The following is a 54,885-nucleotide window of genomic DNA, read 5'->3' on the forward strand; positions in this document are numbered from 1 at the left end:
GAAACGCTAAAACAAATCACGGTCTCCGGGCTCCGCCCGGCCGCTCCGCGCCTCCCCACCAGCTTTCGTGGTTCGCCACGCAAGATCGCGAGCCCATGCCCCAAGATCCTCCCCCTGAAGGGGGAGGTGGCCCGGAGGGCCGGAGGGGGAAGTTCCTGGTGAGGTCGACGCACCCCGAACGTCAGCGATCCCTTCCCCCTCAGTCGGCGGAGTTTACCCTCGGGCCGGCCTTTGGCCGGACCCGGGGGCGACAGCTCCCCCTTCAGGGGGAGCATCTTGGACGAAGGGCCGGAGGGGGCGGTTTCAACCAGCGATGCGTCAGCCGCCTCCACGTTCGAAACAAGGCGAAAAAGTGACGACTCCGCGCCGGAGGGCCGCCCTGGGAGCGCTCCCGATCGCTCTGCCCATAACCGCTCAGCTTGGTTACGAAGTGCGCGTTAGAGGTCACAGTTTGTCCAAAATGCGACTGTTAGGCGTCGCTTAGATTGCAGATGGATGACTGAGGCGGTTGAGTAGCATTGCGGGAGGTTCGTCGCGCGCCAAGGGGGACTTGGTGGGGGGACGTGCCGTTGTGCCCGCAATCAAGGGCGAAAATCCTCAATGTTCATGCATCGTAGACATCTTCTGGCCTCGACGATCATCGCGGGGCTGGCCGCCGGCGCGGCTTTGCCCGCCATGGCCCAGGCGACTGGCGAAGCCTCTTCTCCTTCGGAAGTCGAAGCCGTCGTGGTCACCGGTTCGCGCATCAAGCGCAACGAATTCAACAGCTCCGACCCCGTCCAGGTGGTCACCGCCGAGCAGGGCCTGCTGAAGGGCGTGGGCAACACGGCCCAGTTGCTGCAGTCTTCGACGATCGCCTCGGGCTCGCCGCAGATCAACTCGGCCATCTCGAGCGCCTTCGTCACCGACGGCGGTCCGGGTTCGGAAACCATCTCGCTGCGCGGCCTGGGGGCCAACCGCACGCTGGTGCTGCTGAACGGCCGTCGCGCCGGTCCGGCCGGCGTGCGCGGCGGCGTGTCGGCCTTCGACCTCAACGTGCTGCCGATGGCGGCCATCGATCGCGTCGAGATCCTGAAGGACGGCGCCTCGTCGATCTACGGCTCGGACGCCGTGGCGGGCGTGGTCAACATCATCACCAAGCGCGGCGCCGACGGCTTCTCGATCGACGCCTTCGCCACCCAGCCGCAGAAGAAGGGCGGCGAAGAGTTCCGCGGCAGCCTCAGCTGGGGCAAGACCTTCGAGCGCGGCACCTTCAACATCACCTACGACTACGCCAAGAAGGCCGAGCAGACCAACGGTCAGCGCAGCTATACCAACTGCGGCCAGCAGTACATCTTCGACGCCGCCGGCAAGCGCAAGGACACCATCGATCCGCGCACGGGCAAGACCCAGTGCCGCGACCTGCTGTACGATCAAGTCTGGCTCTACACGATCCCTGACTTCGCGGGCACCGACGGCAAGATCCAGTACGACTACAACGGCAACCTTGGCCAATACATCCCGCAGTATCCGGGCGGCTCGAACGCCGGCGGCGCCTATCCGGGCCTGCCCCCGGGCTTCTTCATCGTCGGCGACAGCCTGGATCCGGCCAACCCGGACATGGGCGTGCTCGACTATAACAGCCCCTACAACCTGGCCAGCTCGCTGACCCCGCGCACCGAGCGCAACACGGTCTACGCCCAGGCCACCTTCGACGTCACCGACAACATCGAGGCCTATGCCGAGGTGCTGCTGAACCGTCGCGCCACCAAGACCAACGGCTATCGCCAGTTCTGGACCTATCTCTACACTGAGGACTACGGCGATCCCTTCAGCGCCGGCTTCACCGGCGACTTCGTGCTCAGCCCGACCGTGGCGACCCCGCGCAACCGCTCGGGCCAGAAGGTCGACTACCAGCGCTATGTCGGCGGCCTGCGCGGCGACTTCACCGGTGTCGACTTCCTCAAGGGCTGGGACTGGGACATCTTCGCCCAGTACAGCCACAACAAGGGCCTCTATTCGCAGGACGTGATCCTGGCCGACGCCCTCAACAGCGCCGACGGCCGTAGCGACTTCGGCACCGGCGGTCTTGGCCAGGCCAACTCGATCCCGCGTCCGACCGCTTCGTGCGTGGGCTACAAGACCCCGATCTCGAACCGCAGCTGCGTCGACGTGAACTGGATGTCGCCCGACTTCCTGGCCGGCAAGTACACGCCCGAGGAAGAAGCCTTCCTGTTCGACACCGAGACCGGCAAGACGATCTACAAGCAGTTCGCCATCGAAGGATCGGTGTCGGGCAACCTGTTCACCTTGCCGGCCGGTCCGGTGGGCGTGGCGCTGGGCGCTTCGTATCGCCGCGACGAGATCAACGACACCCCCGGCGAGGTCACCCGCGCCGGCAACGTCTGGGGCGCCTCGGTCTCCGGCATCACCGCCGGCAAGGACAACACCAAGGACGTCTACGGCGAGCTGAGCATCCCGATCCTCAAGGACGTGATGCTGGCCCAGTCGCTGGATCTGTCGCTGTCGGGCCGCTACACCGACGTCAACTCCTACGGCAGCGACAGCACCTACAAGGTCGGCGTCAACTGGCGGATCATCCCGTCGGTGCGCCTGCGCGCCACGCATGGCACCTCGTTCCGCGCTCCGGCGCTGTTCGAGCTGTACAAGAACGCCGAGACCTCGTTCCTCAGCCAGCGCAGCGTCGATCCCTGCATTCGCTGGCAGGCGGCGCTGACGGCGGGCACCCTGCCGCAGTACGTGGCCGACAACTGCGCGGCCGACGGCATTCCGGGCGCCTATACGGGGGCTGGTTCGTCGGCCACCATCACCTCGGGCGGCGGCGCCGGGTCCCTGGAGGCCGAAACCTCCAAGGCCACGACCTACGGCCTGATCTGGACGCCGAAGTTCGCCCAGCTGCAGGTGGCGGTCGACTACTTCGACATCGAGGTGAAGAACGAGATCGACCAGCTGGGCGCGGCCAACATCGTCGCCGGCTGCTACCGGTCGCTGAACTTCCCGACCGATCCGCTGTGCTCGCTGTTCGAACGCGGCCCCTCCAACCTGATCACCACGATCACCAACGACTACCTGAACATCTCCACCCAGAAGAACCGCGGCATCGACCTGACGGTGAACTACAACTACGACCTGCCGGCCGACATCCGCATGACCATCGACCTGCAGTCGACCTGGCAGCTGGAAGACAAGAAGGCCCTGTTCGCCGACTTCGTGGAGGACAACAACGGCCGCGTCGGCGACCCCGACTGGACCGGCCAGCTGAACGTCCGCTTCAGCAAGGGCGACTGGACCGGCTTCTGGGGCGTCGACATGGTCGGCAAGGCCTCGGACGCCGAGTTCTTCGACGACCGCAATGCCGCGGGCACCACGTTCTACAAGATCCACACCGAGTTCACGGCCTACCACAGCCTCTCGCTGCAGAAGCGCTTCGAGGACTGGTCGATCGTGGGCGGCGTGGCCAACCTGTTCAACGAGCTGCCGCCGCAGGTGACCATGGCCCAGGGCGACTACAGCATGGTCGGTCGCTCGGTGCTGTCGTCGCAATACGACTACATCGGCCGCCGCGTGTTCCTGAGCATGCAGGCCAAGTTCTAGGCCAAGTTCCGGGCCAGGCGGGCCGCGGTCGCCGACAGGCGTTTCGCGGCCTTCCGGGTTTCGTCTATCGTCGGGCGGCGGAGCGATCCGTCGCCCGTTCCTTTGTAAGCTGCGGCCCATTCGGCCGCCCGGGGTCCTTCGTGAACGCCATCATCCGCGGCAAGCCCGACAATCTCGACGCCATCGGCGAGCGCTTCGACCGGGCTCGGCTGGCCCGGCCCGTGTTCCTCAACAGCGTGCCCAAGGCCGGGACCCACCTGATCCGCAACATCATGCGGATGTTCGTCGCCCGTGATCAGCACTGGCCCGGCGAGTACATCCAGCACGCCCTGCTGGGCCGTAGCCGCGAGGCCTTCAATCCCCAGCGGCCGATGATCAGCTGGGGCCACATGCTGTTCTCCGACGAGTCCGCCGTGGCCCTGCGTGACGTGCGGCACATCGTGCTCGTGCGCGACCCCTACGACTGGGTCCTGGCCCGCACCCGCTTCTACCTCTCCGACGAGTTCCAGGGCCGCCTGAACCACATCAAGGACGGCGGGGCGGCGATCGAGGACGTCATCATGATGATGATCCTGGGAGCCCACGGGGCCGTGCCTGACCTGCGCGACGTCTTCAGCATGAACGCCGTGGCCTGGCTGGGCTCCAGCGCCGTGATCGTCCGCTACGAAGACATCGTCGAGAATCTCAAGGACCTGGGCTCGCGGCGGGCCGAGGCCTTCTTCGGCGCGCTGCTGGCCGATTGCGGCCTGGATCTGCCCGCCGACTGGCGCGAACGCGTGGAGGCCGGCGCCGACCGCCGCGAAAGCCGCACCGCCAGCGAGAACCTGAAGGTGACGGCCGAGGTGCCCAAGGTGCTGTCCGACGTCCACAAGCGGGTCGTCGACTTCCACGTGCCCGGGCTGCGAGCGCTGCTGGGCTATACCTGATCCGGAAATGGAAACGGCCGCTCCCTTTAGGGAAGCGGCCGTTTTGGTGGAGCTAAGCGGAGTCGAACCGCTGACCTCTTGAATGCCATTCAAGCGCTCTACCAGCTGAGCTATAGCCCCGAGGCGTTCCGTGAAGGAGGCCTTGGTCTCCCGGATGGTCGCCCGGGAAGGCGCGGAAACTATGTCGAGGCCTTTCCGGGATCAAGCCCCCTCCGTACGGTGAGGCGCAAGTTTTCCGGCAAGACTTCGGATGGGTTCCAAAAATGGAAACGGCCGCTCCCTTTAGGGAAGCGGCCGTCTTGGTGGAGCTAAGCGGAGTCGAACCGCTGACCTCTTGAATGCCATTCAAGCGCTCTACCAGCTGAGCTATAGCCCCAAGGCTCGCCTGGAAATCACGAAGACTTCCGTTTGAAATCCTTAGTCTCTCCGGCGGTTCCGAGTGGCTGTCCCCCGAAGAGGCGCGGAACCTATGCCGAGGTTTTTCCGGGATCAACCCCCTCGGCGAACTTTTTTTCGGAGCCCGGCGAAAGCCCTGTGGAGAACAGGAAAGGCCGGATCCGAAAGTCCGGGGCCGGATCGCTCCAGCCCCGGAATTCGTCGCTTACCGGTCGTCGTCCTCGTCGCCCGGCAGGCCCTCGATCTCGTCGCCGAGATCGTCTTCGTCTTCGTCTTCGAGGAACGGAACGTCGTCGCTGTCCTCGTCGCCCAGGTCTTCGTCCTCGGCGAAGTCGACGCCCAGGTCGTCACCGCCCGGCGCCGGCTCGGCGGTCGGATCGCCGTCCTCGTCGTCGCCTTCGTTGACGTCGGCCTCGGCGGCCTCGTCGATTTCCGGGGTCTCGTCGACCTCGTCCTCGTAGCCGTCCTGCTCCTTGGGAGCGGGGGCTTCCTTTTCGTCCTCGGCGTCATAGTCCGGCGTGATGGCGCGGGCGCGCACGCGGCGCGACTTCAGCGCCTCTTCCGGATCGAACTGCTCGCCGCACTTGGGGCAGACAGCCGGACGACGGTTGAGGTCGTAGAACTTCGATTGGCAGTTGGGGCAGATTTGTTTTGCGCCCAAGTCGGGATTAGCCAAGGCGGCGACCCTTTGATCCTGATGGGAAAAGCGGCGGCTGACTTGCCATGACGGGAGGCCGCTGTCAAAAGCAAACCCCTTCGCGAAACACCTATGTTGCAAGGAGCCGGTTTCGGCATGACCACGGCTGGATTGAAGAGCGCTCCGGGCGGGGCCCTTCGCGGTACGGTTCGGGCGCCTGGCGACAAGTCCATTTCGCACCGTTCGATGATCCTTGGCGCGCTTGCGAGCGGCACCACGACCATCGAAGGGCTGCTGGAAGGCGACGACGTCCTGGCGACCGCCCGGGCCATGCAGGCCTTCGGCGCGCGCGTCGAACAGGAAGGCGTCGGCCGCTGGCGCGTCGAGGGCAAGGGCGGCTTTTCCGAGCCCTCGGACGTCATCGACTGCGGCAACGCCGGCACCGGCGTGCGCCTGATCATGGGCGCGGCCGCGGGCTTTGCTATGTGCGCCACCTTCACCGGCGATAGCAGCCTGCGCGGCCGGCCGATGGGTCGCGTGCTCGATCCGCTGGCCCGCATGGGCGCCACCTGGTACGGCCGCGACAAGGGCCGCCTGCCGCTGACCCTGAAGGGCGGATCCCTGCGCGGGCTCGTCTACACCCTGCCGATGGCCTCGGCTCAGGTGAAGTCGGCCGTGCTGCTGGCCGGCCTGCACGCCGAGGGCGGCGTCGAGGTGATCGAGCCGGAAGCCACCCGCGACCATACCGAGCGCATGCTGCGCGCCTTCGGCGCCGAGGTGCTGGTCGAGGACAGGGGCGGCGTGCGCCACGTGCGCCTGCCGGAAGGCCAGAAGCTGAAGGGCACGCATGTGCAGGTGCCGGGCGATCCGTCGTCGGCCGCCTTCCCGCTGGTCGCGGCCCTGATCGTTCCCGGCTCGGAAGTGACGGTCGAGGGCGTGATGCTCAACGTGCTGCGCACGGGTCTCTTCACGACGCTGCAGGAAATGGGCGCCGACCTGACGATCTCGAACGTCCGCGTCGAGAGCGGCGAGGACGTCGGCGACATCACCGCCCGCCACTCGCAGCTCAAGGGCGTCGTCGTGCCGCCCGAGCGGGCGCCGGCGATGATCGACGAATATCCGATCCTGGCCGTCGCGGCCGCCTTCGCCGACGGTCCGACCATCATGCGCGGCATCGGCGAGATGCGGGTCAAGGAAAGCGATCGCATCGCCCTGACGGCGGCGGGCCTCCAGGCCTGCGGCGTCACCGTCGAGGAAGAACCCGAGGGCATGACCGTGGTCGGCACGAAGGGCGGCAACCACCCCGTGCGCGGTGGCGGCAAGGTGATCACCCACGGCGATCACCGCATCGCCATGAGCCACCTGATCCTGGGCCTGGCCGCCCAGGAGCCGGTCGAGATCGACGAGCCCGGCATGATCGCCACCAGCTTCCCCGGCTTCGTGTCGCTGATGACGGGCCTGGGCGGCTCGATCGTTGAGGCCTGATCCATGGGCTTCGTGATCGCCGTCGACGGCCCGGCCGCCTCGGGCAAGGGCACCATCGCCTCGCGGCTGGCGGCCCATTACGGCCTGCCGATGCTGGACACCGGCCTGCTGTATCGCGCGGTCGGCGTCCGTCTGCTGGACGCCGGCGGCGATCTGGACGACGCGGCGGCGGCCGAGGCCTCGGCCCGCGACCTGGACCTGGCCGAACTGGAGCGGCCGGAAGTGCGCACCCGCGCCGCCGGCGAGGCCGCCAGCCGGGTGGCCGTGCATCCGGGCGTACGCAAGGCGCTGTTCGACCTTCAGCGCGCGTTCGCCGCCCAGGACCCGGGCGCGGTGCTCGACGGGCGCGACATCGGCACGGTCATCGCCCCCGAGGCGCCGGCCAAGCTCTATGTCACCGCCAGCGCCGAGGTCCGCGCCGACCGCCGCTGGAAGCAGCTGACGGGGCAGGGCGAGAGCGTCACCTTCGACGAGATCCTGGCCGACATCAAAAAGCGCGACGAGCGCGACGGCGGCCGCAAGGACGCGCCCATGACCCAGGCTGTGGACGCTATCTTGCTTGATACGTCGGAAATGACTATATCCCAGGCCTTCGATGCGGCTCTCCGCATCGTCGAGACGGCGCGCGCCCGGTGAGGAAACTCCAAGGGCCAATCTAACGCCCGCCTCGCCGCCGCTTTGGACGCGCCGGATCGCATCAGAACATCACTTCACCCGGAATCCCGAGAACCGTCACCCGACGGCGCTCATCGCAGGGCTTCCCACAACCCAGAGATCTTAGATCAGCATGGCTGACGATATGAGCTTCAACCCCACGCGCGACGATTTCGAAGCGCTCCTCAACGACTCCATGGGCGGCCGCGACTTCGCGGAAGGCTCCGTGGTCAAGGGCAAGGTCGTTGGGATCGAGAAGGACTTCGCGATCATCGACGTCGGTCTGAAGACCGAAGGCCGCGTCCAGCTGAAGGAATTCGGCGTCGACGAAGCCGGTAAGCCGACCATCAAGACCGGCGACACCGTCGAAGTCTTCCTCGAGCGCCTCGAAAACGCCATGGGCGAAGCGGTCATCAGCCGCGAGAAGGCCAAGCGCGAAGAAGCCTGGACCCGCCTGGAAGGCGTCTACGCCAAGAACGAACCCGTCATGGGCGCGATCGTCGGTCGCGTTAAGGGCGGCTTCACCGTCGACCTCGGCGGCGCCTCGGCCTTCCTGCCGGGCTCGCAAGTCGACATCCGTCCGGTCCGCGACGTCGGCCCCCTGATGGGCAAGGAACAGCCCTTCGCCATCCTGAAGATGGACCGTCCGCGCGGCAACATCGTCGTCTCGCGTCGCGCCATCCTGGAAGAAGCCCGCGCCGAGCAGCGCACCGAACTGGTGTCGCAGCTGCAAGAGGGTGAAATCCGCGAAGGCGTCGTCAAGAACATCACCGACTACGGTGCGTTCGTTGACCTGGGCGGCATCGACGGCCTGCTGCACGTCACCGACATGAGCTGGAAGCGCGTCAACCACCCGAGCCAAGTGCTCGCCGTGGGCGACACCGTGAAGGTCCAGATCGTCAAGATCAACCCGGACACCCAGCGCATCTCGCTCGGCATGAAGCAGCTGCAGTCGGATCCGTGGGACGGCGTCGAAGCCAAGTACCCGGTCGGCGCCAAGTTCACCGGCCGCATCACCAACATCACCGACTACGGCGCCTTCGTGGAGCTGGAAGCCGGCGTTGAAGGCCTGGTGCACGTGTCGGAAATGTCGTGGACCAAGAAGAACGTCCACCCCGGCAAGATCGTGTCGACCTCGCAGGAAGTCGACGTCGTGGTCCTGGACGTCGATCCGTCCAAGCGCCGCGTGTCGCTCGGCCTGAAGCAAGCCCTGGCCAACCCGTGGGAAGCCTTCGTCGAGGCTCACCCGATCGGCTCGACCGTCGAAGGCGAAGTCAAGAACGCGACCGAATTCGGTCTGTTCGTCGGCCTCGACAACGACATCGACGGCATGGTGCACCTGTCGGACATCGACTGGAGCGTCGCCGGCGAAGAAGCCATGGCTCGCTACAAGAAGGGCGACCTGGTCAAGGCGAAGGTTCTCGACGTCGACATCGAGAAGGAACGCATCTCGCTGGGCATCAAGCAGCTGGCCGGCGACCCGATGTCGGGCGACACCTTCCGCAAGAACCAGACCGTTACCGTCACCGTGACGGAAGTCACCTCGGGCGGCATCGAAGTCCGCTTCGGTGAAGACGACGCCCCGATGACCGCCTTCATCCGCAAGTCGGACCTGTCGCGCGATCGTCAGGAACAGCGCCCCGAGCGCTTCGCCGTGGGTGACCGCGTCGACGCTCAGATCACCAACGTGGACAAGGCCGCTCGCCGCGTCTCGCTGTCGATCAAGTCGCTGGAAATGGCCGAAGAGAAGGAAGCCATCGAGCAGTTCGGCTCGTCGGACTCCGGCGCTTCGCTGGGCGACATCCTGGGTGCGGCTCTGCGCGAGCGCGCCGCTCCGAAGGAATAAGCCCGCACCTCACGGTGTGAGCTGAAGACAGACGGCGGTTGGAGCAATCCGACCGCCGTTTTTCTTTTGCGCGAAGTCTTGGCCGTGCTGCCTGGAATTGTATGGTCCCGCTTGTCTGAGTAGTTGGCAGGGATCGTCCATGTTCAAATCTTCCGCGCTGGCCCTTCCGGCCGCCGCCGTCGCCGCGATGTGGACCGGCCATGCCCTCGCCGCCGACCAGCCGGTCTATGCCGCGCCCGCCAGGTGGGTGGACGTCGCGGCGATTCCGGACCTCCAGGCCGGCCCCGAAGCCCCCGCCACCCAGGTGCTGCTCGACGACAGCCAGGGCCGCATGGAGCGCTCCGGCGGGACCTACTACAACCGTCGGGTCGTCCGTATCGTCAAGACCGAGGGCCTGTCGGGCTCGGGCTCGCGTTCGGTGTCGTGGAACCCCACCGCCGAGACGGTGACCCTGCACACCCTGGCCATCCGTCGCGGCGATCAGGTCATCGACCTGCTGCAAGGCGGCAAGGACGTTCTGGTCATCCGCCGCGAGACCAACCTGGAACGGGCCATGCTCGACGGCCGCCTGACGGCCAGCATCCAGATCAAGGACCTGCAGGTCGGCGACGTGGTCGACTGGGCCTACACCATCCACCGCACCGAGCCGCTGCTCGACAACCGCGGCCAGAGCTTCGAGCGCATGGGCTGGGGCGGCAAGATCGGCCGCTATCGCGTGCGCCTGGAGTGGCCCAAGGACAATCCGGTGGTCTGGAAGACCACCACGGGCTTCCCGCAGCCGAGCGTCGCCGAGGTCGGCGGCTTCACCCGCCTGAGCGTCGACGTCACCGGGGCCGAGACCCCCAAGGCGCCGGCCGGGGCGCCGCTGCGCTTCCTGCGGGTGGGCGAGCTGCAGGCCTCCTCCTATGCCGACTGGGCCGAGATCTCGCGCCGCATGGCCCCGCTCTATGCCGAGGCCTCGAAGCTGGCGCCGGATTCGCCGGTTCGGGCCGAGGCCGCACGCATCGCCGCCCAGACCAATGATCACAAGGCCCGGGCCTTCGCCGCCCTGCAACTGGTCGAGGACAAGACCCGCTACCTGGCGCTCAGCATGGGCGACGGCGGCTATCGTCCGGCGCCGGCCGACGAGACCTGGGCGCGCCGCTTCGGTGACTGCAAGGGCAAGACGGTGCTGCTGCTGGCCCTGCTGCGCGAGCTGGGCGTCGAGGCCGAGCCGGCCATCGTCTCGACCACCAGCGGCGACGGCATGGACGAACGCGTGGCCGCGGCCGGCCAGTTCAACCACATCATCGTGCGCGCCCGCATCGATGGTAAGAGCTACTGGCTGGACGGCACCCGCTCGGGCGACAAGGGCGGTCTCGACCAGCTGCGCCCGCCGGGCTTCCGCTGGGCCCTGCCGGTGCGCGCCAAGGGCGCGGGCCTGGAGCCGATCGAGCAGCCGCCCCTGCGCGAGGCGCAGACCGAGACGAGCCTGCACATCGACGCCTCGGCCGGCCTCGACAAGCCCGCGCCGGTGCGTGTCGAGATGCTGATGCGCGGCGATGCGGCGCGGGGGCTGTCGCGGTCGCTGGAGACCGCACCCAAGGCCGACGTCGAGCGCGCCCTCAAGCAGAGCCTCTCGCGCTCAATGAGCTGGATCACCCTGGAGAACGTCGACTGGGTGAAGGCCGAGGACGGCGAGCTCAACATCAAGATGACCGGTACGGCGACGCCGGAATGGCGGCTGAACGACGACCTGGGCGTGCGCGAGCTGAAGCTGGGCGACGACGAGGGCCGGGCGAGCACCTTCCCGCGCCGAGAGCCCGGGCCCAACGACACCGCGCCCTTCGCCCTGCGCTATCCGTCCTACGGGCGTAGCTCGATCGAGGTCGTGCTGCCCGGCAAGGGTGAGGGCTTCAGCGTCAAGGGCGCCAACGGCGAGGAGACCGCCACCGGGTATCGGGTCGCCAAGTCGGCGACGGTGACGAGCGGCGTCGCCCGGTTCGAGACGGTGACGCGCAGCGAGGCCCGCGAATTGCCGTTCGCGCAGGTCGAGGCCGCCAACGCCGCCATCCGCAAGGCCGCCTACGATGTTCGCATCGTCCGGGCGCCGAAGGGTCTTTGAGGGACGGCCCGAAACCTTTTTCTTGAAGATTGCGGCCTGCTTGGGCAAAGGTCGCGGCGCGCCGCTCCCTCGGCGCAGGGGATATCGATGATCAAGTCTGAACTCATCGCCAGGCTCGCGAACGAAAACCCGCACCTGACGCAGAAGGACGTGGAACGCGTGGTGGGCGTCATCCTGGAGCGGATGATCAACGCCCTGGAAGCCGGCGGCCGCGTCGAGCTGCGAGGCTTCGGCGCCTTGTCGGTGCGCTCGCGCCCGGCCCGCGCCGGTCGCAATCCGCGCACCGGGGAAACCGTCGACGTCCGCGCCAAGCACGTTCCGTTCTTCAAGAGCGGCAAGGAACTGCGCGCGCGCCTGAACGCCGAGTAGTCGGCCGGCCGACTCTCTTGCCCCCGGGGGCGAACCGGCCCAGCCTTTCGGCGTTCCGGTTAGCCCCAGGAACAGGCGAGAGGGACCCCGCATGAGCATCGTCAAGGAATTCCGCGAGTTCATCGCTCGCGGCAACGTCATCGACCTGGCCGTCGGCGTCATCATCGGCGCGGCCTTCAACGGCATCGTCAAAAGCCTGGTCGATCAGGTGATCATGCCGCCTATCGGCCTGCTGACCGGCGGCCTCGACTTCTCCAAGCTGGAATGGGTGCTGCGCGCCGAGGATCCGGCCACCGAGGCGATCGAGAAGGTCGCCATCCAGTACGGCGCCTTCATCAACACCCTGATCCAGTTCTTCATCGTCGCGGCGGTGGTGTTCCTGCTGGTCAAGCTGGTCAACCAGATCCGCCGCGCCGACGCGGCCGAGCCTGCGCCCGCCGCGCCGCCCGCTCCGACCCCGGAAGAAAAGCTGCTGACCGAGATCCGCGACCTGCTGGCCCAGCCGGCGGTGGCCGCCGTCGTCCCGGCCGCTGAAAAGCCCGCCCCGGCCCCGAAGGCCGCCGCGACCAAGGCCCCGGCCAAGAAGCCGGCCGCTCCGCGCAAGCCGAAGGGATGATCTGCAGATCCTCCCCCTGAAGGGGGAGGTGGCCCGAAGGGCCGGAGGGGGAAGTCCCTGCTGACGTTAAGGCGTCGGCTGGCTCACAGGCCACATCCCCCTCAGTCGCTTCGCGACAGCTCCCCCTTCGGGGGGAGCATCCGATCTCAGAAATCCACCGCCACGCCCTTGCGCTCCCAGTCGCCGAAGCGGGTGGGCTCGGGGCCGTCGCGGCCGCCCTTTTCCGCAGGCATCACCCGGGCCGCGTCGGCCTCGCGGCGAGCGGCGGCCTCTTCCAGGGCGCGGCGGGCGGCAGGGCTCAGATCCTTGCCGGGCGCGGCGCCCAGGCGGGCCAGTTCAGGGTCCTGAACCTCGGAAAACGGGGGAGAAAGATCGTCGGACATGGTGTTTCATAGCACGCAAGCGTCGTTGGGGCATCCAAGGGGCTTGCGCTTTGGCGCATTGCGGGGCACGGCGGGGCGGTGACTCAGGAACTTAACGACGGCCTTCCCGCCCGGGAAGCGGCCCTCGCCCTACTCGACGCGGCCCTTTCGCGCCGCGGCGGCCTCGACGAGGCCGCGACGACCAACGCTTTCCGCGCCCTGGAGCCGCGTGAGCGCGCCTTCGCGCGCGCCCTCGCCATGGCCGCCCTGCGCCGCCTGGGGCCCGTCGACCGGGCCCTGGCCGCCAAGCTCAGCAAGGAGCCGCCGCCGCGCGTGCGCAACCTGCTGCGCCTGGGCGCCACCCAGGCCTTCTTCCTCGACGTGCCGGCCTTCGCGGCCGTGGCCACAAGCGTCGAACTGGCCGGCGCCAACAAGGCCAGCCGTCCGTTCAAGGGCCTGGTCAACGCCGTGTTGCGCGGCCTGCTGCGCGACGGCGCGCCGGCCGACGATCCCTCGGCCCTGGTGCCGCCGTGGCTGTTCGCCCGCTGGACCGGCGCCTGGGGGCAGGACGACGCTCGCGCCCTGGCCGCCGTGGTCGCCGAGGAGCCGGCCACCGACCTTTCCCTGAAGCCCGGAACCGACGTGGCGGCGCTGGCCGAGGCCCTGGAGGCCGAGGTCCTGCCGGGCGACACCCTGCGCACCCGCCGTCGCGGCGACGTCGCCGGCTGGCCCGAGTTCGAGGCCGGATCGTGGTGGGTGCAGGACGCCGCCGCCGCCATCCCCGCGCGCCTGCTGGACGTGAAGCCCGGCGAGACCGCCGTCGACCTCTGCGCCGCCCCCGGCGGCAAGACCCTGCAACTGGCCGCCGCCGGCGCCGAGGTCGTCGCCGTCGACCGCTCGGCCGCTCGCCTCAAGCGCGTCAGTGAGAACCTCGCCCGCATGGGCCTGAAGGCCGAGGTCGTGGCCGCCGATGGCTCGACCTGGGCCGACGAACGCACCTTCGACGCCGTGCTGCTGGACGCCCCGTGCTCGGCCACGGGCACCTTCCGCCGCCACCCCGACGTGCTGTGGGCCGCGCGCCCGGGCGACGTGGCCAGCCTGGCGGCTGTGCAGTCGGCCCTGCTGGACAGCGCCGCCAAGCGCACCGCGCCCGGCGGCCGTCTGGTCTATTGCGTCTGCTCGCTGGAGCCGGAGGAGGGCGAGGCTCAGGTCGAGGCTTTCCTGACCCGTCATCCGGAGTTCTCGCTGGCCCCGATCACGGCCGGCGAGGGCGGTGCGCCGCCGGCCAGCCTGACCGCCCGGGGGACTCTGCGCCTGCTGCCCCATCATCGCGAAGGCGGCCAGGACGGCTTCTTCGCGGCTCGCTTCGTCAAGGCCGCGTAAGGCTGGAACTCAACCGCTCGCTTGTAGCGCGAGCCTTTGCCCGGTAAGCCAAGGACACCATGACTGCGCCGATCATCGCTCCGTCGATCCTCGCCTCCGACTTCGCCAAGCTGGGCGCCGAAGTGGCCGCCATCGAGGCGGCCGGCGCCGACTGGGTGCATGTCGACGTCATGGACGGCCACTTCGTGCCGAACATCACGCTCGGCCCCGACATCGTCAAAGCCATCCGGCCGCACGCCAAGATCCCGTTCGACGTGCACCTGATGATCAGCCCGGCCGATCCGTATCTGGAGGCCTTCCGCGAGGCCGGCGCCGACATCATCAGCATCCACCCGGAAGCCGGCCCGCACCTGCACCGCTCGCTCAAGCGCATCCGCCAGCTGGGCGCCAAGGCCGGGGTGGTGTTCAACCCCTCGACCAGCCTCGACCATGTCGAGTGGATCCTCGAGGACGTCGACCTCGTGCTGGTCATGTCGGTCAACCCCGGCTTCGGCGGCCAGAGCTTCATCCCGGGCCAGCTGCGCAAGGTGGAAGCCCTGCGCAAGATGATCGACGCCCAAGGGCTGGACATCATCCTGGAAGTCGACGGCGGCGTGACCCCGGTCACCGCGCCCCAGTGCGTCGCGGCCGGCGCCACGGCCCTGGTGGCCGGCTCGGCGGTGTTCAAGGGCGGCCCGGACGCCTACGCCGCCAATATCAGCGCACTCAAAGGGGGCTGACGCCACGGCATGACCGGCGCGCCCGCCACGCCCTCCGCATCCAGGCCCGCCGGGCGTCCCCTGCGGCGCGGAGCCGTGCTGGCGCGATCGGTCTCGGCCTCGGTGCGCAAGGCTTTCGAGCGTGAGTGGTTCGGCTCGCCGCCGCACCGCGCGCTGATCACCGCGCCCCGGCCGGTCGGCCTGTCGGCCCGGCCGCACGATCCTCGTCCCATCGACCTGCATCGCGGCCGTCAGCTGCTGGACGGCGTGCTGACCCTGCACGACGAGAGCCTGAAGGTCGGGGCCGAGGGCGATCCCTTCGACACTCCCAGCCCGTCGCGGGCCTTCGCCGTGGCTCTGCACCGCTTCGACTGGCTGCCGGGCCTGCTGGCCCAGGGGCCGGAAGGCGCCCGCCGGGCCCTGCGGCTGATCCAGGACTGGCGTCGGGTGTTCGGAACCTGGAACGCCTTCTCCTGGTCGGGCGAGTGCCTCGAGCGTCGCACCTTCCACCTGGCCTGCGCCGCCAAGACCCTGTCGCCCGGCGCCTCCGACGCCGAGACCGCCGCCCTGGCGCTGGACGTGGCCCGCGGGGCCCGCCAGCTGATGAAAGCCTCCGACGCCCCCGACCGCGCGCTGGAGCGGGCCGTGGTGGTGGCCGTCGCCGGCACGGCCCTGGTCGGCAAGGCCGCCGATCGGCTGATGGCCGAGGGCCTGCGCCGGGTCGCTCGCGAGATCGAGGTCGTCGTTCTGCCCGACGGCGGCCATGCCTCGCGCTCGCCGGAAGCCGGGCTGGAGCTGTTGTTCGACCTGCTGACCCTGGACGACGCCCTGGGCCAGCGCGGCCGTCCGACGCCCGAGGCGATCAGCCGGGCCATCGACCGCCTGTCGTCGGGCGCGCGCTTCTTCACCCTGGCCGACGGCAAGCTGGCGGCCTTTCACGGCGGCGAGACGGTCGAGCCCGCCCGCATCGCCGCCGCCCTGGCCCATGACGATCATGGTCCGCGTCCGCCGATGGACCTGCCGCACGCCGGCTTCCAGAAGATGCAGGGCGGCGCGATCCAGGTGCTGGCCGACGCCGGCCCGCCGCCTGTGGGACCGCTCAGCCGCTCGGCCTGCGCCCAGCCGGCGGCGCTCGAGATCGTCTGCGGCAAGGACCGGCTGATAACCTCCAGCGGCTGGAGCCCGGAGGCGGCTAACGCCCAGGCGTTCCGCCTGTCGGACGCGGCCTCTACGGTGTCTGTGGGCGAGGGCTCGGCCGGGCGGCCGCTGTCGGGCTTCCGCGCCGCTGCTCTGGGACCCTGGCTGGTCGACGGCGCCACCAGCGTCGAATCCCGCCGGCATGACGGCGAGCAGGGGGTCTGGCTCGATGTCGTCCACGACGGCTGGCGACGCCTGGGCCTCAAGCACGCCCGCCGGCTGTTCCTCGACCTCGCCGCCGACGAACTACGCGGCGAGGACAGCCTGATCCCTATGGCCGAGGCAAAGGCGGACGGGCCGCGCCGCTATCACCCGTTCAAGATCAGCTTCCACCTGCATCCCGACGCCCGCGCCTCGCTGGCGCGCGACGGCAAGAGCGTGCTGATCAAGGGGCCGTCCAACGTCGGCTGGTGGCTGCGCAACGACGCGCCCGACGTCGCCGTGCTGGCCGCCCCGCACTTCGACCACGGCCACGCCCGCCAGGCGGGGGTGATCGTTCTGAAGAGCCAGGTCCGCGCCGAGAAGGGCGCCAAGATCCGCTGGAAGCTCGCCCGGGCGACGGATCACTGACCCAGATCCTCCCCCCGAAGGGGGAGGTGGCCCGCAGGGCCGGAGGGGGAAGTTTCTGCTAAGGTCGAGGGGGCTGCTGGTTCAGCATTCACATGCCCCTCCGTCGGCTTCGCCGACACCTCCCCCTTCAGGGGGGAGGATCAGTCCAGCGACCTGTCCTTCGTCTCCGGCAGCAGGAACGCCGTCACCAGTACGCTGATCAGGGTGAAGAGCACGGGGTACCAGAGCCCGGCGTAGATATCCCCCACAGCCGCCACGATGGCGAAGGCGCTGAACGGCACGAAGCCGCCGATCCAGCCGGTGCCGATGTGGTAGGGCAGGGACAGGGCGGTATAGCGCACCCGCGTGGGGAAGAGCTCGACCAGGGCCGCCGCCAGTGGGCCGTAGAGGGCCGTGGCGCCGACCACGAACACCAGCAGCACACCGAACACGCCCAGGATGCTCATCCGCTTCGGATCGGCGGCGGCGGGATAGCCGGCCTTGGCCAGGGCCGCCTTGATGGCGGCCTCGCCGGCGGACTTCACCGCCTTGGCCTCGGCGGCGAGCAGGCCCGTGGCGCTCCTGGAGACGATGCGCGTCTCGCCCACCTGGACGATCGCCGGCGATCCGGCCGGGCCGGCGTGGTTGGCGTAGGAGACGCCGGCATTGGCCAGGGCGCTCTTGGCGATGTCGCAGGACGAGACGAAGGCCGCCTTGCCGATCGGGTCGAACTGCAGGGCGCAGTCGGCCGGATCGGCGGTGACGCTGACCGGCGCCCGGGCCGAGGCCTCGGCCAGGGCCGGGTTGGCGGCCTTCTCCAAGAGGTGGAAGCCGGGGAAGTAGAACAGGAGGACCAGGGTCATGCCGCCCAGCATCACCGGCTTGCGGCCGATCCTGTCCGACAGGGCGCCGAACACGACGTAGAGCACCGCGCTGACCGCCGCGGCCGCCATCATCAGGGCGTTGATCGTGCCGGGGGCGACCTTCAGGAACTTCTCCATGAAGGTCTGGATGTAGAAGAAGGTGGTGTACCAGACCGCGCCTTGTGCAGACATGACGGCGAAGAAGGCCAGCAAAACGAGCTTGAGGTTCTTCCACTGACCGAAGGCCTCGGCATAGGGGGCCTTGGAGGCCGCGCCCTCTTCCTTCATCTTGGCGAAGGTCGGGCTTTCGCTGAGCTTCAGGCGCATCCAGACCGAGACCCCCAGCAGGCCGATCGAGACGGCGAACGGAATGCGCCAGCCCCAGGCGTCGAAGGCCTCGGGGCCCACCAGGGCGCCCAGCAGCCAGCGGGTGGCCAGGATGACCAGCAGAGCCGCGAACAGGCCCAGCGACGCCGAGCTCTGCACCCACGAGGTGGCCCGGCCGCGCTGGCCCGGCGGCGAGTGCTCGGCCACATAGATCGCCGCTCCGCCGTACTCGCCGCCCAGGGCGAAGCCCTGCACGCAGCGCAGGATGATCAGCAGGATCGGGGCGATGATCCCCGCCTGCTGAAAGGTGGGCAGAAGGGCGATGGCGAAGGTGGCGCCGCCCATCAGCAGCACCGTGGCCAGGAACGCGCCCTTGCGGCCGGCCTGGTCGCCGATCTTGCCGAAGACGAGGGCGCCCAGCGGCCGGAAGGCGAAGCCCACCCCGAACAGGGCCAGGGCCGCCACATAGCCGGCGGTGTCGGACAGGCCGGTGAAGAAGGTCTTGGAAATGACCTGCGCCAGGCTGCCGAAGATGAAGAAGTCGTACCATTCGAAGGCCGTGCCGGCCGACGAGGCCGCCACCACCGTGCGCATCGAGGCGCCCTTCTTCTGGTCGGCGCCGGCAGTCGTGTCCGTCATGCGGATCCCCCTAATTGCCAGGAGGATTAGCCCGTAACGCCGGTCTCTGGGAAGGGCGCCGATCGATGGCGGCCATCAGGCGGCGGCGGTCTCGGCGGCGCCGGCGGCCTCGGCCACGCGGACGATCTCGGCCAGCAGGGCGGTGGGCGAGATCGGCTTGGCCGCCACCCCGTTCATGCCGGCCGCCAGATAGGTGGCCCGCTGGTGGGCCAGGACGTTGGCGGTGAGCGCCACGATCGGGGTGGCGCCGATCGGCCCGGGCAGGGCGCGGATGCGGCGGGCGGCCTCCAGCCCGTCAACGCCAGGCATCTGCACGTCCATCAGGATCAGGTCGAAGCCGCGCATCGCCGCTTCCACGCCCGACAGGCCGTCCTCGGCGGTCTCGACGTCGGCGCCCAGCATTTCCAGGATCCGGCGGGCGACCATGCGGTTGGTGGGGTTGTCCTCGACCACCAGCACCTTCAGGCCTTCCAGCATCTTGTCGCCGGCGGCCTCGTCGCGCGGCGCGGTCTGCACCGGCGGGGCGTTGATCGACAGGCTGAAGGTCGAGCCCTCGCCCTCGACCGAGCTGAACTCGACCTCGCCGCCCATCATCTGGGCCAGCCGCCGGGTGATGGCCAGGCCCAGGCCCGAGCCGCCGAACCGACGGGTGGTGCTGGCGTCGGCCTGCTGGAACCGCTGGAACAGGCGCGCCTGGGCTTCGGCGGCGATGCCGACGCCGGTGTCGGACACCTCGAACACCAGCCTGTCGACGTCCCCGCGGCGCAGCCGCAGCGACACCGACCCCGACAGGGTGAACTTCACGGCGTTGCCCACGAGGTTGAACAGCGCCTGGCGCAAGCGGGTGGGGTCGGCCAGCACGACGCCCATGTCGGGCGCGTCGACCACCAGGGCCAGGCCCTTGTGCTCGGCCTGGGCGCGCAGCAGGCGCGCGACACTGTGCACGAGGTCGGCCGGATCGATCGGCTCGGGCGTGACGTCCAGGCGTCCGGCCTCGATGCGCGAGAAGTCGATGATGTCGTCCAGCAGGGTCGACAGCATGCGGCCGCAGGCCAGGGCTTCGCCCAGCAGGTGGTCGGCTTCCGCCGACAGGCCCTGGCGCTTGAGCAGGTGGATGACCCCCAGCACGCCGTTCATCGGGGTGCGGATCTCGTGGCTCATATTGGCCAGGAACTGGGCCTTGGCCTCGTTGGCGGCCTGGGCGGCGCGCTCGGCCTCGACCAGGGCCAGCTCGGCGCGCTTCTGCTCGTCGATGTCGAGCACCAGGCCATAGGCCTTGCGCACCCGGCCCGAGGCGTCGCGGCGCACCTCGTGGAACAGGCGGATCCAGCGTTCCTCGCCGTTCGGACGGACCACGCGGGCGTCGAAGGCCCGCTCGCCCCAGCGGCCGACGGCGCCGGCGGCGTAGACGGCGGCCACGTCGTCGGAGCGGATCATCGGCCAGATAGCCTGGCGCACGTCGTCGAAGGTGATCCGCTGGCCCAGGATGCGGTGGAACTCGGGCGAGCCCCAGAAGCTCTTTTCGGCGTGGTCGATCTCGTAGACCCCAGCCTGGGCCGCGCCCAGGGCGGTCTTCAGCCGCCGGGCGTTGGCGCGGGCCTCGCGGCGGGCCTCGGCTAGGGCGGTGACGTCGTCCATGTAGGTGATGACGCCGGCGATCGCGCCGGTGGCGTCGCGCCAGGGGCGGGCCTCCCAGCGCAGGCGGTGCTCGCGGCCGTGGCCGTCGGTCAGGCTGTCCTCGCGGCGCACGACGGTCTGGCCGGTCAGGGCCCGCTCGACGGCGGCCACGAAGCGCTTTCGCGCGCCGTAGGTCAGCTCGTGCAGCGACTTGCCGATCACCTCGGCCTCGGTGGCCTGGAAGATGTCGAGGAAGCGTGGGCTGACCACGGTGAGGCGCAGTTCGCGGTCGTAGAGGGCGACGGCGAACGGGGCGCCCTCGACCAGCTTGCGGGCCTTCTCCTCGCCCCAGCGGGCCAGGTCGCGGTCGCGGGCGACGTCGGTGATGTTCTGCGAGATGCCGCGCAGGGCGAAGACGCCGCCGGGCCGCGGCTCGGTCTGGAAGGTGGCGCGGAAGGCGAACTTCTGGCCGGTGGCGCCGCGCATGTGATGCTCGATCGTGCCGCCCTGGCCGGTGCGCACGGCGCGGGAGAAGGTGGCGCGCACCCGGCCGCGCTCGGGCTCGTCGAGCCGGGCGTAGAAGGCTTCGGGTGTCGACACCTCTTCGGGGCGCAGGCCGGTCAGGCTGAGGATGTCGCTCGACCATTCGATGCGCTGGGCGACGGGGTCGAAGCTCCACACGCCCACCCCGGCGGCCGAGGCCAGCATCTCGCGGGTGCGGCGCGAGACAGCCTGCTCGGCCTTGCGGGCCACCTCGGCCGAGACGTCGCGCAGGGTGCCGACCAGTTCGCCGGCGGGGCCCAGGCGCGCGTGGGCCTCCAGCCAGATGCGGCGGTCGTCCTTGCAGATCATGCGGACGCGGAACACCGCCCCGCCCATGCCGCGGATGAGCTTGCCGGACTCGATGAAGTCCGCGTGGTCGGCGGGGTCGACGAATTTCAGGGGCGAGCGGCCGATCAACTCGGCAGCGGTCCAGCCGGTCAGGCGGGTCCAGGCCGGATTGACGGTGACAAAACGGTCCTCGACCACGACCGCGAACAGGTCGTGTGCGTTCTCGAAGAACCATTGCGCGCTTTCGGCCTGGCTCAGAGGCGACGGCGGCGTGTCTGGCGAGGACGGCGAGGACATCCCAGCTCCCGGCGGAAGGTGAGGCGGATTGTCGCGAGCAAGGGTAAACTTAAGGTTGGCGTCAGCGCGCTGTGCGCGAGATTTCTCGCCCGGGTCGCGTCACGCGGGGCGAAAATCGCGCGGGCCGCAGCCCGCAAGCAAAAACCCCGCCCGGATCGCTCCGGGCGGGGTCTTCATGTGATCATTCGCCGAAGCGAAGGGATCAGTAGCGGACGTTCAGGGTCAGCATGGTCTGGCGGGCCGGCGCCGGGTCGGCGTGGTGCACGCCGTTGGTGCGCAGGATGTAGCGCTCGTCCGTCAGGTTCTGGACGTTCAGCTGCAGGTCGACCTTGTCGTTGACCTGCCACGAGGCGAAGGCGTCGTAGCGGGTGTAGGACGGGATGTAGATGCCGTTGGCGCCGCCGCCGGCGCCGCCTTGGTTGCCGCCGAAGGTCTTGGACACGTAGTAGGCGCCGCCGCCGATCGTCAGCGGACGCAGCACGCGGTAGGTCGTGAACAGGCTGAAGGTGTTCTTCGGCGTGTTGGCCAGCGGATCGCCGGTGTTGAGGTGCGGCGTCACCGTCGGCGTGCCGTTGACGGTGGTGATGGTGACCGCGCCGCGAACCAGCTCGCTGTCCATGTAGGTGTAGCCGCCGAACACCTGCCACTTCGGCGTGATCCTGCCCGACACGCCCAGCTCGACGCCCTGCACGCGGGTCTCGCCGACCTGGGCGAAGTCGGTGGCCGCCGGGCCGACCAGGATCTGGGCGTTCTTGCGCTCGGTGCGGAACAGCGCGCCCGACAGGGCCAGCTGGTCGCCGAACAGGTTCCACTTGGCGCCCAGCTCGTAGCTGGTGGTGTCTTCGGGATCGAGGACCTTGGTCGCCAGGTTGCCCGAACCGATGCCGCCCGAGCCGTTCTGGTCGCCGGCCGCGATGGTCGGCGGGGTTGAGGAGGTGGCGTAGGAGCCGTAGATGCTGCTCGACGCGGTCGGCTTGTAGTTCAGGCCGATCTGGTAGTTGACGAAGTCCCAGCTGGTCTTGGGCACGTTGGTGTAGGTGACCGAGGTGATGACGCCGTTGGTGTTGGTCGAGGCGGCGTTGTAGCCCTTGGTCGAGTAGTCGTCGTAGCGGACGCCGACGTTCAGCAGCAGCTTCTGGGTCAGCTTGATCGTGTCGAACGCGTAGATCGCGGCGGTCTTGGTCTTCGACTGCGAAGCCGGGCCGCGGTTGATCGTGCCGCTCCAGGCGTCGCTCGGATTGGGCGCGTAGAGACGGGTGCAGTCGCCGGTGCCGGCGCCGGTGAAGCCGACCGGGCAGGACGAGCCGCTGGCGGTGTAGAAGGTGTAGGTGGCGTTGTCGTTCTGCTCGCGGCCCAGCTCGAAGCCGGCGTTGAAGCTGTTTTCGATCGAGCCGAGGTTGAACTTGCCGCTGACGTCGCTGACGAAGGCGATGGTCGTGGTCTCGTTCCAGCGCGACTTGGTGCCGCGCTTCATCCACCATTCGCCGGCCACGAACTGCGCCGCGCCGCCGTCGCCGGGGTTGGTGACGAAGTAGTCGTTGAGGGTCTTGCCATAGCGGAAGGCCTGGCGGACCGAGAAGTTGTCGTTGATCTCGTGACGGACGGCGACCGTGGCGATGTCGGCCTTGGTCTTCATCCAGTCGCGGTCGAGGCCGTAATAGGCGTCGCGCGAGACGTCGAGGATGCCGCTGGTCGGACGGGTGCGGCTGTCGGTGCCGGCCACGCCCCAGGTGCGCTTGCTGGCCAGCGGGATGCCGTAGTCCGGGTCCTGGTCGGTGTCGAGGTGGTAGTAGCTGAAGGTCAGCTGCGTCGGGGTGCCGATGCCGAAGGCCAGCGACGGGGCGACGCCCCAGCGCTTGAAGTCGACGCTGTCGCGCCCGGGCGTGTCGCCCTCGGTGACCATCAGGTTCAGGCGGAAGGCGGCGTTCTCGCCGAACGCGTAGTTACCGTCGGCGGTGCCGCGGTAGTAGTTGTCGGTGCCGATAGCCGCCGAGCCGCGCAGGAAGGTGCTGGCCTTGGGCGACTTGCTCGACAGGTTGATGCTGCCGCCGCCCGAGCCGCGGCCGCTGTAGACCGAGTCCGGACCCTTGATGACCTCGACTTGCTCGAGGTTGAAGACTTCGCGGGTCTGGCCGCCGGTGTCGCGGATGCCGTCGACGAAGATGTTGTTGCCCGACGACTGGCCGCGGATGAACGGACGGTCGGCCAGCGGCTGGCCGCCTTCGCCGGCGCCGAAGGTGATGCCCGGCGAGGTGCGCAGGATGTCCTGCAGCGAGGTGGCGGCGGTCTGCTCGATGATCTGGCTGGAGATCACCGTGATCGAGCGCGGGGTGTCGACCAGCGGGGCGGTGTACTTGCCCGACTGCATGTCGGTGGCCTTGCGGGCGTCGACGGCGACGCCGGAGACTTCCTGCACGTCGGCCGAGGCCGGCGCGGTGGCGACCGGCGCATCGGCGTCGGCGGCGAAGGCGGCGGGCGCCAGGGCGAGGCCCGCGACACCGGCGACGGCGGCGGCGCCCAGGGCGCGGCGGGCTTGGCTGCGAACGCCGGCGGCGGCGGGCGAGGAAGGCTTTTGCATTATGTCGAGAGACCCCAGCTCGGGTCGCGGGGGAGGATCCGCGGCCCCTGTCCTGAAATTGCGAGGCGTTCTTATGTACGCAATTGCCGGGGTGCAATAATAATCAGTCGCAGGATGAGCACGGTCGCCGCTGCGCGCGACAACCGTGGCCATAATGCAACGTATCGGCCGTGTATCAGGCGCCGCGGGCGACGAACCAGCCGTTGCGGAAGCCCTGGTCGGCCTTGCCATAGAGGAACGGCTCGCCTTCGGGGGTCGTGAAGCGGCCACCGGCGGCGATGATCAGGGCGTGGCCGGCGGCGGTGTCCCATTCCATGGTCGGCCCATGGCGCGGATAGATGTCGGCCGCGCCCTCGGCGATGCGGGCCAGCTTGATCGACGAGTCCATCGGCGCGCGCAGGGAGAAGCCGTACTGGTCGGCCAGGGCCGTGGCCTTGTCTTCCTTCATGGTGTGGCTGACCAGGGCCAGGGCCTGGCCCTCGGGCCAGGCGCGCGCCCGCACCGGGGTCTCGGCGGCGCCCGGGCCCTCGCGCTTGACCACGCCGCCGTCGGCCGTGAACCACACCTCGCCGGTGGCGGGGGCGCACACCGCGCCGGCCACCGGCGCGCCGTTGTCGATCAGGCCGATGTTGACGGTGAAGTTGGGATCGCCGCGCACGAAGGCCTTGGTGCCGTCCACCGGGTCGACCAGGAAGAAGCGCGGGCCGATGGAGTCGGGCGTGCCGTACTCGCAGGCATGTTCCTCGGAAATGGCGGGAATGTCGGGATAGCGTTCGGCCAGCAGGGCCAGGATCACCTTCTCGCCGGCCTTGTCGGCCTCGGTCACCGGGCTCTCGTCGGCCTTGCGCACGACGTCGAGCTCGGTCCGCCAGAACGGCAGGATCACCTCGGCGGCGGCCTCGACGATACGGGCCAGGTCGCGTCCGATGTCGGCCGGAAGGGGGGCGGAGCTCATGCTTGTCCTCGGGGGTCGTCGCCGACGAAGACCAGTCTCACGACGCGGGCGTCGATGGTCTGCTTGCCGGCCTCTTCGAAATTCACGGTGACGCGATGGCCGGTCACGGACTGCACCTGGCCAAGGCCCCAGTCGGGCTGGCCCGGATGGCGCACCAGCACGCCGGGTTCGAGAAACGGATCCATCACGGCTCCCTGATAGAGCTTGGCGCGCCAAAGTGTGAGTGGTTTTCCACGGCTTTCGCCGCGATCCGTGCGCGGTCAGGTTGAAACGAGTTCTGCGGCGACGTTTGCCAAAGGCCCAAATCACGCCAAAGATCGCGCCATGACCGACATCGCCGCCCCCGCCTCGCCCGCGCCCGTCGCCTCGCTGGACGTCAACGGTCCGGATTTCGCCGCCCTGGTGGCCGCGCGCCTGTGTCACGACTTCATCAGCCCGGCCAGCGCCATCGTCTCGGGGCTGGACCTGCTGGAGGATCCCAGCGCCCAGGACATGCGCGACGACGCCATGAGCCTGATCAGCAGTTCGGCGCGCAAGCTGGCCGACCTGCTGCAGTTCACCCGAGTGGCCTTCGGCGCCTCGGCCTCGGCCGAGAGCTTCGATTCCCGCGAGCTGGAGAAGCTGGCCCAGCAGGGCGTCTTCGCCCACGTGCGTCCCAACCTGAACTGGGACATCGCGCCGCAGTCGCTGAACAAGGCCGCCTCGCGCGCCCTGCTCAACATCGCCCAGATCGCCGCCAGCGCCCTGCCGGCCGGCGGGGCGGCGACCCTGCGCGCCGTGGTCGCCGACGGCCGTACGGCGATCACCGCCGACGCCGTCGGGCCCCGCGCCCGCCTGCGTCCCGAGGTCCTGGCGGGCCTCAAGGGCGAGCCGCTCGGCGAAGGCCTGGGCGGTCCGTGGGTGCAGGCCGCCTATCTGTACGCCGTGGTGCGCGCCGCCGGCGGCCAGATCGGCGTCGAGATCGCCGAGGAGCGCGTCAGCATCGCCGCCTGGACCCCCGCCCTCGACTGACCCGCAGGTTTTTCGGCGCCGTCACCGCTCCTTAACCCGGATCGGCCCATGTTGGTCGTCTAGGATTTGGAGCGCGCCGTGAAGACCTGCCTCGTCGTCGACGACAGCCGGGTGATCCGCAAGGTGGCCCGCCGTGCGTTGGAGGACATCGGCTTCGAGATCGCCGAGGCCGCCGACGGCATGGAGGCGCTGGCCTGGTGTCGCGCGGCCATGCCCGACGCCGTCCTGCTCGACTGGAACATGCCGGTGATGAACGGCCTGGAATTCCTGCAGCGCCTGCGCCAGGAGCCGGGCGGCGACGCGCCGGTGGTGGTGTTCTGCACCGTCGAGAACCGGGTCGACAACATTCGCCTGGCCCTCGACACCGGCGCCGACGAGTACATCATGAAGCCCTTCGACGGCGAGATCATCGCCGCCAAGTTCGCCGAGGCGGGCCTGCTATGACCCCCGAGGACATGGACCTGCTGGCGGCCCTGGGCCGCGCTCGCGCCGGCCTGAAGGTCGAGACCGACAAGCACTACGTCGTCGAGAGCCGGCTGGCGCCGCTGGCCCGGCGTGAAGGCTATCCGTCGATCGAGACCCTGTTGGCGGCCCTGCGCGCCAAGCGCGAGGAGCGGCTGATCTGGGCGGTGGTCGAGGCCCTGACCGTCAACGAGACCGCCTTCTTCCGCGACCGCGACACCTTCGCCTTCCTGCGCGACGTGGCGATGCCGGAGCTGTCGCGCCGTCGCAAGGACGGCTCGGTGCGGATCTGGAGCGCGGCCTGTTCGACCGGCCAGGAGATCTACTCGCTGGCCATCGCCGCCGAGGAGGCGCGCGGCCTGGAGCCGGGCGTGCGCTTCGAATTCTTCGCCTCCGACCTGTCGGAACGCTGCCTGGAGAAGGCCCAGAGCGGGCTCTACACCCAGTTCGAGGTTCAGCGCGGCCTGCCGATCCGGCTGCTGATCAAGCATTTCGAGAACCAGGACGAGACCTGGGCGATCTCGCCGCGCATCCGCCAGACGGTGCGCTGGCGGCGGATCAACCTGACGTCGGACCTGACCGGCATGGGTGTGTTCGACCTGGTCATGCTGCGCAATGTGCTGCCGGGCCTGGACCCATCGGTGCGGGCCAAGGTGGTCGAGAGCATGGCCGCCCGCCTGACCGAGGACGGCCTGCTGGTGCTGGGCGAGACCGAAAGCCTGGCCGGCGTGACCGAGGCCCTGCGCCCGCTGCCGGGGCGTCCGGGCCTCTTCGCCCGCGATCCGGCCTTCCGCGCCGCCGCGGCCTAGATCCGCGCGCGGCCTGCCCGCCGCGGGGAAACCGCGGCCGGGATTTCAGCAAGCCAGCCGAACAGCTGTCGCCGCATCGAGGCCGGTGGTTCGGGCGCGTCGGCCATGGCCTTGGATAGCTTGGCGAACAGCAGGGCCGAGGGGCCCGGCGCGGCCAGCGCGGCCCGGACGCCCAGGGCGTCGATCACCTGCCGCGAGATCCGCCGGTAGGGCGCGGCGGGAGCGTCGGCGTGCGCCGCCGGCGTGCGGCAGTCGGAGAAGTCGGGCGCCAGGCCGCAGCCGGCGCGCAGGGCCTGGGTGATGCGGGCCGCATAGTCGCCGTCCTGTCCCAGCCGATCGACGTCGATGACCAGGTCCGCCTGCGGCAGGGCCTTCAGGTGCGACAGCAGATAGACGGCCAGGAAGGCGGCGAACGACACCCGCGCCGGCGCATGCTTCAGCCTGCGCCGGACGGCGGCGATGCGCCGGGCCAGATCACCGCCCTTCGGGGCGGGCAGGCCCAGGCGCCGGGCCAGCGGCTCGGCGCCGGCCGTTTCCGACAGCAGGACGTACTGGCACAGCTCGAAATAGGTCGGGCGCGCCCGTTTCCGCAGCGAGTGGAACGACAGCCACTGCTGCAGCGGATCGCGGATCAGCACCACGTGGAAGCCGCCGAACCGCCGGCGCAGCCAGTCGATGCGGCCCAGAGTTCGGCAGCAGGCCAGGACCGGCGTCTGGCCGGCGGCCTGGGCGTGAGCCACCAGGCCCGCGACATAGGCGGTCTGGGCGGCGTCCTGGGCGTCGGCGGGCAGGAAATAGTCGTCGAGGGCGAAGCGTCGCTGATAGCCCTCGACGCCGCCGCCGGGCGCCAGCAGCTCCTCGAATTCGGCGAGATAGGAGGCGTCCTCGCCCGGATGCCGCAGGCCGCTGGCGCTCGGGGTCTCGCGCGCGATGCGTTCGGGCGTGAGGGCCGCCAGTTGCTCGTGCCAGGGCTCATAATAGGCCCGCACGCCGGCCAGGGCGCGGAAGCGGCTCCAGACATAGGTGCTGGAGCAGCGCCAGCCGCTGTGCACGAAGACCGGCGGGAGGACGGGTGAGGCGAGCGTCATGGCCGCCAGGATCGACGGCCACCTTGTCCGGCTTATCTCCCGGCCGACAGCAAAATCCGCCCGTTCCTTTCAGTCCCGCAATGCTTGATGCGCTCGCGAGACGCGCCGGCGCCGCATCGGCGCCGTGGCCGCAACAGGCTGGTCACCGACGGCAAAAGACCCGCCCCCGGAAGGGGCGGGTCCTGCGTTCCTGGCCTGGCGGCCTGGATCAGTTCTTGGCGTCGCGGGCGGTGTCGCTGACGGCTTCGCCAGCCGACGAGACGTCCTTGCCGGCGCCTTCGACGGTGTTGCAGGCGGCGACGCTGAGGCTGGCGGCGAGGGCGGCCAGGATGACGAACTTGCGCATGAGAGTTCTCCGGTGCTGGCCCTGACGGGCGCTTGAGATTGCCCAGAGCAAACGTGGCCGACAGGCCTAGGTTCCGACCGGGTGCTGGGGCGGCGGCAGGGCCTGGGGCGTTGGAAACACAAGGCGCACAAGGAGGCCGCCCATCGGGCTGACGTCGAACTTGACCTGGCCGCGCAGTTGGCGGGCGAAGGCGGTCATCAGGGTGCGGCCCACGCCCTCGCCTGGACCGGCCGGGGCGCCGGGGCCATCGTCGCCGATGGCCAGCTCGGCCTCTTCCCCCCGCACGAAGAAGTCGACGGTGAGCACGCCGCCGCGCTCGGAAAGGGCGTGCTTCTGGGCGTTGGTGATGGCTTCGACGGCGAACAGGGCCAGCGGCGCCAGGCGATCGGGATCGATGACCAGCGGGTCGGCGTGGACCTCGGTGCGCACCGAGCCCTGGCCGTTGATGTCGCCGGCCAGCAGCAGGGCGGTCAGTTCCTCGAGGAATGGCCGCAGGTCGACGCGCTTGAGGTCGGGACCCTGGTAGAGGGCGCGGTAGATCTGGGCCAGGGCGGTGATCCGCTGGCGGGTGTCGTTCATCGCCGTGCGCGCGGCCGGGTCGGTCAGGGCGCGTTGCTGCATGTTCAGCAGCGAGGTGATGATCTGCAGGTTGTTCTTCACCCGGTGATGGATCTCGCGCATCAGCGAGTCCTTCTCGGCCAGGCTGTCGCGCAGCGAGGCGTCGCGGGTGACGATGCCGGCGGCCATCTGGTCGAGGGTCTCGGCCAGTTCGCGGATCTCGGGCGGGGCGCGTTCGGCCTGCAGGGGGCGGACCGTGAAGCGGCCCTTGGCGTAGATCGACGCCACGCGCCGCAGATAGACGATCCAGCGGATCACCTCGCGCTCGGTCGCCCAGAACACGGCCGCCAGGGCCAGGGCGAAGGCCAGCAGCGGCAGCAGCAGGCGCGAGATCGGCGTCAGGGTCGCCCAGGACATGATGCCCGGGGCGGGCGCCGACAGCATGACGAAGACGTCGTCCTCGACCAGGGGCGCGGCCGAGAACAGGCGGCGGCGGCCCTGTGCGTCCCTGCCCGACCACAGGATGGTTTTCTGGCCGGCCTCGGTTTCCTCGCGCAGGTGCGTGTTGGCTGCGCCGAAGGCCTTGGGATCGGTGGCCGAGAACACAGCGCCCCGCGCATCGGCCAGGCCGATCTCGGCTCCGTCGGGCAGGAAGCGGTTGGCGGTCTGGGGCTTGAGGCTCGACAGGGTCAGGACGGCGGCCATGGCCCCGTCGAACACCCCAGCGCCGTCCTCGGCGCGGACGGCGGTCAGCACCGAGGGCTCGCCGGCATAGACCGCGCCTGGGGCCGGCGCCACGGCCAGGTGGGCGCCGGCCGCCAGGTCGAGGAACCACGGGCGCTTGGCCCGCTCGGGGTCGCGCGGGGTCGTGCCGGCCGCGCAGGCGACGCGACCATAGGCGTCGAAGCGGATCAGGTTGGCGTAGCCGGGCAGGCGCGACTTCACCGCGTCGAGCCGCCGGGCGCACTCCAGGCCGACCGAGCCGGGGCCCAGGGTCTGGAGCAGCACGCCGGCCGCCTCGATGCGGGCGCGGGCCGTTGCGGCGCTGTGGCCGGCGGCCAACTCCAGGCTCTGCCGACGCGCGTCGCCCTCCGTCCTGAAGGCCAGGTAGGATTGCGTCACGCCGAGCAGCAGCACAGGCAGCAGGGCGACCGTCAGGGCCAGACCGAGACGGACCCGGATTGTGCCGACGACCTCCGCCGCTCGGCCGTACACGCGCTTCACCGCTGGGTGCTCAGACGCTCCGCATCGGCGAGGATGGCGTGCATCGCGTCGCCGGCGGCGCCGCCGTCGCGATCATAGCCGCCCGACTCGAGGATGGCCTGGAGAGCGCGACGCGCCCGGCTGACCCGGCTCTTCACCGTGCCCACCGCGCAGCCGCAGATATCGGCCGCCTCCTCGTAGGCGAAACCGCCGGCCCCGACCAGGATCAGCGCTTCGCGCTGTTCGGGCGGCAGCATCGCCAGGCTCATGCGCAGCTCGTCGAGGGCGACCGGGGCTTCCGGATCGTCCACCGCCACGAGGGTCCGCTCGGCGGCCTCCTGGTCGAGCTGGCTCTGGCGCCACGAGCGACGCTTCTCGGAATAGAACTGGTTGCGCAGGATCATGAAGGTCCAGGCCTTCATGTTGGTGCCCAGCTGGAAGCTGGCGCGCGCGTCCCAGGCCTTCATCATGGCGTCCTGGGCTAGGTCGTCCGCGGCCGTCGGGTCACCGGTGAGGGTGCGTGCGAAGGCCCGCAGGTGCGGGATGAGGGTGACGAGTTCCTTCTTGAAGATCCCGTCACGGGCCGGATCGATGGGCGATCGGCCGACTTGCGCTTCGCTCATGCTCAACGCTCTCCCGAAGGCTTCTCAGCCTTGCGCAGGATATCGAGGAATTCGTCCGGGACCGGCTCGTTGACCACCTCGTCGAACATCTGGCGAAGCTTGACGCCGATGGCCTGCTGACGAAGCCGCGCCTCGTCGAGCGAGGCGGCTCCCTTGCGTTGATCTTCCATGGGTACGTGTTCGATCATGTCCTCGACGCCGGTTGTGCGCAGCGTCCGCCCCCTGCGGCCGAATGTGTAAATGCTGGAGGTCAACGCCACATTCCGCATCGGGTTCCATAAGCTTGAGCATAGACTGGCAAAATTCGGATCGGTGCGGAACCGCCCTCGCGCAGGGCACGTTATGCACTGGACTGAACGGCATAGCTTTGCCGTGACAGAAGGCCTTTTTTGTTTCGAAGACACTCTACGGGAGGGGTCATGAGTCTTCTTGCCCGACTGGCGCCGCACCTGCCCTACGTTCGCCGTTACGCCCGCGCCCTGACCGGCGACCAGACGACCGGCGACCACTATGTGCGGGTGGCGCTGGAGGCGTTGGCCGCCGGCGAGCGCTCGCTCGATGCGGCGCTGTCGCCGCGCGTGGCGCTCTATCGCGTTTTCCACGCCATCTGGCTGACTTCCGGCGCGCAGCTGGAAGCCCGCCGCGACGACGTTTCCGACGACGCCTCGCAGCGGCTGCTGCGGATCGCCCCGCGTTCGCGCCAGGCGTTCCTGCTGACCGCCCTGGAGGGTTTCACGCCTACCGAGGCGGCCCAGATCCTCGATTGCGACTTCGGCGAAGTCGAGCGGCTGATCGCCGACGCCCAGGCCGAGATCGACGCCGAACTGGCGACCGAGGTGCTGATCATCGAGGACGAGCCGGTCATCGCCGCCGACATCGAGGCGCTGGTCCGTGAGCTCGGCCACGACGTCATCGACATCGCCGCCACCCGCGGCGAGGCGGTCGACGCCGTCGCCCGCAAGACGCCGGGCCTTGTCCTGGCAGACATCCAGCTGGCCGACGGTTCGTCGGGCATCGACGCTGTCAAGGACATCCTGGCCCGTCTCGACGTGCCGGTGATCTTCATCACCGCCTTCCCCGAACGCCTGCTGACCGGCGAGCGCCCGGAACCGACCTTCCTGATCACCAAGCCCTTCCAGCCGGAAACGGTGAAGGCGGCGATCGGCCAGGCGCTGTTCTTCCACCCGCGCAGGACCCGCCAGGCCGCCTGACGGCCGGCCCGAGGACCCCGAACGACGAAGGCCCCGGCGAGCGATCGCCGGGGCCTTCTCTTTGGTGCGTTTCCTCTTGAGCTTCTGGCGAGCTCTTCCCAGTCCCGCGCCAGCGCTAATGGGCCGGCGCGGTCTGTTCCTGCGGAGACTGCTTGGGCGAGGTGAGGGTCGTGGTGCCTTGCTGGGCTTCGGCGGGCGTATCGGCGCCCTTGTTGCCCTCGACCGCGGCCAGTTCGCCGGAGCGCATGCCCCAGCTGCCGAACAGGGCGATGGCCGCCAGCACGATGGAAATCACCAGCACCCAGAAGATGTGGCGGCCCCAGCGGCCCTGGCGGGCGCGGGTCGCCTTCAGGGTCGGCGAATGTTCGGTATTGATGTCGGTCGCCATGGGCGCCTCCTATTTCGCGTCGTTCCACGCGGCCGGAGCCGTGCGGCCGGCGTCGAGCTGGGCGGAGGCGAAATGCTGGACGGTGCCGACCGCCAGCGCCATGCCCAGCACCGTCGCCGCGGCGAGCAGACGTGAACTCCGGACTTGCCTGCGGCGACGCTGGGTTTCGAAGACCAGTCCGCCATGCGCGGCTTGATAGGCGCGGATCATCACGTCGCTCCCCATTCGCCCCGCCGTACGGCGGGATCACGAGAACAACGTTTCGCGCACGGCGCCGTTCCGCCGGCGTCGCGCAAGGCGCGGGCGGAACGCTCGCCGATCAGGCGAAAAATTTTTCGAAACTTCGGGAACGCCGATCGGGGGAGGTCGTTCTATATCTGCGGAGGCGGCGACGCCCCCCCGACTTGAGGCTGGCGAAAGCCGGCCTGCCGTCTCCGCAACCCCCTTTTCTGTCGAGCCCTCAGGCGGATCGGATCACCGACCCGCCTTTTCTGTGCGTCCGGCTCAGGACTTGGGCGCGGTGGCGCCTTCCAGGTCGATGCGCACGTCGGCGCGACGGCGCAGGGGGCGGGCTTCGCCGTCACGGGTGATCGCGCCGGCGTCGCCGGCCGCCGTCACCTCGAACGACACCTGGCGGAAGCCGACCTTGGCCAGAGCCCCGGTCACCGCCGCCGCGCGCTTTTCCGATAGGGCGAGATTGGCGTCAGGAGCGCCGACGGCGTCGGCCAAGCCCACGACGTGGACGTTTCTGGCCGTGCAGCCCTTGGCCACGTCGGCCGCGCCACGCAGCACCTGCCGCGCTTCGCGAGTCACGGCCGCCGAGTCGCGATCGAAATAGATCGAGACGGTGAAGTCCTCGCAGGCGGCCGGAAGGGCCTCGATCTGCGATCGTGATTTCGGCCAGGGGCTGCTTGCGCAACCGGCCGCCGCAACACCGATCGCCGCCATAGCGATCCAAACGCCCGCCTTGCTCATTCGTCGCCCTCTCGTTGCACCCACTGTTTCGCCGCTCCGGACATGCCAAAGGCGGCCGACGCGCGCCGACCGCCTTCGAAAATCCTGGTTGGACGAGGCCGCCTCAGCGGGGGCTGCCGTCTTCCCAGAAATAACGACCGCTGCGCGAGTCGTAGTAGTAATACCGTCCAGCGCGCTCGTCATAGTACTGGCGACGATTCACGTTGGTGGCGCCGCAGCCGCCGTCCTCGCGACAGCCCTTGATGGCGCCGGCCGTGCCGCCGATGGCCGCGCCGATGGCGGCCCCGGTCCCCGCGTCGCCCCCGCCGACATTGTTGCCGATCACGGCGCCGGCGAGGGCGCCGAGGGCCGCGCCGCCGGCGGCGTTGCGTTCGGTGTTGCCGGTGGCGGTGCAGGCGGTGGCCAGCAAGCCGGCGGCCGCCACGGCGATCACTGTGGTCTTCATCTTGGCTCTCCGTTCGAGCGTGTCCCGGTCACTCAAACGGAGCATGAGCGGCGGAAGTTCCGGCCCAGGCGTGCGGGAACCCGGGCCAAGCGCCGCCGTTTGCTCCGCATGGAGGCCGCTTTCGGCCGCGCCGACGGGAGTTTGCATGCGCGTCGAACTGGTCGCCAACGTCGCTTCGGGATCGGTGGGACGAGACGGTCCCGAGCGGGCCGAGGCGATCCTGGCCGAGCACGGCGTCGAGGCGAGCGTCCACGCGCCGGCCGGCGGCGAGCTCGAACCCTGCCTCAGCGAAGCCCTGGCGCGAAAGCCCGACGTGCTGTTCGTGCTGGCTGGCGACGGGACCGCGCGGGCCGCCGCCGAACTGGCCGGTCCGGACGGACCGCTGGTCGCGCCTCTGCCCGGCGGCACCATGAACATGTTGCCGCGCGCCCTCTATGGCGAGCGGGCCTGGTCCGAGGCGTTGAAGGCCTGCCTGACCCATGGCGAGGAGCGGATGATCTCGGGCGGCGAGGTGGCCGGCCGGTTGTTCTTCGTCGCGGCCATACTAGGGAGCCCCGCCCTGTGGGCCGAGGCGCGCGAGGCCGCCCGCCAGGGCCGCGCGGACCTGGCCGTGATGCGCGCCCAGCGGGCCCTGCGCCGCGCCTTTTCCAGCCGCCTGCGCTATGTGCTGGATGGCCGGCCCAAGGAGAAGGCCGAGGCCCTGACCCTGATGTGCCCCCTGGTCTCCACGGCGCTGGACGCCGAGGAACGGGCGCTGGAAGCCGCCGCGCTCGATCCCACCAACGCCATCGACATCTTCCGCCTGGGCGTGAAGACCGTCACCGGCGCCTGGCGCGACGATCCGTCGGTCAGCGTCCAGCGCTGCCGCGTCGGGCGGGCCTGGGCCGGCGGGCGCATCCCGGCCATCCTCGACGGCGAGCCCGTGCGGCTGGACGATCACGTCACGATCCGCTTTCGCCCAAAGGCGTTCCGCGCCCTGGCTCTGAAGGACGGCGCCCCGTGACCGGAGCCGTCTTCAAGATGGTGCAGGTCTCCGACATCCACTTCGGCGGCGAGCATCCGGAGGCGGTCGAGGCGGCCGTCGAATGCATCCATGCGGCCAGGCCTGACCTGGTGATCGGGGCCGGAGACCTGACCAAGGACGGCGCCCAGGTCGAATTCGACGCCGCCCGGGCCTGGTTCGCGCGTCTGCCGACGCCGCAGTTGCTGGCGCCCGGCAACCACGACAGCCCGTTCAAGGGGCCGGTGGAGGTCTTCGAGCGGCTGTTCATGCCCTGGCGGCGCTATGAGGCGCGGTTCGGCGCGCCGGACGGCCTGGCCTACCGCGACGAGCGCGCGGCGGTATTCACCCTCAATTCGGCGCGCGGCGCCCAGATCCGCTGGAACTGGTCGAAGGGGGCGGTGTCGCGCTCGCAGACCAAGGCGGTGGCCAAACGGCTGGCCGCCGAGCCGCCCGGGCGGCTGAAGGTGGTGGTTTGCCATCATCCGCTGATCGAGATGATGGGCGGGCCGATGACCGCAAAGGTCCGGGGCGGGCAGGCCGCCGCACTGGCCTTCGCCAACGCCGGCGCCGACCTGGTGCTGACCGGCCACATCCATGCGCCGTTCGTGCACGCCTATCCCTATGCCGGCGGCTGCACCCAGGCGGTGGGCTCGGGCACCCTGTCGGTGCGCGAGCGCGGCGTGCCGCCCAGCTTCAACCTCATCGAGGCCGATGAGGCCGAGATGCGCATCACCGCCATGGCCTTCGAGCGCACCGGCTTCGTCGTCTGGCGCACCTGGGCGGTGAACCGGCGGCCAAACTGCAAGATCGTCTCCTAGGAGCGATCTACTCTCGGCATCCACGCCATTTTTCATCCGAACATCCCCGCGAAGGCGGGGAACCAAGCCGAACCCGAAGAGGATCCACGGCCGCGCCACCTCCTGAAAGCCAGCTTGGATCCCCGCCTTCGCGGGGAAGACGGTTTCGTGGGGAAGTGCTCGGGTGAGTGTCGATCTGTCCAGGGACAGACCCCTGAACGCAAGAAGGGCGGGATCTCGCGATCCCGCCCTTCTCGAGGTCGGCCCTCGGTCGGTTGCTTAGACCGGGTACTTCCAGGCTTCGCCCTGGCCTTGAGCCGCGGCGTACTGGGCGTCGGCGAAGGCCCAGTTGGGCAGGGCGTCGAACCAGGCTTCCAGGAAGCCCTTACGGTTGTTCTGGTGGTCGAGGTAGTAGGCGTGCTCCCACACGTCGCAGACCAGCAGCGGGGTCACGCCCGGCTTGGTCATGGCGCCGTCGGCGTCGTGGGTCGAGATGATCGACAGCTTGTCGCCTTCGGCGACCAGCCAGGCCCAGCCCGAACCGAAGTGGCCGACGCCCTCGGCGACGAACTTTTCCTTCAGGCCGGCCAGACCGCCGAAGGTCGCGTCGATGGCCTTGGCCAGGGCTTCGCCCGGACCGGCGCTGGCGGGAGCCATGCATTCCCAGAAGAAGGCGTGGTTCCAGGCCTGGGCGGCGTTGTTGAACACCTTGCCCGGGCCGGCGTCGGCGATGACGGCTTCCAGCGAGCGGCTGTCGTCTTCCGGCAGCAGGCCGTTCAGCGCGTTGACGTACGCGGCGTGGTGCTTGTCGTGGTGGAAGTGGAGGGTGTTGGCCGAGATGGTCGGCTGAAGCGCCTCGTAGGCGTAGGGCAGGTCGGGCAGCTTGAACATGGTCACTCCATGGCGAAACGCCCCCGGAAGATGGGCCGGGGGCGGTTGAAAGCTAGGCGTTGGCGCTGAAAAAATCTCAGCGCTTGGGCGGCGTCCTCGAAGCCATGAAGGCCTGGGCGACGGCCGCCGTGAAGGTCGGGTTCTTGAGCGCGAAGACGCCGGCCGCCAGGGCCGCGCCGATCGACAGGATCGGACGGTCCTTGACGATGTCGACAATGCGCTCGGCGAAGCCGTTGACCTCGGGCGGCGGCGCATGGCGCACGCGGCTGGCCTCGGCCCGGTTGGCGGCGATCAGCCCGGCCACCGCCACCACGAAGGCGGCCACGGCGGCGACCACCGCGGCCGCGCCGGCCGAGGTGAGCAGCGGGGCCAGCACCGCGTACAGCGCGAAGGCGGCGGCGAACACGCTCACGGCAGCGGCCGCGGCGATCGCCGCGGCCGCTGCCAGCGTCATCAGGGTCTTTTCGAAGATCACTTGTTGTGGCTGCGGCTGCCGGCGAGCAGGAGGCCCAGGAGGACGCCGACGCCGAGGCCGGCCAGGGTGGCGGTGATCGGACGTTCGCGGACGCGCTCGGAGACGTACTTCTGGGCGTCTTCCAGCTGCTGGCCGGCGGTGTCGGTGTAGGTGCGGCTCTGGGCGCGCAGGGTGTCGAAGCTGTCGACCAGGTTCTTTTCCAGGCGCTTGGCGGCGTCGGCGAAGCTGGCCTTGGCGGCGCTGGCGGCCTCGGCGAAGGAGCGCTCGGCGTGCTCGGCGGCCGCACCGGCGGCGGCCGTCGCCTTGTCGGCTTCGTTCTGAGCGGTGTTCAAGGCGTTCGCGGGCATGTGTCGTCTCCGGTTCGCGGCGGGCTTTACGGGAAGTGCAGCTGAAGCTGCGCCCCGTCAACGCGGAGCCCGCACGGCCAGTTCCCACCTTAGCGCGACCGGAAAAGCTTCACCACAGGAGATCGCGCTGGAGCATCCGATCCCCGCTCGCGCCACGCGAGAAGCCGGTCTATGTTCGAATCATGGCGGACGCGGATGCAGAACGAGCATCGGACCAGGAGGCCCGCAGGCTGCGGGCGGCGACGGCTCTGGCCGGAGCGTGGAAGGACGCCGACGATCCGCGCCTTTCGCGCCTGACGCGGCTGGCCGCGCGGCTGTTCGAGGCCCCGCGCGCGGCCCTGATGCTGATCGAGCCGGAGCGCATTCGGCTGGCCGGCCGCGTCGGTCACGCTGCCGATTCCATTTCCCGCGACACGCCGCTGGCAGAGTTGGTGGTCAAATGCAGCCGATCGGCCCTGCATGTCGACGTTTCGGGCCGGGCCTTCTTCGCCTGCGCGCCGCTGCGAGATCCGCGCGGCCTGGTGGTCGGCGTGCTGGCGGTCGAGGACGACCTGCCGCGCGACGCCATTGCGCCTGGACTGCTGGACACGCTGGCCGAGCTGGCCGATCTGGCCGTCGAGGAACTGATCCGCGGGGCCGACCAGGCGCGGGCCGCCGCCGAGCGCCTTCTGGACGCCGAGCGCCTGGCCCTGGCCTTGAGCGCGGCCCGGCTCGGCGAGTTCGAGTGGAACGTCAAGACCGACCGCGTGCGCATCAGCGAGCGGATGGCCCGCATCAGCGGCATTCCCGCCGGCGAGATGCCGGGCGAGGAGGGCAAGGCCGTCTGGCCCTATGTCCACCCCGAGGACCGCGAGATCACCCGCGAGGACCTGCGCGCCCAGTTGCGCGAGACCGGCCGCTACGAGGTCGAGTATCGCCGGGCCCAGGGCGTGGACGGTCACGAGCAGTGGAGCCGCGGCTGCGGCGTCATGGTGCTGGACGACGAGGGCCAGCCCGACCTGCTGATCGGCGTGGTGCAGGACATCACCGACCAGCGCGAGGCCGACGAGCGGCGCGATAACCTGGTCGCCGAGCTCGACCACCGCATCAAGAACATTCTGGCGGTGGTGCAGTCGGTCGCCGCCCAGTCCGCGCGCAAGAGCTCGTCGCTGGACGCCTTCCTCAAGACCTTCGCCGCGCGGCTGAAGTCGATGAGCTCGGCCCACGACCTGATCAGCGCGGCGCGCTGGCGCGGAGCGACCCTGGGCCGTATCGCCGCCGCCGAGCTGGGCGGCCTGGCGCCCAACCAGACCCGCTGGGACGGGCCCGAGCTGTTCTTGACTCCGCGTGCGGCCGCAGCCCTGTCGCTGGCCCTGCACGAACTGGCGGTCAATGCGGTGAAGTACGGCTCGCTGTCGACCGAGGCGGGCCGGGTCGAGATCGTCTGGCGCCGCTCGCCGGATGGCGGGTTCAGCCTGGAGTGGTTGGAGACCGGCGGTCCGCTGACCAGCGAGCCGACCACGCGCGGCTTCGGCGCCACCCTTGTCGAGGACGTGGTCGGGCGCGAGCTGGGCGGCGAGGCCAAGATCGACTACCGCCGCAGCGGCGTCACCGCGATGATCCACGCCGCCGCCTCGGCCCTGGCCGATGCGCCCGAGCCCGAGCCGGCGCCGGCCGAGCCCGAGCGCATCGTCGAGACCATCGGCGGCGGCGACGAGAACTTCCGCGCCGGGGCCATCGCCGGCCTCAAGGTGCTGATCGTCGAGGACTCGCTGCTGCTGGCCATGGAGCTGGAGGCGGGCCTGGAGGACAGCGGCGTCGAGGTGGTCGGCTGCGCGGCCGAGCTGGGCGAGGCCCTGTCGATGCTGGAGCAGACCTTCGACGCGGCCGTGCTCGACGCCGACCTCAACGGCCAGTCGGTGGCCCCCGTCGCCGAGGTGCTGCGCAAGGAAGGCCGGCCGTTCGTCTTCGCCACCGGCTATGCCGACAAGGCCGCGCCCATGGGCTTCGACGCCCCGATCGTGCGCAAGCCCTACAACGTCCACCAGATCGCCCGGGCGCTGGCTTCGGTGACGGGGCGGGGGTGAAGGGCGAGGGATCTCCTCCACCAACCTTGGTCGTCATCCCGGGCGAAGGGCCGCGAAGCGGGCCGTAGACCCGGGACCCAGGGGACTGGGCGCCGAAGTTGGATCAGCCGTCCCGCGAAGGCCGGGCGCAGGGTGGCGGCCCCTGGGTCCCGGCTCTTCGCTACGCTACGGCCGGGATGACGGGCTTTAGTGCGGGAGAGTAGGGGGCGCCCTACTTCCGGATCCGCATCAGGCACTCTTGCGCCACCGAGGCCACCAGCTTGCCGTCGCGGCTGAACATCTGGCCGCGCACCAGGCCCCGGCCCTGCGAGGCGCTGGGGCTGTCCTGCGAGAACAGGGTCCAGTCGTTGAAGTCGAAGGGGTGGTGGAACCACATGGCGTGGTCGAGGCTGGCGGCCTGCAGGCCCGGCGTCGTCCAGATCAGGCCGTGCGGGCGCAGGGCGCTTTCCATGAAGGCCATGTCCGACGCATAGGCCAGGGCGGCCTGCTGCATGCGGATGTCCTCGCCCAGCGGGGCGACGGCGCGCATCCACACCTGCTTGTCGCCCGACTTCTTGACCGGGGCCACGGGGTTCTGCGGGTCGATCCAGCGCAGGTCGACGGGGCGCGGGCGCTCCATGAAGGCCAGCATCTTGGGATGGATCTGGTCGCCCAGGCTGCGCAGGTATTCGGCCTCGGTCGGCAGGGTCTCGGGGGCGGGAACGTCGGGCGCCTCGAACTGGTGCTCCAGGCCCACTTCCGGCGTCTGGAACGAAGCCGCCAGGTTGAAGATCTGCTCGCCGTGCTGGATGGCGGCCACCCGGCGGGTGGTGAAGGTGCCGCCGTCGCGGGCCCGCTCGACCTCGTAGAGCACCGGGGCGTTCACGTCGCCGGGGCGGATGAAGTAGGCGTGCAGCGAGTGGCAGACCCGGTCGCCCACGGTCTGGTAGGCCGCCGTCAGGGCCTGGGCGATGACCAGGCCGCCGAAGATGCGCGGAAAGCCGTCGTTGGGGCTGACGCCCCGGAACAGGTTCACCTCGATCGGTTCGAGGGTCAGGATCTCGGCGAGGTTCTCGGGCGTCTGCATGGTGCGCTGCGATAAGCTTCACGGACGGGCAGGGCAAGCCTGCCCATAGCGTCAGCCTTGCGCCGCATGGTCGCGGCGCCCATCCTTCGGGCCATGCCGCCGCCCCCGCCGCCCATCGTCCATCACCCCGCCTTCCGGGCCGAAATGCCGCCCGGCCACCGCTTCCCGATGGACAAGTTCTCGAAGCTGGCCAGCGTGCTGGAGGCCGAGGGGCTGCCGGGGCCGGGCGGCTTCCACAAGCCGGAGTTCGCAGCCCTGGAGGTTCTGCGCCTGGCGCATACCGACGACTATGTGCGCGGCGTCGTCGAGCTTTCCCTGCCGCCCGAGATCGTGCGCCGCATCGGCATGCCCAACAGCGAGAGCGTCGCCATCCGCGCCCGCGCCGCGACCGGCGGCACGATCCTGGCCGCGCGCCTGGCCCTGGAGCACGGGATCGCCTGCAACACCGCCGGCGGCAGCCATCATGCCGAGGCGGCTTCCGGCGCCGGCTTCTGCGTGTTCAACGACGTGGCCGTCGCCGCCCGTCTGCTCCAGGCCGAGGGGCGCGTCTCCCAGGTGCTGGTCGTCGACCTCGACGTCCACCAGGGCGACGGCACGGCGCGGATCTTCGAGGGCGATCCCAGCGTCTTCACCTTCTCGATGCACGCCGAGAAGAACTTTCCGCATCGCAAGGCCGCCAGCGACCTCGACGTGGAGCTGCCGGATGGGACCGACGACGCGGCCTATCTGGCCCGCCTCGACGCGATCCTGCCCGAGCTCATCGCGCGGGTGGATCCCGACCTCGTGTTCTTCAACGCCGGCGTCGATCCGCATGCGGACGACAAGCTGGGGCGTCTGTCCCTGACCAACGCCGGCATCGCCGCTCGTGAGGCGCGGGTGCTGGGCGCCTGCCTGCAACGGGAGGTGCCGGTCGTGGGCGTGATCGGCGGCGGCTACGACCCCGACATCGATCGCCTGGCCGACCGCCACGCCATACTGCACCGCACGGCGGCGGCGCTGGCGGCCACGAAAAAGGGGCGGCCCGTCGCCGAGCCGCCCCTTCCTCACGCGATCTGAGATACGGCCTTAGAAGGCCGTCCGCAGGCTGAGCACCGCCGCGCGCGGGGCGCCCACATAGGCGTAGGTGCGGCCGTAGCCCGGATCGCCCGGGGTGGCGCTGGTCTGGGTTCCCGACAGGTTGCCGTAGTAGAACTTGTCGAAGAGGTTGGTGACGTTGAGCTGGAGGTACGACTTCTTCCAGCCGTCGCCGCCCAGGTCGTAGCGGACGTCGGCGTCCCACACCGTGTAGTGCGGCAGCTTCTGGTCGTTGACGTCGGTCATGTACCGCTCGCCGATGAACTTGCCCTGCACGCCGATCTGGAACTTGCCGATGTCGTAGGTCAGGCGGCCGGCGAAGGTCCACTTCGGGGTCTCCACCACCTGCTTGCCGGCGGTGTCGGCATAGGTGGCCAGGCCCGTAGTCGAGCTGTAGCTGACGGCCAGGTCGTCCTGCAGCTTGGCGTCGGTATAGGCCATCGAGCCGTAGATCGTCAGGCTGTCGTCCAGGCGCCATTGGGCCTGGGCGTCGAAGCCCTGGATCTCGACGTCGCCGACATTGCGGTCGATGTAGGTGCCGTCGTTCTGGTCGACGGTGGTGACGATCCGGTTCTGGATGTTGGTGTGGTAGACGCTGGCCGAGGCCATCACGGTCGGCGTGCGGAAGCGGTAGCCGACCTCCACCGTCTGGCCGGTTTCCGGCTCGACATTGCCCAGAGCGCCGGTGCTGGTCAGGGTGTAGAGGTTGTCGACCTTCGGGGCCGACATCTGCTCCGAATAGCTGCCGTAGACCGAGTGGTTGTCGCCGATGCGGTACGACAGGCCCACGTTCGGCAGGATATCGTCATAGCTCTTCTTGGCCGAGAACGGCGAGAAGTAGGTCGCGCCGTTGACGGTGACGACCGAGGCCACCGCGCCGTCGGCCTTGGTGGCCGTCGCCGTCGGGGTCATCGACGAGCAGTAGTAGGTGGTCGAGCCGGCGCGCGAGTAGCAGTACTGGTTCAGCTCGCGATCCAGGGTGGGCAGGCGCACGCCGATGTTGGCGACCAGCTTCTCGTCCAGGAATTCGCCGCGGTACTCGACGCTGAACTGGTTGAAGGTGGCCACCGAGGCGCGGTTGCGCTTCTGGGCGACGTCGCCGTCCGCGGTCAGCACCGCCACGCCGTAGCCGTCCTTGCCGCTGAACACGTCGGTCGGGTCGCCGTTGCTGTTCAGCACGCTGTACTCGCCGGTCTGGCGGGTGTGGGCCTCGTCCCAGGCATAGGCGAAGCGCACGCGGTGGTGGTCGGCCACGTCCCAGATCAGCGAGGTGTTCAGGCCCCAGCGACGGGTGTTGGTGTTGCTGGGCGAGTAGACCAGCACAGTGTCGCCGGTGTCGCCGTCGCCATTGAGGTCGACGCCCTTGCTTGCGCTGTTCTTCAGCTGGATCGAGGTTTCCGACAGGCTGGTCGAGCCGCCGCCGTTGGCCAGGGTGTAGTTGAACGACGGATCGACCGTCAGCTTCAGGTTCGGCAGCAGGGTGAAGCGCGACTGGCCGCGGATCGTGCCGGTGTTCGACGGGTTCAGGCGCAGGCCATAGTAGTTCGAGGTGCCTGGCGTGGTGCTGAAGTCGTAGTCCTCGCCGTAGGTCGCCACGTCGCCGGCCACCGAGGCGTCGGCGTTGGTCAGGTAGGGCGCGTAGTAGCTGTTGTTTCGGTTCTCGTTGTAGTTGAAGTTCAGCGCCAGGAAGTCGCCCGGCTTGGCCAGGTCCTGCTCGATGCGGGCGTTGACCTGCTTCTTCTCGAGCGTGCCCGGACCCTTGAACTTGTCGTACTTCTGCCAGCTGCCGGCGATCCAGGCGCGCGTGCCCAGCGGGCCGAACTCGCCGGTCTGCAAGAGGGCGAAGGCGCGGCGGAAGTTGTCGGTGCCGACGCCGGCCTTGGCGACCACGCCGAAGTCCTTGGTGGCGCGCAGGGTGGTGTAGTTGATCACGCCGGCGGTCGAGGAGGCGGTGACGGAGTCGGCGTCGGTCGAGCCGGTGTTGACGTTGGCCTGCTGGATCAGCTCGGCGTCGACCTGCTGGTTTGAATAGATGGCGTAGTTGCCGCCGTCGTTCAGCGGCACGCCGTCGACCAGGAAGCCGATGTGGGCGCCGTCCTGGCCGTGCAGGCGGATGCTGCCGCCCGACGAGCCGTAGGGGTCGCTGTTGGTGAACACCAGGCCCGGCACCAGGTTCAGCGATTGAAGCACGGTCTGGCCGTCGGCCTGGCGGTTCAGGAACTCGTTAGTGACCGTGTACTTACCCTTGGGCGCGGTCTCGGCGACCATGGTCCCGTCCATCGTCTTGGGGCCCGAGGCGGCGGTGACGACGACGGTATCGAGTTCGGTGGTGGCGGTCGATTGGGCGTAGGCGCCGGCGGCCGAAAGCAGGCCGCCGAACAGCGCCGTCGTGGCCAGGCAGGCCAGCTTGGTTCTGTTCATCTCTAAGAATATCCCCTTGTCCGCAACAACTCCGCCGATATGCGAAGTAAAATCCTGCGGAGGCGGGATTTTTAGAGATCGTAATTCAATGTTTGATGACGATATTTGAGCGATTATAGGGTCGAAAATCGACGGTATCGCTGCAAGTTCGCTGCAAAGGCAACGTTCTGATATCTATCGAAACAAGTAAGTTTCGAATTATTTCCGATCTATTCTTTGGCGAATGAATTCGCCAGGCGCCATGCTCCGCCGGGATCGGGCCGGCGGAGCTACGCGGCGTTCACTTAGAAGCTCGGCGAGATGAAGCCGGCGACGACGACGAGGGGAAGCACGGCGAGCACCAGGCTGGCGAGCGAAGCAAAAGCGTTGTTCGAGAAGGTCATTGGTTTAGTCCCTGAGTTGTTTGCCCGGCGCGACGTCCGCGTCCGGTGAAAGGAGGTATAGGTCGGGCGAGGGACGAACACCCGTTACCTTTGCGTCATGACGCGGTTTTAAGAAACTATCCGACCTGTAATGCGGATTACATTGGATTAATGTGAGCGCCTTGGCGGCGAGGGGTGAAAATTATTGCCTTCTTGGCCGGTTGCCGGGTGGGCGCGGCTTGCGCCCCGCCGCCGCAACCGGGGGAGGATCAGTCCTCGGCCCCGGTCAGCAGGAAGTGTCCGCGCAGGGCCGCGATCGGGGCCGCGCGCTGTTCCTGCCAGGCCTCGACATGGACGTTGGCGATCCGTCGGCCGACCTTCTTGATCTGGGCGCGGGCATAGGTGGTCAGGGGCCGGCCCGAGCGCAGATACTCGATCGAGACGTCGATGGTGCGCGGCTGGCGCTTGAGGGTCTCGGCGATGGACAGCTGGGCCAGGGCGGTCATCTCCATGAAGGCGCCCAGCACGCCGCCGTGGATGGCCGGCAGCATCGGGTTGCCGACGATCTCGGGCGAGAACGGCAGGATGGCGGTCATCTCGTCGCCGGCCAACTCGGCCTTCATGCCGATGAAGCGGGCGTAGGGAATGGCGCCGAGCACGGCGATCAGGCGATCCTGGGCTTCGCTCATTGGCCGCCCTCCTTCTTGTTCTCGTCCGGCTTGCTGGATCCTGGCGGCTTGAGGTTGGCGCCGGCCTTCTTGCCGGCGCTTGAATCCAGCATGAAGGCGGCCTGGGCGGCGGCGATCGGGTCTTCGGGATCGGTCTCGTAGGCCACGGCGCGGACGAAGGCGACCGAGCGTGTCAGCTTGTAGCAGTGGGCGCGGGCCAGGATGTCCTTCCCCGGCTCGGCCGGCCGCATGTAGTCGATGCGCAGGTCCAGGGTGGCGATCGAGGTCCAGTGGCTCATGGCCGCGTGCACCGCCTGGCCCGAAGCGTGGTCGAGCAGGGTGGTGACCACGCCGCCGGCGATGACCCCCGTCTCGGGATCGCCGACCAGCTCGGTGCGGTAGGGCACCTTGAGGATGGCGACGCCGTCGCCGATCTCCAGGGTGGAAAAGCCTAGGGCCTTGGCCTGGGGGCTTCCCTCGTTCATCGCCTTGGCGATGAGGCGGTGCTGTTCGCCGATATCCGTCTCGCTCATGAGGGATAGGCTTACAGGATCGCGCGTTGTCTTATCCAGCCGTGATCAAGCCCCAGGATCTTCTCTGTCCGAAGCCCGGAGGGCTGTACTGCCCGCCCGGCGACTTCTACATCGATCCGGTCCGCCCCGTGGACCGGGCGGTGATCACCCACGGCCACTCCGACCACGCCCGCGCCGGCCACAACACCGTGCTGGCCACGCCCGAAACCCTGGCGATCATGGCCGAGCGCTACGGCGAGGATTTCGCGGTCGTCGGCCGCCAGCCGCTGCCCTATGGCCAGAGCGTCGCGATCAACGACGTCGAGGTCTCCCTCGTCCCGGCCGGCCACGTGCTGGGTTCGGCCCAGGCGGTGGTGCGCTGGGGGGGACTGACCATCGTCGTCTCGGGCGACTACAAGCGCCGCCGCGACCCCACCTGCGCCCGGTTCGAGCCCGTGCCGTGCGACGTCTTCGTCACCGAGGCGACCTTCGGCCTGCCGGTCTTCCGCCATCCTGACGACAAGGGCGAGATCGCCGCCCTCCTGAAGTCGGTCGAGCAGTTCCCCGAGCGGGCCCACATCGTCGGGGCCTACGCCCTGGGCAAGGCCCAGCGGGTGATCCGCCTGCTGCGCGAGGCCGGCTGGGACCGGACGATCCACGTGCACGGGGCCATGGAGCGGCTGAACCGCCTCTACGAGGCCCACGGCGTCGACCTGGGCCCCTTGGCGCCCGCGACCACCGAGCGCGGCAAGGCCGGCGACTTCGCCGGATCGATCATCGTCGCCCCGCCTTCGGCCTTGGCCGATCGCTGGAGCCGCCGGTTTCCCGATCCCGTCGACTGCTTCGCCAGCGGCTGGATGCGCGTGCGGGCCCGCGCCCGCCAGCGCGGCGTCGAGCTGCCGCTGATCATCTCCGACCACGCCGACTGGGACGAACTGACCGACACCCTGGCGCAGCTGCGTCCCGGCGAGGTGTGGATCACCCATGGCCGCGAGGAGGCCCTCGAGCGGTGGTGCGAGCTGGAGGGCATCTCAGCCCGCGCCCTGCGCCTGGTCGGCTATGACGAGGAGGACGGCGAGTAGGCCTTAAGAGATCAGGTCGGGCCCGCCCGGCTTGGGGCCGGGCTTGGGCTTCTTGCCGCCGCCGAACTTGCCGCGAAGCCAGGTGACGAGGCCTCCGAAGGCCGCGATGAGGAACACCGCGCCCTTCTTGCCGAAGGCGATCAGCAGGGCCAGCAGGCCGAACTTCTTGGCCGCCGCCACGCCCGCGCCCGCGGCGATCAGGCCGGCGACGCCATACTCGGCGACCTTGTCCTCGCCCTTCTTGAAGTCGACATAGCGTGAGCCCTGGTCGAACTGGGCGGTGGCGGCGATCCGGCCGGCCATGCCGTGCAGCTCGGCCAGAGACTGCGGCGCGGCCACGGCGTTCAGGCTGATCACGCCTTTGCGGCCCAGGACGCGGATGTCGTAGTTCAGCGAGTGGCCCTCGCCCTGGCCGATCTCCAGGTCGCGGGCCCAGACCAGCACGTGCTTGTCGGCGTCGTAGCTGGGGCGCTCGGCCCAGCCGGCCAGATGGATGGTCTGGTAGCCGGCTTCCTTGCGACGGGCGTTGGACTCTTCCTCGCCCGAGCGCAGGTCGACCAGCAGCTTGTCGTAGTCGGTGGTCTTGGCGTCCTTGTCGGAGACGTAGCCGATGTCGTCATAGGTCACGACCACGCCCCAGGCCTCGGCGTCCAGCGGCTTGTAGCGGCTGGAGAAGATCATCCCCAGCACGCCGTCGGCGGCGTCGGGCGGGTTGCCCCAGCCCTCGGTCAGCACGCGGCGGGCGCTGGCGGCGTCGAGGAAGTAGAAGTCCGAGCCCAGGTCGAGCGTGGCGTGGGCCTGCGCAATGGCGACCTGGCCGGTGCGGCGGGGCAGGCGGTCCTGCCAGCTGATGTCGGGCTGGCCGGAGGCGACCTCCTGCTGGCCGGCGGCCCAGGCCGCGCCCGGAAGGACGGCGGCGGGCAGGGCGGTGGCGGACAGGCCGGCGACGAGCGCCACGGCGGCGACGGTGCAGCGGTGCATGGTTGTTCCCCCGAACATTACTATCGCCAAGCTATAGCGAGGCGCCGCGCGGGGCTGCAAGCGCGATGGGCCGGTTTCAGACCACCTTGAACGTGCCGCGCGCGCGGGCCACGGGCTTGCCGTCGGCGCGGACCGTGGCCTCGGCGTAGCACAGGCTCTTGCCCGGCTTGATGAAGTCGGTGTCGAACTCCAGCCATTGGCCAAGGCTCGGTGCGGCCAGGTAGTCGACGCCCAGCGAGACGGTGACGAAGCCGTTGAAGGCCAGCCCTTCGCGGCGCATCCGCACTCCGCACGACAGGCCCATGGCGTTGTCGGCCAGGGCGGCGATCAACCCGCCATGCGGTCCGCCGCGCGAATTGGCGTGCGCCTCGCGGGCTTCCAGTCCCAACACCCAGCGGTCCTCGCGCACGTCGGCGTAGATCGGCTCCCATGGCGCGGTGAGCGGGCTGGTGCGGGTGTGCGGCGCAAACGGCTGGGGCGGCTGGAAGGTCATCGGCGTCTCCCTCGATCATGAGTTAAACGAATGTTTGAATTGCGCGCAAGCATCGTCGCTTGAACCTGCGCCCCGGCGCGACATTCTCTAGCCATGCGCGCCTTCGCCCATCTTCTCGATCGCCTGTCGCTGACGGCCTCGCGCAACGCCAAGCTGACCCTGATCGAGGACTTCTTGCGCGGGACCCCGGACCCGGATCGCGGCTACGCCCTGGCGGCCCTGACCGGCGCCCTGTCGTTCGACGCCGCCAAGCCGGCCTTCATCAGGAAGGCGGTCGAGGCGCGGATGGACGCCCAGTTGTTCGCCTGGTCCTACGACTATGTCGGCGATCTTGCCGAGACCGTCGCCCTGGTCTGGCCCGCCCGGCCCGGCGCCAACCGCGAGCCGGAGCTGTCTGAAGTCGTCGAGGCGCTGAAGGCGACCTCGCGGGCCCAGGCGCAGGCGCTGATCGAAGGCTGGCTCGACGCGCTGGACGCCGACGGCCGCTGGGCGCTGCTCAAGCTGATGACCGGCGGGCTGCGGGTGGGGGTGTCCTCGCGGCTGGCCAAGCAGGCCTGCGCCAATCTGGGCGGCGTGCCGATCGGCGAGATCGAGGAGGTCTGGCACGCGATCGAGCCGCCCTATGGCGATCTCTTCGCCTGGCTGGAGGGGCGGTCCGATCGGCCATCGCCCGACGCCCCGGGCCGTTTCCGGCCGGTGATGCTGGCCCAGGCCGTCGACGAGGCGGTGGATTTCGCAAAGCTCAATCCGGCCGACTACGCCGCCGAATGGAAGTGGGACGGCATCCGCGTGCAGGCGGTCAGCGAGCGCGGCGAGCGGCGGCTCTATACCCGCACCGGCGACGACATCTCGGCGACCTTTCCCGACGTGCTCGAAGCGCTGGATTTCGAAGGCGCGCTGGACGGCGAGCTCCTGGTCATGCGCGACGGCGCGGTCGCCAGCTTCGGCGACCTCCAGCAGCGGCTGAACCGCAAGACGGTGGACGCCAAGCTGATGGCCGCCCATCCGGCCGGGATCAGGGCCTATGACCTCCTGCTCGACGGGCAGGAGGATCTGCGGAACATGCCCTTCGCCCAGCGCCGCCAACGGCTGGAGGCCTTCATCGGGCGGTTGTCGATGAGCCGCATCGACCTGTCGCCGCTGCAGCCTTTCGAGACCTGGGACGGCCTTGCCGCCCTGCGCGCCGACCCGCCGCCTGGCGATCCGACCATCGCCGAGGGCCTGATGCTCAAGCGCTGGGACAGTTCTTACGAGCCCGGTCGTCCCAAGGGACCGTGGTTCAAGTGGAAGCGTGATCCGCACCTGGTGGACGCTGTGCTGATGTACGCCCAGCGGGGGCACGGCAAGCGTTCGAGCTTCTATTCCGACTACACCTTCGGCGTCTGGCGGCAGGACGAGACGGGCGAGCGCAAGCTGACCCCGGTGGGCAAGGCCTATTTCGGCTTTACTGACGAGGAGCTCAAACAGATCGACAAGTTCGTCCGCGACCATACGGTCGAGCGGTTCGGGCCGGTGCGGTCGGTGCGCGCCGACCTGGAGTTCGGCCTGGTCTTCGAGGTGGCGTTCGAGGGTCTCCAGCGCTCGACCCGCCACAAGTCGGGCGTGGCCATGCGCTTTCCCCGCATCAACCGCATCCGCTGGGACAAGCCCGCCCGCGAGGCCGACGAGCTTTCGACCCTGGAGCGGATGCTGGACTAGTGCGCCATGTCCGGCGCGCCGCTGCCGTGGCCGGTCTGGAACAGCTTGCCCTTCTCGGTGACCAGTACGGCGATCAGGCCCGCCATGCCGAAGCCGAAGAAGCCCAGGGTCAGCGGGCCGACGGTGCCGTCGAACAGCTGGCCGATCAGGAAGCCGCCCAGGGCCCCGCCGATGGTGGTGATGAAGCCTTGCAGCGAGGCGGCCGCGCCGGCGATGTGGCCCAGGGGCTCCATGGCGATGGCCCCGAAGTTCGACATCACCAGGCCAAAGCAGAACATCATCCCGCCTTGCAGCAGGGCGAAGGTCCAGACCGTTTCGTGCTGGGTGTGGGCGATGATCGCGTGCACGCCGGCGAAGGCGATGAAGCCCAGCAGGGCCGCGTGCGAGACCTTGCGCATGCCCAGGCGCTCGACGATGCGGGCGTTGACGAGCGAGGCGACAGCGATGCCGCCGGCGATGCCGGCGAAGATCAGGGTGAACCACTCGCCCGCGCCCAAGGCGTCGACGAACACCTGCTGGGCCGAGTTGATGAAGCCGAACAGGCCGGCCAGCACCAGGGTGGCGGCGATGGTGTAGCCCATGGCGACGCGGTCGGTCAGGGCCGTGCAGAAGGCGCCCAGGATCGCGCCGGGCGAGATCGGGGTGCGGTCTTCCGGGTGCAGGGTCTCGGGCAGCTTGAGCGCGGTCCAGGCGATCACGGCGGCGCCGAACACCGCCATGACGCCGAAGATCCAGCGCCAGGGCGCGACCAGCACGATCGCCTGGCCGATCGAGGGCGCGACGATCGGCACGGCCAGGAAGACGATGAACGACAGCGACATCACCTGGGCCATGCGACGGCCCGAATAGCAGTCGCGGACGATGGAGACGGCCAGCACCCGCGTCGCCGCCGCGCCGACCCCGGTCAGGGCCCGGGCGACCAGCAGCATCTCGAACGAGGTGGTCAGGGCGCAGGCCAGGCTGAAGAGGACGTAGAGGGCAAGGCCTGCCAGCAGCACCGGCTTGCGGCCGTAGCGGTCGGCCAGCGAGCCGTAGGCGATCTGGGCCGCGCCGAAGCCGAGCAGGTAGGCGGTGATCACCCATTGGCGCTGGTTGTCGGCGGTGAGGCCGAGGCTGGCGCTGATCTGCGGCAGGGCCGGCAGCATGGAGTCGATGGCCAGGGCGTTGGTGGCCATCATCGCCGCGATCAGGGCGACGAACTGGGCAAAGCCCATGCCGGCATGGGCGGATGTGGTCTGCTGGGTGTCCCTGGGCATGACGCGCTCTTTCTTCGGCCGTGGACGCGCGAGGCGCCGGCCGGCGCGAAACGCAACGCGCGGCATATAGGCCGGCAGGGGCCGCGCGCCAACCGCGCGGGCCTCTGCTACTGGGCCATCATGAACTGGATGCTCACCGTCTGGCCCTCGCCGACCTTCGATGCGCCCTCCTGCGACTGGCCGACGCTGGCCACGCGCAGCAGGGGCTGAGAGCCAGGCTGGCCGGCCGGCGCGCTGCGCAGCTCGCCGAGCACGGGCTGGGCGCCGGTCAGGGCCTGGTGGAAGGCCGCCGAGCGCGCGAGGGACAGGGCCGCGGCCTTCTGGCCCTCGGCGGTGAAGGCGTCGAGATTGGTCTGGCTGACCACGTTGACCAGAGCCAGCTTGGCCTCGCCCTCGGGGCAGGTGGCGGAGGCCGAGCCGCCGTAGGAAAGGCAGGGCAGGCGCTTGGCCAGAGAGGCGGCGACCTGGCCTGCGATCGTGCGGCCGCCCGCCGACAGGGTCGATGAGCCCGGTTCGAACAGGGCGTCGGCCGAGAACGACAGGGCGCCGCCCGCGGTGTCGCCCACCAGCGGTGCGCCGGCGTCGCGCAGGTCGGCATCGAGGAAGCCCATCAGCGCGCGCTGGGCGTCGACGGCGGCCACCGCCACGCCCGAGGTCTTGGTCGGCGGGGCGAAGGAGAAGCAGCGGCGATCGGTTCCCGCGCCGCCGATCACGGTCTCGGGCACGCATAGCACCCGGGCCTTCTCGTCGATCTCGACGGTGACGTCGCGCGGCGTCAGGGCCGTGGCGGTCTGCAGCAGGGCGGCGGTCTCGGGATGCCTGGCCTCGGTCAGGGCCTTGGTCGACTGCCGGAACTGCAGGGCGAAATAGCTCAGCATGATGATGAAGATGAAGATCACCCCCACCATCATGTCGGTCATCGAGACGTAGTAGCTTTCGCCCTCCTCGAGGTCGGGCGTGCGACGCCGACGGGCGCGGGCCAGCGCCATCAGGCCAGGCTCGGCGCGACGGGCTGGACCTTGGCGCTTCCGGCCAGGGCCGTCTCGATGCGCGACAGCACGGCCAGCTGCTCCAGCATCACCTTTTCAGGCGGGGCGAAGCGGACGCAGCCGTCGAGCAGGGCGAAGAAATGGGCCTCGAAGGCTTCGATGATCTTGCGGCGGCGACGGGCCACGAGGCGCAGGACGATCGATCCCAGCACGCCGGCGATCGAGGTCCAGAACTTGGTGGCGGCCACGGCCAGGAGGCCCATCAGCGCGGTCTGCATGCCCGCGCCGCCCTGGCGCTGCATGGCGTCGACCGCTTCGGTCAGGGCCGCGACGATGCCCATGAAGGTGATGACCAGGCCGATGGCGACCAGCAGGTTGGCCCACCATTCCAGGGTGCGCGCGGGGCCGTCGGCATGCTCGAAGGCGTCGGCGGCGTGGATCGACGAGGCCAGGCGACCGTCGGCGGTTTCCGCCAGCTGACCGCGATAGGCGGCCCAGCCCAGCTCCAGGGTCGGGTGGGCCGTGCCGCTGAAGCGCTTGTCGATATTCGCGAAGGCCTCGGCGAAGGCCCTTTGCGGATCGCTGCCACGCAGCTCCGACAGTAGTTCGGCGCGCCGCTGCAGGTCGTCCTTCAGCGGCGCGAACTCGAAGTGGCCCGACTGGAAGATCAGGCCGATCGCCAGCGCCAATATGGCGCCGGCCATGATGAGGGCCGCGCTGGGCGCGCTGAAGACCGAGACGACGAAGCTGGTGACCGGATCGTGCATGCGGGCCCTTCTAGGGGAAACACTCGCGGCCGACCAGTGCCGGAAGTTGCGGCCTCAATGAGGCGCAGCTTAACCGTTAAAACCCCGGATCGCGTCGATGATCACGGTTTGATCGGCCTCCGAGAGATAGGGGTGCATCGGCAGGGCCAGCACGGTTTCGGCCTTGGCTTCCGTGACCGGCAGGCCGCCGGCGCCGCGCGGGAAGTCCGCGTAGGGGGCCTGCACGTGCATCGGCACCGGATAGTAGACGGCGGTCGGCACGCCCTTGGCCTTGAGGTGGGCGGCCAGGCCGTCGCGGTTCTCGTGTTCGATGACGTACTGGGCCCAGACCGAGACGCCGCCGTCGATGACCTTGGGCGTGGACAGCACCACGCCTGCGAGCCCCGCGGCGTAGCGGTCGGCGACCGTCTGGCGCAGGGCGATCTCGTCGGTGAAGATCGCCAGCTTCTCGATCAGGATCGCCGCCTGGATGGTGTCCAGCCGCGAGTTCATGCCGATGCGGGTGTTGAGGTACTTCGGATCGTGGTCGAAGGTCTTGCCTTCCAGGTCCGGGCCGACCGCCTTGCCGTGGACGCGGTAGCTGTCCATCAGGTCCCACAGCACCGGATCATTGGTCAGCACCGCGCCGCCGTCGCCGTAGCAGCCCAGCGGCTTGGCGGGGAAGAAGCTGGTGGTGGCCACGTCCGCCCAGTGCAGGGGATGCTTGCCGTTCAGGGTGCAGCCGAAGCCCTGGGCGCTGTCGGCGATCAGCTTGAGGCCTTCGCGCTCGCAGATGGCCTTGATGGCCGGATAGTCGGCCGGCTGGCCGAACAGGTCGACGGCGATGACCACCTTGGGGGTCAGCTTGCCCTGCGCCTTCACGTCGGCGATGGCCGCTTCCAGCTTGGCGGGGTCGAGGTTGTAGGTATCGGGCAGCACGTCGACGAACACCGGCGTGGCGTTGACCCACGGCACGACTTCCGGGGTGGCGGCGAAGGTGAAGGACGGGCAGAACACCGCGTCGCCCGCGCCCACGCCCCAGGCCATCAGCGGCAGGGCGATGGCGTCGGTGCCGTTGGCGCAGGACAGCGCCTTGCCGGCCTGGCCGAAGGCGGCCAGCTGGGCTTCGAATTCGCGAACCTGCGGACCCATGACATAGGCGCCGCTGTCCAGCACCGCCGCCACGGCGGCGTCGATCTTGTCGCGGATCCGGCGCTGCTGCGCGGCGAGGTCGATGAAGGGCATGCTCATGGGCGCGGCTCTTAGAGTTCAAAGGCGGCGGTTTCGAGCCAATTGATGTAACCGACTGTTTCTCGGCTGTCTGTCGAAGACCCCCTCCGACCCTCCGGGCCACCTCCCCCTTCAGGGGGAGGTTCCTTGAGGTTGGGCGCGGGTTCGCAGTCTCCCGCGTTCGCACGCGTTAGTTCGGGGAGGCGCGGAGCGGCCGGGCGGAGCCCGGAGACCGTGATGTGTTTTAGCGTTTCGGCTTCGTCGACCGCTCCGCCGCATCGTTATTCCGAAGGGCCGAAGGCGCGGGTGCTGTTTCAACCCTGGATCCGGCTGTCCCTCGGACGGGCAGGACCAATAGCTCCGCGGTAATCCGGCGCGAGCCTCGGCTGATCCTGTTAGGCCGGTTTGAACGATCCCGGCCCTGTCGACCCGCTCGCCGCGTCATGGAACGGCTTGGCGGCCCATTTGCGCTCTCGTGAGCGCTCCTGCAAGCCCGCCTTTTCCCACGACGCTTCAAGCGGCCCCGCTCGATGCGGTCCTCGCCACGCTTGGGCCGGTACCAAGAGCCCTCCCCATGGCGGGGACGGCTTTGATTATGCGGCGCGTTTCGGCGCGTCTGATTGAATTGGATGAGAAAGTTGCAAGGGGTTGGATTGGTTGGGTTCTTTGGCGAACTCGCCGGGGAT

51 protein-coding genes and 2 tRNA genes are annotated in these 54,885 nt (G+C 69.4%); 21 read left to right on the top strand and 32 right to left on the bottom strand.

The window, feature by feature from the left end; genetic code table 11:
* Positions 1–600 precede the first annotated feature (600 nt).
* Positions 601–3,594: a TonB-dependent receptor plug domain-containing protein gene (locus tag P7A99_RS08250; RefSeq protein ID WP_431307650.1), complete on the top strand. Its 2,994-nt coding sequence runs from the start codon at positions 601–603 to the stop codon at positions 3,592–3,594.
* Positions 3,595–3,734: 140 nt separating this feature from the next.
* Complete coding sequence (locus P7A99_RS08255; RefSeq protein ID WP_277793423.1) at positions 3,735–4,520, top strand: hypothetical protein; 786 nt, start codon at positions 3,735–3,737, stop codon at positions 4,518–4,520.
* Positions 4,521–4,564: 44 nt separating this feature from the next.
* On the opposite strand, the gene P7A99_RS08260 is transcribed toward P7A99_RS08255, so the two are convergent.
* The 3 genes from P7A99_RS08260 to P7A99_RS08270 all read right to left on the bottom strand — a co-directional run bounded on the left by P7A99_RS08260 (position 4,565) and on the right by P7A99_RS08270 (position 5,592).
* Positions 4,565–4,640 (bottom strand) — tRNA-Ala (locus P7A99_RS08260).
* 180 nt (positions 4,641–4,820) lie between these two features.
* Positions 4,821–4,896: transfer RNA gene (locus tag P7A99_RS08265), tRNA-Ala, on the bottom strand.
* A 225-nt stretch (positions 4,897–5,121) separates the two neighbouring features.
* A complete protein-coding gene (locus P7A99_RS08270) occupies positions 5,122–5,592 on the bottom strand; it encodes a TIGR02300 family protein (RefSeq protein ID WP_277793424.1) in 471 nt (156 codons plus the stop codon).
* Between the two features lie 117 nt (positions 5,593–5,709).
* Here P7A99_RS08270 and aroA point away from each other — a divergent pair, with 117 nt between their 5' ends.
* The 6 genes from aroA (at position 5,710) to mscL (ending at position 12,627) form a co-directional block, all read left to right on the top strand.
* Complete coding sequence (aroA, locus tag P7A99_RS08275) at positions 5,710–7,038, top strand: 3-phosphoshikimate 1-carboxyvinyltransferase (protein ID WP_277793425.1); 1,329 nt, start codon at positions 5,710–5,712, stop codon at positions 7,036–7,038.
* 3 nt (positions 7,039–7,041) lie between these two features.
* Positions 7,042–7,674, top strand: a complete 633-nt coding sequence (cmk, locus tag P7A99_RS08280) for a (d)CMP kinase (RefSeq protein ID WP_277793426.1) — start codon at positions 7,042–7,044, stop codon at positions 7,672–7,674.
* A 151-nt stretch (positions 7,675–7,825) separates the two neighbouring features.
* Positions 7,826–9,538: a 30S ribosomal protein S1 gene (rpsA, locus tag P7A99_RS08285; protein WP_277793427.1), complete on the top strand. Its 1,713-nt coding sequence runs from the start codon at positions 7,826–7,828 to the stop codon at positions 9,536–9,538.
* A gap of 139 nt (positions 9,539–9,677) precedes the next feature.
* Positions 9,678–11,642, top strand: coding sequence for a DUF3857 domain-containing protein (locus P7A99_RS08290; protein ID WP_277793428.1), 1,965 nt, complete (start codon positions 9,678–9,680; stop codon positions 11,640–11,642).
* Positions 11,643–11,729: 87 nt separating this feature from the next.
* Positions 11,730–12,011, top strand: a complete 282-nt coding sequence (locus tag P7A99_RS08295; protein WP_058348974.1) for an integration host factor subunit beta — start codon at positions 11,730–11,732, stop codon at positions 12,009–12,011.
* Between the two features lie 91 nt (positions 12,012–12,102).
* A complete protein-coding gene (mscL, locus tag P7A99_RS08300; RefSeq protein ID WP_431307651.1) occupies positions 12,103–12,627 on the top strand; it encodes a large-conductance mechanosensitive channel protein MscL in 525 nt (174 codons plus the stop codon).
* 146 nt (positions 12,628–12,773) lie between these two features.
* Here mscL and P7A99_RS08305 read toward each other — a convergent pair whose 3' ends face one another.
* Entirely contained in the window at positions 12,774–13,010 is a 237-nt protein-coding gene (locus P7A99_RS08305; protein ID WP_277793429.1) for a DUF1674 domain-containing protein, read from the bottom strand.
* A 78-nt stretch (positions 13,011–13,088) separates the two neighbouring features.
* Here P7A99_RS08305 and P7A99_RS08310 point away from each other — a divergent pair, with 78 nt between their 5' ends.
* Genes P7A99_RS08310 through P7A99_RS08320 form a run of 3 tightly spaced genes read left to right on the top strand, consistent with a single transcriptional unit; the run spans position 13,089 to position 16,837 of the window.
* The gene (locus P7A99_RS08310) at positions 13,089–14,372 is read left to right on the top strand and encodes an RsmB/NOP family class I SAM-dependent RNA methyltransferase (protein WP_277793430.1); all 1,284 of its coding nucleotides are present in this window, start codon (positions 13,089–13,091) and stop codon (positions 14,370–14,372) included.
* Between the two features lie 59 nt (positions 14,373–14,431).
* Positions 14,432–15,091, top strand: coding sequence for a ribulose-phosphate 3-epimerase (gene rpe / locus P7A99_RS08315; RefSeq protein WP_277793431.1), 660 nt, complete (start codon positions 14,432–14,434; stop codon positions 15,089–15,091).
* Positions 15,092–15,100: 9 nt separating this feature from the next.
* Positions 15,101–16,837, top strand: coding sequence for a heparinase II/III family protein (locus P7A99_RS08320; RefSeq protein ID WP_277793432.1), 1,737 nt, complete (start codon positions 15,101–15,103; stop codon positions 16,835–16,837).
* A gap of 140 nt (positions 16,838–16,977) precedes the next feature.
* Here the strand turns inward: P7A99_RS08320 and P7A99_RS08325 are convergent, their stop codons facing one another.
* The 5 genes from P7A99_RS08325 to P7A99_RS08345 all read right to left on the bottom strand — a co-directional run bounded on the left by P7A99_RS08325 (position 16,978) and on the right by P7A99_RS08345 (position 25,111).
* Positions 16,978–18,645: an MFS transporter gene (locus P7A99_RS08325; protein ID WP_277793433.1), complete on the bottom strand. Its 1,668-nt coding sequence runs from the start codon at positions 18,643–18,645 to the stop codon at positions 16,978–16,980.
* 75 nt (positions 18,646–18,720) lie between these two features.
* Positions 18,721–21,390 carry a PAS domain S-box protein gene (locus P7A99_RS08330; RefSeq protein WP_277793434.1) on the bottom strand — a complete coding sequence of 890 codons (2,670 nt, stop codon included), beginning with the start codon at positions 21,388–21,390 and terminating at the stop codon, positions 18,721–18,723.
* Positions 21,391–21,592: 202 nt separating this feature from the next.
* Positions 21,593–23,968, bottom strand: a complete 2,376-nt coding sequence (locus P7A99_RS08335) for a TonB-dependent receptor (protein WP_277793435.1) — start codon at positions 23,966–23,968, stop codon at positions 21,593–21,595.
* 175 nt (positions 23,969–24,143) lie between these two features.
* Positions 24,144–24,923 (bottom strand): 3'(2'),5'-bisphosphate nucleotidase CysQ, encoded by a 780-nt coding sequence (cysQ, locus tag P7A99_RS08340; protein ID WP_277793436.1) that lies wholly within the window; start codon positions 24,921–24,923, stop codon positions 24,144–24,146.
* The gene (locus P7A99_RS08345; protein ID WP_101711171.1) at positions 24,920–25,111 is read right to left on the bottom strand and encodes a DUF3553 domain-containing protein; all 192 of its coding nucleotides are present in this window, start codon (positions 25,109–25,111) and stop codon (positions 24,920–24,922) included. Before P7A99_RS08345 ends, cysQ begins: the two co-directional genes overlap by 4 nt.
* Positions 25,112–25,247: 136 nt before the next feature.
* Between P7A99_RS08345 and chpT the strand changes: the two genes are divergently transcribed.
* From chpT to P7A99_RS08360, 3 genes are all read left to right on the top strand, one after another.
* Positions 25,248–25,934, top strand: coding sequence for a histidine phosphotransferase ChpT (gene chpT / locus P7A99_RS08350; RefSeq protein WP_277793437.1), 687 nt, complete (start codon positions 25,248–25,250; stop codon positions 25,932–25,934).
* Positions 25,935–26,000: 66 nt separating this feature from the next.
* Positions 26,001–26,378: a response regulator gene (locus tag P7A99_RS08355; protein ID WP_277793438.1), complete on the top strand. Its 378-nt coding sequence runs from the start codon at positions 26,001–26,003 to the stop codon at positions 26,376–26,378.
* The gene (locus P7A99_RS08360) at positions 26,375–27,205 is read left to right on the top strand and encodes a CheR family methyltransferase (RefSeq protein ID WP_277793439.1); all 831 of its coding nucleotides are present in this window, start codon (positions 26,375–26,377) and stop codon (positions 27,203–27,205) included. The genes P7A99_RS08355 and P7A99_RS08360 overlap by 4 nt, the downstream gene beginning before the upstream one ends.
* Here P7A99_RS08360 and P7A99_RS08365 read toward each other — a convergent pair.
* From P7A99_RS08365 to P7A99_RS08385, 5 genes are all read right to left on the bottom strand, one after another.
* The gene (locus tag P7A99_RS08365) at positions 27,202–28,293 is read right to left on the bottom strand and encodes a hypothetical protein (RefSeq protein ID WP_277793440.1); all 1,092 of its coding nucleotides are present in this window, start codon (positions 28,291–28,293) and stop codon (positions 27,202–27,204) included. The genes P7A99_RS08360 and P7A99_RS08365 overlap by 4 nt on opposite strands.
* Before the next feature lie 208 nt (positions 28,294–28,501).
* A complete protein-coding gene (locus tag P7A99_RS08370; RefSeq protein WP_277793441.1) occupies positions 28,502–28,639 on the bottom strand; it encodes an entericidin A/B family lipoprotein in 138 nt (45 codons plus the stop codon).
* 66 nt (positions 28,640–28,705) lie between these two features.
* The gene (locus P7A99_RS08375) at positions 28,706–30,421 is read right to left on the bottom strand and encodes a sensor histidine kinase (protein ID WP_277793442.1); all 1,716 of its coding nucleotides are present in this window, start codon (positions 30,419–30,421) and stop codon (positions 28,706–28,708) included.
* Positions 30,418–31,023, bottom strand: a complete 606-nt coding sequence (locus P7A99_RS08380; protein ID WP_101720508.1) for a sigma-70 family RNA polymerase sigma factor — start codon at positions 31,021–31,023, stop codon at positions 30,418–30,420. Before P7A99_RS08380 ends, P7A99_RS08375 begins: the two co-directional genes overlap by 4 nt.
* Positions 31,024–31,025: 2 nt before the next feature.
* On the bottom strand, positions 31,026–31,211 hold the full coding sequence (locus P7A99_RS08385) for a NepR family anti-sigma factor (protein WP_277793595.1): 186 nt from the start codon (positions 31,209–31,211) through the stop codon (positions 31,026–31,028).
* A 231-nt stretch (positions 31,212–31,442) separates the two neighbouring features.
* On the opposite strand from P7A99_RS08385, the gene P7A99_RS08390 reads away from it, so the two are divergent.
* The gene (locus tag P7A99_RS08390; protein ID WP_109101193.1) at positions 31,443–32,234 is read left to right on the top strand and encodes a response regulator; all 792 of its coding nucleotides are present in this window, start codon (positions 31,443–31,445) and stop codon (positions 32,232–32,234) included.
* A 115-nt stretch (positions 32,235–32,349) separates the two neighbouring features.
* Here P7A99_RS08390 and P7A99_RS08395 read toward each other — a convergent pair whose 3' ends face one another.
* The 4 genes from P7A99_RS08395 to P7A99_RS08410 form a co-directional block, all read right to left on the bottom strand.
* Positions 32,350–32,622: a hypothetical protein gene (locus tag P7A99_RS08395; protein WP_277793443.1), complete on the bottom strand. Its 273-nt coding sequence runs from the start codon at positions 32,620–32,622 to the stop codon at positions 32,350–32,352.
* Positions 32,623–32,631: 9 nt separating this feature from the next.
* Entirely contained in the window at positions 32,632–32,832 is a 201-nt protein-coding gene (locus tag P7A99_RS08400) for a hypothetical protein (protein WP_277793444.1), read from the bottom strand.
* 294 nt (positions 32,833–33,126) lie between these two features.
* Positions 33,127–33,597, bottom strand: a complete 471-nt coding sequence (locus P7A99_RS08405) for an OmpA family protein (protein WP_277793445.1) — start codon at positions 33,595–33,597, stop codon at positions 33,127–33,129.
* Between the two features lie 103 nt (positions 33,598–33,700).
* Entirely contained in the window at positions 33,701–34,042 is a 342-nt protein-coding gene (locus P7A99_RS08410; RefSeq protein ID WP_101711161.1) for a YMGG-like glycine zipper-containing protein, read from the bottom strand.
* 145 nt (positions 34,043–34,187) lie between these two features.
* On the opposite strand from P7A99_RS08410, the gene P7A99_RS08415 reads away from it, so the two are divergent.
* On the top strand, positions 34,188–35,045 hold the full coding sequence (locus tag P7A99_RS08415; RefSeq protein WP_277793446.1) for a diacylglycerol/lipid kinase family protein: 858 nt from the start codon (positions 34,188–34,190) through the stop codon (positions 35,043–35,045).
* Positions 35,042–35,863: a metallophosphoesterase family protein gene (locus P7A99_RS08420; RefSeq protein WP_347276686.1), complete on the top strand. Its 822-nt coding sequence runs from the start codon at positions 35,042–35,044 to the stop codon at positions 35,861–35,863. Before P7A99_RS08415 ends, P7A99_RS08420 begins: the two co-directional genes overlap by 4 nt.
* 258 nt (positions 35,864–36,121) lie before the next feature.
* Here the strand turns inward: P7A99_RS08420 and P7A99_RS08425 are convergent, their stop codons facing one another.
* The 3 genes from P7A99_RS08425 to P7A99_RS08435 form a co-directional block, all read right to left on the bottom strand.
* Positions 36,122–36,733: a superoxide dismutase gene (locus P7A99_RS08425; protein ID WP_101711159.1), complete on the bottom strand. Its 612-nt coding sequence runs from the start codon at positions 36,731–36,733 to the stop codon at positions 36,122–36,124.
* Positions 36,734–36,809: 76 nt separating this feature from the next.
* Positions 36,810–37,187, bottom strand: coding sequence for a hypothetical protein (locus P7A99_RS08430; RefSeq protein ID WP_277793447.1), 378 nt, complete (start codon positions 37,185–37,187; stop codon positions 36,810–36,812).
* 17 nt (positions 37,188–37,204) lie between these two features.
* Positions 37,205–37,555 carry a hypothetical protein gene (locus P7A99_RS08435; RefSeq protein ID WP_109101186.1) on the bottom strand — a complete coding sequence of 117 codons (351 nt, stop codon included), beginning with the start codon at positions 37,553–37,555 and terminating at the stop codon, positions 37,205–37,207.
* A gap of 182 nt (positions 37,556–37,737) precedes the next feature.
* On the opposite strand from P7A99_RS08435, the gene P7A99_RS08440 reads away from it, so the two are divergent.
* A complete protein-coding gene (locus P7A99_RS08440) occupies positions 37,738–39,621 on the top strand; it encodes an HWE histidine kinase domain-containing protein (protein ID WP_277793448.1) in 1,884 nt (627 codons plus the stop codon).
* A gap of 211 nt (positions 39,622–39,832) precedes the next feature.
* On the opposite strand, the gene P7A99_RS08445 is transcribed toward P7A99_RS08440, so the two are convergent.
* Complete coding sequence (locus P7A99_RS08445) at positions 39,833–40,687, bottom strand: acyl-CoA thioesterase (protein WP_277793449.1); 855 nt, start codon at positions 40,685–40,687, stop codon at positions 39,833–39,835.
* Between the two features lie 93 nt (positions 40,688–40,780).
* Here P7A99_RS08445 and P7A99_RS08450 point away from each other — a divergent pair, with 93 nt between their 5' ends.
* Complete coding sequence (locus P7A99_RS08450) at positions 40,781–41,743, top strand: histone deacetylase family protein (protein ID WP_277793597.1); 963 nt, start codon at positions 40,781–40,783, stop codon at positions 41,741–41,743.
* Positions 41,744–41,752: 9 nt separating this feature from the next.
* Here the strand turns inward: P7A99_RS08450 and P7A99_RS08455 are convergent, their stop codons facing one another.
* The 4 genes from P7A99_RS08455 to P7A99_RS08470 all read right to left on the bottom strand — a co-directional run bounded on the left by P7A99_RS08455 (position 41,753) and on the right by P7A99_RS08470 (position 45,745).
* Positions 41,753–44,182, bottom strand: a complete 2,430-nt coding sequence (locus P7A99_RS08455; RefSeq protein ID WP_277793450.1) for a TonB-dependent receptor — start codon at positions 44,180–44,182, stop codon at positions 41,753–41,755.
* A gap of 284 nt (positions 44,183–44,466) precedes the next feature.
* Complete coding sequence (locus P7A99_RS08460; protein WP_240621635.1) at positions 44,467–44,565, bottom strand: hypothetical protein; 99 nt, start codon at positions 44,563–44,565, stop codon at positions 44,467–44,469.
* A 248-nt stretch (positions 44,566–44,813) separates the two neighbouring features.
* A complete protein-coding gene (locus P7A99_RS08465; RefSeq protein ID WP_277793451.1) occupies positions 44,814–45,233 on the bottom strand; it encodes a PaaI family thioesterase in 420 nt (139 codons plus the stop codon).
* Positions 45,230–45,745, bottom strand: coding sequence for a PaaI family thioesterase (locus tag P7A99_RS08470; RefSeq protein ID WP_277793452.1), 516 nt, complete (start codon positions 45,743–45,745; stop codon positions 45,230–45,232). The genes P7A99_RS08465 and P7A99_RS08470 overlap by 4 nt, the downstream gene beginning before the upstream one ends.
* Before the next feature lie 26 nt (positions 45,746–45,771).
* Between P7A99_RS08470 and P7A99_RS08475 the strand changes: the two genes are divergently transcribed.
* Complete coding sequence (locus P7A99_RS08475) at positions 45,772–46,806, top strand: ligase-associated DNA damage response exonuclease (RefSeq protein ID WP_277793453.1); 1,035 nt, start codon at positions 45,772–45,774, stop codon at positions 46,804–46,806.
* Positions 46,807–46,809: 3 nt separating this feature from the next.
* Here P7A99_RS08475 and P7A99_RS08480 read toward each other — a convergent pair whose 3' ends face one another.
* Together P7A99_RS08480 and P7A99_RS08485 are read right to left on the bottom strand one after the other, a co-directional pair.
* A complete protein-coding gene (locus tag P7A99_RS08480; RefSeq protein ID WP_277793454.1) occupies positions 46,810–47,787 on the bottom strand; it encodes a DUF2167 domain-containing protein in 978 nt (325 codons plus the stop codon).
* Between the two features lie 76 nt (positions 47,788–47,863).
* Positions 47,864–48,280 carry a PaaI family thioesterase gene (locus P7A99_RS08485; protein ID WP_277793455.1) on the bottom strand — a complete coding sequence of 139 codons (417 nt, stop codon included), beginning with the start codon at positions 48,278–48,280 and terminating at the stop codon, positions 47,864–47,866.
* 93 nt (positions 48,281–48,373) lie between these two features.
* On the opposite strand from P7A99_RS08485, the gene P7A99_RS08490 reads away from it, so the two are divergent.
* The gene (locus P7A99_RS08490) at positions 48,374–49,978 is read left to right on the top strand and encodes a cisplatin damage response ATP-dependent DNA ligase (RefSeq protein ID WP_277793456.1); all 1,605 of its coding nucleotides are present in this window, start codon (positions 48,374–48,376) and stop codon (positions 49,976–49,978) included.
* On the opposite strand, the gene P7A99_RS08495 is transcribed toward P7A99_RS08490, so the two are convergent.
* From P7A99_RS08495 to P7A99_RS08510, 4 genes are all read right to left on the bottom strand, one after another.
* Positions 49,975–51,192 (bottom strand): multidrug effflux MFS transporter, encoded by a 1,218-nt coding sequence (locus P7A99_RS08495; protein ID WP_277793598.1) that lies wholly within the window; start codon positions 51,190–51,192, stop codon positions 49,975–49,977. The genes P7A99_RS08490 and P7A99_RS08495 overlap by 4 nt on opposite strands.
* A 149-nt stretch (positions 51,193–51,341) precedes the next feature.
* Positions 51,342–52,223 carry a hypothetical protein gene (locus P7A99_RS08500; protein WP_277793457.1) on the bottom strand — a complete coding sequence of 294 codons (882 nt, stop codon included), beginning with the start codon at positions 52,221–52,223 and terminating at the stop codon, positions 51,342–51,344.
* A complete protein-coding gene (locus tag P7A99_RS08505; protein WP_277793458.1) occupies positions 52,223–52,990 on the bottom strand; it encodes a hypothetical protein in 768 nt (255 codons plus the stop codon). Before P7A99_RS08505 ends, P7A99_RS08500 begins: the two co-directional genes overlap by 1 nt.
* Positions 52,991–53,059: 69 nt before the next feature.
* On the bottom strand, positions 53,060–54,220 hold the full coding sequence (locus P7A99_RS08510) for a DegT/DnrJ/EryC1/StrS family aminotransferase (RefSeq protein ID WP_277793459.1): 1,161 nt from the start codon (positions 54,218–54,220) through the stop codon (positions 53,060–53,062).
* Positions 54,221–54,885: the final 665 nt, after the last annotated feature.

Source organism: Caulobacter endophyticus (assembly GCF_029543245.1).
Taxonomy (GTDB): domain Bacteria; phylum Pseudomonadota; class Alphaproteobacteria; order Caulobacterales; family Caulobacteraceae; genus Caulobacter; species Caulobacter endophyticus_A.

What these genes read in the sequence shown, in the direction of transcription:
- P7A99_RS08250 (WP_431307650.1), top strand. Translation starts at nt 601, where the DNA reads ATGTTCATGCATCGTAGACATCTTCTGGCCTCGACGATCATCGCGGGG.
- P7A99_RS08465 (WP_277793451.1), bottom strand. Translation starts at nt 45,233, where the DNA reads ATGAGCGAAGCCCAGGATCGCCTGATCGCCGTGCTCGGCGCCATTCCC.
- P7A99_RS08440 (WP_277793448.1), top strand. Translation starts at nt 37,738, where the DNA reads ATGGCGGACGCGGATGCAGAACGAGCATCGGACCAGGAGGCCCGCAGG.
- P7A99_RS08460 (WP_240621635.1), bottom strand. Translation starts at nt 44,565, where the DNA reads ATGACCTTCTCGAACAACGCTTTTGCTTCGCTCGCCAGCCTGGTGCTC.
- P7A99_RS08320 (WP_277793432.1), top strand. Translation starts at nt 15,101, where the DNA reads ATGACCGGCGCGCCCGCCACGCCCTCCGCATCCAGGCCCGCCGGGCGT.
- P7A99_RS08495 (WP_277793598.1), bottom strand. Translation starts at nt 51,192, where the DNA reads ATGGGCTTTGCCCAGTTCGTCGCCCTGATCGCGGCGATGATGGCCACC.
- P7A99_RS08380 (WP_101720508.1), bottom strand. Translation starts at nt 31,023, where the DNA reads ATGAGCGAAGCGCAAGTCGGCCGATCGCCCATCGATCCGGCCCGTGAC.
- aroA (WP_277793425.1), top strand. Translation starts at nt 5,710, where the DNA reads ATGACCACGGCTGGATTGAAGAGCGCTCCGGGCGGGGCCCTTCGCGGT.
- P7A99_RS08395 (WP_277793443.1), bottom strand. Translation starts at nt 32,622, where the DNA reads ATGGCGACCGACATCAATACCGAACATTCGCCGACCCTGAAGGCGACC.
- P7A99_RS08295 (WP_058348974.1), top strand. Translation starts at nt 11,730, where the DNA reads ATGATCAAGTCTGAACTCATCGCCAGGCTCGCGAACGAAAACCCGCAC.
- P7A99_RS08325 (WP_277793433.1), bottom strand. Translation starts at nt 18,645, where the DNA reads ATGACGGACACGACTGCCGGCGCCGACCAGAAGAAGGGCGCCTCGATG.
- P7A99_RS08405 (WP_277793445.1), bottom strand. Translation starts at nt 33,597, where the DNA reads ATGAGCAAGGCGGGCGTTTGGATCGCTATGGCGGCGATCGGTGTTGCG.
- P7A99_RS08335 (WP_277793435.1), bottom strand. Translation starts at nt 23,968, where the DNA reads ATGCAAAAGCCTTCCTCGCCCGCCGCCGCCGGCGTTCGCAGCCAAGCC.
- P7A99_RS08470 (WP_277793452.1), bottom strand. Translation starts at nt 45,745, where the DNA reads ATGAGCGAGACGGATATCGGCGAACAGCACCGCCTCATCGCCAAGGCG.
- cysQ (WP_277793436.1), bottom strand. Translation starts at nt 24,923, where the DNA reads ATGAGCTCCGCCCCCCTTCCGGCCGACATCGGACGCGACCTGGCCCGT.
- P7A99_RS08425 (WP_101711159.1), bottom strand. Translation starts at nt 36,733, where the DNA reads ATGTTCAAGCTGCCCGACCTGCCCTACGCCTACGAGGCGCTTCAGCCG.
- rpe (WP_277793431.1), top strand. Translation starts at nt 14,432, where the DNA reads ATGACTGCGCCGATCATCGCTCCGTCGATCCTCGCCTCCGACTTCGCC.
- P7A99_RS08365 (WP_277793440.1), bottom strand. Translation starts at nt 28,293, where the DNA reads ATGACGCTCGCCTCACCCGTCCTCCCGCCGGTCTTCGTGCACAGCGGC.
- P7A99_RS08430 (WP_277793447.1), bottom strand. Translation starts at nt 37,187, where the DNA reads ATGACGCTGGCAGCGGCCGCGGCGATCGCCGCGGCCGCTGCCGTGAGC.
- P7A99_RS08400 (WP_277793444.1), bottom strand. Translation starts at nt 32,832, where the DNA reads ATGATCCGCGCCTATCAAGCCGCGCATGGCGGACTGGTCTTCGAAACC.
- P7A99_RS08330 (WP_277793434.1), bottom strand. Translation starts at nt 21,390, where the DNA reads ATGTCCTCGCCGTCCTCGCCAGACACGCCGCCGTCGCCTCTGAGCCAG.
- P7A99_RS08435 (WP_109101186.1), bottom strand. Translation starts at nt 37,555, where the DNA reads ATGCCCGCGAACGCCTTGAACACCGCTCAGAACGAAGCCGACAAGGCG.
- P7A99_RS08445 (WP_277793449.1), bottom strand. Translation starts at nt 40,687, where the DNA reads ATGCAGACGCCCGAGAACCTCGCCGAGATCCTGACCCTCGAACCGATC.
- P7A99_RS08370 (WP_277793441.1), bottom strand. Translation starts at nt 28,639, where the DNA reads ATGCGCAAGTTCGTCATCCTGGCCGCCCTCGCCGCCAGCCTCAGCGTC.
- P7A99_RS08505 (WP_277793458.1), bottom strand. Translation starts at nt 52,990, where the DNA reads ATGCACGATCCGGTCACCAGCTTCGTCGTCTCGGTCTTCAGCGCGCCC.
- P7A99_RS08455 (WP_277793450.1), bottom strand. Translation starts at nt 44,182, where the DNA reads ATGAACAGAACCAAGCTGGCCTGCCTGGCCACGACGGCGCTGTTCGGC.
- P7A99_RS08415 (WP_277793446.1), top strand. Translation starts at nt 34,188, where the DNA reads ATGCGCGTCGAACTGGTCGCCAACGTCGCTTCGGGATCGGTGGGACGA.
- P7A99_RS08485 (WP_277793455.1), bottom strand. Translation starts at nt 48,280, where the DNA reads ATGACCTTCCAGCCGCCCCAGCCGTTTGCGCCGCACACCCGCACCAGC.
- P7A99_RS08480 (WP_277793454.1), bottom strand. Translation starts at nt 47,787, where the DNA reads ATGCACCGCTGCACCGTCGCCGCCGTGGCGCTCGTCGCCGGCCTGTCC.
- P7A99_RS08390 (WP_109101193.1), top strand. Translation starts at nt 31,443, where the DNA reads ATGAGTCTTCTTGCCCGACTGGCGCCGCACCTGCCCTACGTTCGCCGT.
- P7A99_RS08290 (WP_277793428.1), top strand. Translation starts at nt 9,678, where the DNA reads ATGTTCAAATCTTCCGCGCTGGCCCTTCCGGCCGCCGCCGTCGCCGCG.
- P7A99_RS08305 (WP_277793429.1), bottom strand. Translation starts at nt 13,010, where the DNA reads ATGTCCGACGATCTTTCTCCCCCGTTTTCCGAGGTTCAGGACCCTGAA.
- chpT (WP_277793437.1), top strand. Translation starts at nt 25,248, where the DNA reads ATGACCGACATCGCCGCCCCCGCCTCGCCCGCGCCCGTCGCCTCGCTG.
- rpsA (WP_277793427.1), top strand. Translation starts at nt 7,826, where the DNA reads ATGGCTGACGATATGAGCTTCAACCCCACGCGCGACGATTTCGAAGCG.
- cmk (WP_277793426.1), top strand. Translation starts at nt 7,042, where the DNA reads ATGGGCTTCGTGATCGCCGTCGACGGCCCGGCCGCCTCGGGCAAGGGC.
- P7A99_RS08450 (WP_277793597.1), top strand. Translation starts at nt 40,781, where the DNA reads ATGCCGCCGCCCCCGCCGCCCATCGTCCATCACCCCGCCTTCCGGGCC.
- P7A99_RS08360 (WP_277793439.1), top strand. Translation starts at nt 26,375, where the DNA reads ATGACCCCCGAGGACATGGACCTGCTGGCGGCCCTGGGCCGCGCTCGC.
- P7A99_RS08500 (WP_277793457.1), bottom strand. Translation starts at nt 52,223, where the DNA reads ATGGCGCTGGCCCGCGCCCGTCGGCGTCGCACGCCCGACCTCGAGGAG.
- mscL (WP_431307651.1), top strand. Translation starts at nt 12,103, where the DNA reads ATGAGCATCGTCAAGGAATTCCGCGAGTTCATCGCTCGCGGCAACGTC.
- P7A99_RS08410 (WP_101711161.1), bottom strand. Translation starts at nt 34,042, where the DNA reads ATGAAGACCACAGTGATCGCCGTGGCGGCCGCCGGCTTGCTGGCCACC.
- P7A99_RS08510 (WP_277793459.1), bottom strand. Translation starts at nt 54,220, where the DNA reads ATGAGCATGCCCTTCATCGACCTCGCCGCGCAGCAGCGCCGGATCCGC.
- P7A99_RS08490 (WP_277793456.1), top strand. Translation starts at nt 48,374, where the DNA reads ATGCGCGCCTTCGCCCATCTTCTCGATCGCCTGTCGCTGACGGCCTCG.
- P7A99_RS08385 (WP_277793595.1), bottom strand. Translation starts at nt 31,211, where the DNA reads ATGATCGAACACGTACCCATGGAAGATCAACGCAAGGGAGCCGCCTCG.